Below are 57,671 nucleotides of genomic sequence, written 5' to 3'. Positions count from 1 at the left end.
TTCATGAGAATCTCCGATAATTACAGAACCGTCTGGTGCCTGTTTAAACAAAATATGTACTCCCCATTTTTTCTGAAGCGAATTTGGGTCTTCTTTTGATTTAATTCCTGAAAAGGAAGCACACTCTGTAAATGCTTCATAACGACGTATCGACCATCCTGTTAGAATATTTCCTGGTAATTGATATCCCGATTGAGATTTAGTTTGAAGCATTTGTAATTTTGTTACCTCGAGGTCGCTTTCATTAAAAAGCTTTGGGTATAAGTTTTTAAACTCGTTCCCATTACAGATGATCACTTTTTCTGCTTCAAAAACTTCTTCTGAAGAAGAGGTAATTTTTACTGTTGTATTTGCTTCTTCACAAGAGATCACATTTTGATTAGTAAAATAAGCTAAATCCATATGTTTTATCATAAAATCTTGTAATCGATGAATCATCTCTCTGGACTCTACTGTAACTTCCTCTGGAAAGAATAATCCTGCTTCTATATAATCCGATCGTAATCCCGGATATTTTTTTATACACGCTTCCTTTGTTAATAATACCGAAGCATATTGGTTGTTCTTGTTAATTTGATGAAGCTCTTCGATAAGCTGCACTTCTTCTTGATTTGAAGCTAGATATACAGATCCATTTTCTCTAAGGGTAATATCAAATTGTTGCTGAATCTCTTTGTAGATTTTTAAACTTTCTCTACCATAGGTTTGCCATTTGGTATTCATCCCAGATGGAACTACTTGTCCAAAATTTTGAGTTGTAGCTCCTTGTGGTCTTTTATTTTTTTCTAGTAAAGCTACTTGTAATCCATTTTGTAATGCATGATATGCATGAAACGTACCTAGCACTCCACCTCCTACAACAATGAGGTCATATTTTTTCATAATGTAATTCTGTTTGTATCGTTTTTAATTGCGTTTGATATGATTTTTTGAAGTACAACAAAGATCCCAGTATAATGCATATCCCAAGCAGAGTGATCCCGTATGCACCATATACAAAAAAATCTAGCCAGGTTAAATTCGCTTGTCCAAAATTTTTATAAAGTAAAGCCGTTATGCTTCCTAAATATCCAAAAGAATCTGCTATATAGATTAAGAATCCAGCATTGCCATTTATTTTGAAGGTTGCTATAAATCGATCAAAAAACAAACAATTAAAAGGAACGTAGCAGATGTAAAGTCCAAAACCACAAATCACCATCCAGATAAAAGGGTTTAATATTTCTAACTGAAATAGAAGTGTAGAAATCCCAATACACAGGATACCTGTTAAAATCAAAAGATGGTAGATATATAATGCTTTTGCGTTATTTTTGATATAGAATGTGCTTCCCAAAATCAGTAGTACGACTACCGCAATGATGATTTCTGAAGTAGTATACACCGATATATCTCCCCGATAACCAATACTATCCCAAAGTTCGCGGGCGAAATTATCTCTAAAATCCCTGAATGCAGTTAAGATTGTATAAAACACTACAATTCCTATAATTGGTACAAGAAAGGAGTGAAGCAGTTTTTTTCTATCTATTGAAGACATTGGCCTGCGAGCAGAACGCATTAGCTTATCTTCTTCGGTTGCTTCAGGTAACTTTTCTAACAACCATGCAAAAAATACTAACGGGATTATAAATAATGCCCCTGTAGTTGCCGGCATCCAAAACTGAGATATCCCCCAGGTATTCATAAGATATAAACCAACAGATTTTACAATTCCGCTGGATACAATAAAACTTGAGCATAGTGCTACCCCAAGTATTTCTGTAAATTTTCGCCCCTCTAAATATGAAAAGACGATACCCCAAATCATTCCTAATGGTAATCCATTAAAAAACAAAGCAATTGCATTAAATGGTTGCGGAAGTACGGCAAAAAACAGTAATGCCAATTCTGCTAATAAAATCAACCCTATCAAATAATGTATTCGTTTCCCTGATTTTAATTCAGATATTACTTTAATCCCCAAAAATTTAGACAAAGTATACCCTAATATCTGAGCTATGATCAATATGATTTTGTAATCTATATTGAAAACAGAAAAGCCCTCAAAAGTTGCAACACTAAACGGTTTTCTAAATGCATACATACAGAAATACGCTCCAAAAGAGGCAATACAAGCATGTAAGATAAATTTTAGGTTAGATAATTTAGATTTTTCCAAATTTTTACAATTAGTAAATATTAAAGCTCAAAATTGAACAATATTTTACTATTTGTAAAATCATGAAGTTTAAGAAATATTTACCATAATTTTGATTAATTGTAAAATTCAGATTAAAAATATTTCCAAAGTAAAGATCATTAATAACAAATTCTTAATCTTGAAAAGAGATTAAAATCATTCTAAACGAACCACTACACAATACAAAAATCTATTTTCCCTCATTTCACAAGTAACATATATCACTGATAATCAACGAATAAAAAATACAATTAAAGTATTTTTTAAAAACTAATTGATAGGTAGTATGGTTAGAATTGAGTATTTTTAATACCACTAACTAATAACCTATTTAATAAACCAGAAGGATACTCTATTGTATTACCTACACAGATTATAATAGTATAAACCAAGGCGGCCTATTTACCTTTATACTACAATTTATTTTCACAAATAACAATACCTATAACAAATTGATTATTAATTAGTTTTATCTAAAAAATAAAGATCATTATTATGAACAAATGAAAGTCTTGCTAAAGTTTTGAGACCAAATACAATATTTATTCTAATCGAGATCAAAATAAATTCTACTTAAACTAATAAAAAAATAGATGAAACAACCAATCTTAATAGCACAACTTAGTAATTTAGAGAATAAAGAACCTGCGCATGCCTTGGTAAATGGATTAGATTTGGTCATTGTAAAATATGACGATGAAATTTCTGTATTATATGGAAGATGTTTACATAGAGGAGCACTTATGGCAGATGGTCATATCGATGGGCATAACCTCATTTGTGGGGTACACGGTTGGGATTATCGTTATGACACTGGTGTTTCTGAGTATAACAATAATGAAGTCTTACATAAATTTAGCACAAAAATTGAAGGAGATAACGTATATGTAGATGAAATTGAGATCAACTCTTATATCGCAGATCACCCACAACCATTTAACCGTGAAGAATATCTTGGTGCCTATGCAGATACTCATCCCGAAGAAACCGAACCCTATACAGGTTATATCAAAGAATTGGCCAAAAACGGTTTAAAAAACCTGGGGCATCATGGATTTTCTGCATCTATGGGAGTAGATCGAAATACGTTACCAAAATGGAATGATATCCAATTTTTACCGGCTCAGCTAGCCAAAAGACCTCTACTGGACCACGAAGAAGTAGTCACCAAAGTAATTATCGGCCCCAATGCCAACAAACCCTTATCTATTGATATCCCTTTGTTTGTAAGTGATATGAGTTTTGGAGCACTTTCAAGAGAGGCAAAAATAGCATTATCACGTGGGGCAGAAATGGCAGGAACTGGTATTTGCTCGGGAGAAGGTGGAATGTTACCGCAGGAACAAGAAAGTAACACCAAATATTTTTATGAATTAGCTTCTGCACAATTTGGATTCTCTTGGGATAAACTAGATAAAGTACAGGCCTTTCATTTTAAAGGAGGCCAAGGTGCAAAAACAGGAACCGGAGGGCATCTTCCTGGGGATAAAGTTAGTAAAGAGATTGCAGAAGTTCGAGGGTTACAAGAAGGACAAACTGCAATTTCACCAGCTACTTTTCCAGATTTTCATGGTGTACAAGATTTCAAAAATTTTGCAGATCAGGTACGTGAACGAACGGGGGGGATCCCAATTGGTTTTAAGATTGCAGCCAGTCATATCGAAAAAGATATTCAGTTTGCACTAGATGTAGGCGTAGATTATATAATTCTAGATGGGCGTGGCGGAGGAACAGGTTCTGCTCCTACTATTTTGCGTGATAATATTAATGTACCAACCATACCTGCACTTGCAAGAGCACGAAAATACCTGGACAAAGTGGGCGCAAATGGTGTAACCCTGATCATTACCGGAGGGCTTCGTATTGCAGAAGATTTTGCAAAAGCAATGATGCTAGGAGCAGATGCTGTTGCTGTATCTAACTCTGCTTTGCAGGCAATTGGGTGCCTGGGAATGCGTGCTTGCGGAAGTAATAATTGCCCGGTAGGGATTGCTACACAAAAAGAATCTTTAAGAAGTAGAATGATTATAGAATCTTCTGCCAAACAACTACATAATTATTTTGATGCCACCAATGGCCTTATAAAGGTCATTGCAAGAGCTTGTGGATATGATGATATTTCAAAATTTAATCATGATGATCTTTCAACTTTTGATCATGATATATACCGATTAACAGGTATTAATTATGCCGGTGTTATGTAGAAATTAGTTTAAAACAATAAAAAGAAATTTATCTAATAAAGACGAACTAATAAACCAACAAAATATGACTACTCAAATGCATTTAGCAGCGCAATACCTGGCAGCTGCAGGAATTAGCTTTCTAGAAAAAAAAGGTGATGATAGCCATACTAATCTGGGGTTTTCTATAGAGAAAGGAACTTTATACACCAGACCTTTTAATTCATCCGGAGACTTGCTTTCTCTTAATTACCATCTCTTCGCATTAGAGTGGACCAGTCATAATACAATAAAAACATTGCAATTAAATGGTACCTCGCATGCAGAAGTATTGCAATGGATAAAACGTATGGTAAAAGATAGTAATCTCAATGCACCTTATACCTATACTCTACATTACGAATTACCCTATACAATAACAGATAGTTATATCTATACATCGAAAGATACAAACAGATTATCACAATTGATAGCATATAGAAAATTATCTAAGTTGGCTATTCAAGAATTTTTACAAAACCATCAATTAAGTTCTGAAATTAGAATATGGCCTCACCATTTTGATACAGGTGCTTTTGCCTCATTAGAGGACGAATCTGGGCTCGCCATAGGTCTGGGACTTGCTATTCCTGATACGATGTGTAATGATTATTATTTCTACATCAGTGGATATCAAGGCCATGATGGTCTAAATACTTCTGATTTTAAGCTATTAACAACAGGGAAATGGTATAATGAAGGATTTAAAGGTGCAGTTTTACCCATTTCAGGAGTAGATAAAGCTACAGTTATTGCCTTTTTTGAAGAAGCATTTGCGGCATATAAAAATTAAACACTATGGAACATTGGTATATCCCGGCTACTATAATACCAGGTATTGGGCTTTTGATACTATCTACTTCTAATCTATTAGTTAATCTTAGTACCGAGATTAAAACCTTAATTGTAGAAGTAACGATCAAAGAAGCCCTCATTACACGTAAACTTAAACAGCTTAAATTATTAAACAGTGCTATGGTTTTCTTGTATGTCGCAGTGGCCAGTTTTGTTATTTCTGCATTAGTTTCTGGGATATATAGAAGTGTAGAAACCCGTTTTGACTCTGCCATATACATTACTATAGCAGGCATTATCAGTGCTTTGTTAGGTCTGATTGCACTAATCGTATATTCATTTAGAGCAGTAAAAATTAGGCAAGACCAATTTAATAACAAATGTTAATGCAAAAAAATAATCGATCATGGCTTCAAAAATATATTAATATAAAACCCTAGAAAACATGTTACAATCTTTCAGCATCATTTTTGCTATAGCCGCTTTCTTCAACTTTGTGAATTATAAGTGGCTTAAACTACCTACTACAATTGGTTTGATGCTGATGAGTTTGGCTACGATTCTAATCATAACCATTAGCAAAAGTATTATCCCAGAGTTCTATCAGTTTTTTTGTGATATTGTTACTAATTCTGATTTCAGATCTTTACTACTGGATGGAATTTTAAGCTTTCTTCTTTTTGCAGGGGCATTACATGTAAACATTGACGAATTAGCAAAAGAAAAATGGCCCATCCTTTTATTTGCAACACTTGGCGTATTAATTTCTACTGGTATTGTGGGTGGATTAACCTTTATAGCCGCACAACTAATGGGTCTTAAACTTCCTTTTCTACATGCTTTACTATTTGGTGCATTGATTTCTCCAACAGATCCAATTGCAGTAATGGCGATTCTTAAAAAAGCTAATATTGCTAAAAGTCTGGGTATCAAAATTGAAGGAGAATCTCTTTTTAATGATGGTATTGGAGTAGTTGTTTTCTCAGCAATATTGATTCTAGAAGGGATGGGAGAACATCCTATAGAAGGTTCTATAACCTCTGAAATAGGTAAACTCTTTCTTGAAGAAGCTATTGGTGGAATAATGTATGGAGGAGTACTTGGGTATATTGGATATCAATCTATCAAATCTGTAAAAGACAATCCTCAATTGGCAGTAATGATTAGCCTGGCAATTGTAATGGGTGGTTACGCATTTGCATCCCTTATTCATGTCTCGGGCCCATTAGCTATGGTAGTTGCAGGAATGATGATCGGTAACAAACTAAATATTGCTACAAACAAAGGAGCGACCAGAAAAATGCTCAATGATATTTGGGAAGTACTTGATGATGTTTTTAATGGTATTTTATTTGTACTTATCGGATTAGCTATTCATTTATTAAAATTTGACCTGAGTCATCTTATTCTAGGAAGTATAGCAATCTTGATTGTATTAATTTCGCGATTCATTTCTGTATTTATTCCCTACTCTTTACTCAAACATTCAGAAAATAGCCCTATAAAAACGGTAACTATATTAACCTGGGGAGGCTTAAGAGGAGGGATTTCTATTGCTCTGGCATTAAGTTTGGCAGATAACCCTTCTTCAGAAATAATTCTATATATAACATATGTGGTTGTATTATTTTCTATAATCATCCAGGGATTAAGTATAGGGAAGTTAGTTAGACGATTATACCGCTAAGTTATGTTTGGGAAAACATGAAAAGTGTATACACTATGAAATTAACCAGAATTATATTACATTAGTTATACCGATCAATTTTTCCATATCTTTAATAATCATTGCATTCTCTTTGATTTCAATTACTCCTTCTTCTTTAAAATCATGCAAAACTCTAACCAAAGATTCTATAGATGTTCCTACTATATTGCTATGATCTTTTCTCGATAATTTAATTCAGTTATTCATAGTTGTATCATCATTAAAGAATTCTTTTAATTTTATAAGTCGATAATGCTGTTTTTTCATTCTCACAAGACGTTAATCCATAGATTAAAACCAAAGTAAATAAATACTTAAAAAGATTTGATTTCATAATAAGTTGAGTTTATAATTTTATGTGTTCAAAAGTATAAGCTTGCTAGTATTTTATGTGCTATATCCATCAATCAGGAATATGATATTTATCAATTAATTTATTGACTAATGAGTGGTTTAAACCAGAATAAATCGATATTTTTAAAGTATTAACCATCACACAAAACTCATGACACAATCTTCTGATTTACGCCATAGATTAATTACTATTTTAAAGCTCTCTACTTTTCTTATTTTTTTAGGTAGAGCCTACCAACACCTTGTGTGGGATGCTCCTTATCGAACCTTTTTATGGGATGAAAGTATTTTAAAAGGTAGCGTTGAAACTATTTTCAGTATCACCTGGAACGATTATGTAACTAGCCTATCTGCTGCTAATTCTATTTCTTTTTCTATAAAAGTAATTGGTATCTTTTATCTCATTTGTGCTATCATTACTTTAATGATAAAACCAAGTATGAAAAAAACAGGTAAATTCTTTCTACTTGGTGGAAGTATAGGCCTTTTTATTTTAGCACTTTTGTATTGTAAAGAAAAGTTTTTACATGTAGGACAATTTTTTGAATACACAATTCAATTTATGACTCCGGTACTTCTTTATATGGTATTATTTACTTCTATCGAATTTAAAAAGGTACGCTTAATTGCCCTAATTGCTATTGCTCTTACATTTAGTTGTCATGGCTTATATGCTATTGGATATTATCCCAGACCTGGCAGTTTTATCGACATGACACTTAATACTTTACCAATTAGTGAACCCAGTGCACATGCTATGCTAAAAATTGCAGGTATCCTTGATTTTGTAGTTGCCATTGCTATTTTTATTCCCAGAATATCGTATGCTGCCTTAGTATATGCTTTTGTATGGGGAGGGTTAACTGCTATAGCCCGACTGGTTGGTCATTTTCACATTGCTTTCTTATGGAACTCATTTAGTCAATGGACCTGGGAAATGTTGATTAGGTTACCTCATGGTTTAATCCCTTTGTTTGTGATGATTGCAGATCGTCCTAATTTACGTTATTTAAAGAAATTTTCTTTTAGAAAAACCCCTCAGACTGCATAATTCATTTCATCATTATACTTCATAAAAAAACTGCCTGAACGTATGTTCAGGCAGTTTACTACTAGTAAGAAAGATATTTTATCTTTTAATAAACTTCTTACTTTCCTCTCCTTTTCTTGTTTTAATAACAATGAAATATACTCCAGCATTTAATTTATCAATAGCATAGGTTGTTGTTTCTGATGTAAAGTACACTTTATCAACCACTCTTCCGAACATATCTCTGATAATAGCTTCAGACCTGTTGGCCTTAGCATAATTAGGATATTTGATGTGTAATACACCAGATTCTATCGGATTTGGATGAATTTCCAGTTTTTTCTCTACAAAACTGTTTTCATCTGCTAATGAAATGTCATTTCTTTGAGCCACAGCCGCGATAGTATGTGGATTGTCAATAGTCACAAGACTACCTCCTGCAGGGTTCCAAACATCGATATTGGTAGGTAAAACAAATAAATTGTTATCACTTAACTGCCCTACACTACTCGCATTATCTACTTTAATAGTTCTAAGTTCTATCTTGTTTTTATCTATCCATAACCACTTAAACTGGTTAAAAGACCCTGCTGCTCTTGTCCAGTTTTTGGTATCTGAAGCATTACGTAAGGGAGCTCCCCAACATCCTTCACCAACATAGATCGCTCTCTTTGGATCGGTATCCACCCTTACAAATCCTTCATCACTTCCAGAACCTGTAGAAGGTTTGATTGGCCAGGTGCGTTTCACCACATGAGAATCACTCTCCATGACCAATTGTACGGCATGGGTATAAAAAGGTTTAGACCATGCTTCATACTGATCATTCTGTTCTGATTTACCAGGTTCATGAGGTCTGGTTGCTCTATGGTATTGAGCTACAGCCCAGGTATGATTGGCAGAATTAGATGCTAAATCATTAGCCAACCAGGTTCCCTGTGTACCTGCTGGTGTTACTTCTGTATTTAAGGTATACGTTCTTATCAAATTGCCTCCAAAACTCAATGCATAATATTCTCCTCCTGCAGCAGTAGGGATATCAAAAAGATCTCTAATATCATTAGAACTTTCATGATTACCTCGTGCCGCTACAACCGGAATAATTCTTCCATCAGAACCAATAGTTAATTGCCAGTCATCAAACCAGTTTTGCCATTGAGAACTAGACGATGAACTTGTCATATCTCCTCCAAATAGCACAGCGTGCGGTCTGATCTTGGCAACAAGTCTATTAGCATTTTGTCGTGGAGTACGATTGTTTCGGGAGTCTCCTCCGGCAATAATTGATAATCGAGTATTAGGATCACTAGGCGCAGTTTTAAACCAAAATCTTTTAGAAACTCCTTCACTATCCTTGATCACAAAATAATAAGCAGTATCTGCCTGAAGCCCCGTTAATCTTGCATAATTATTATTCATTCCTTTACTAGAAACTGTTCTATCTACAGTTTTACTAAATGGATATGACGCAGCATTACTTCCAAAATCTGTAGTACCATAATGCACAACTGGATTCGTTCCTCGCACCTGATTCCAACCTATAACCATAGTCGTAGATGTATTATCTCTCCAGGTTAATCGATACTTTTCTGTTGAAGTACTAATTACTGGTGTTTCGATAAAAGTTGCCGTTACAGTTTTGTCTGCGTTCATTGTGACCGATGTCGGGTTGGTATTGCCTGATACATCACCTGACCATCCACTAAAATCCCATCCCGATGCAGCAGTAGCTGTAACAGTAACCGAGGTTCCTGTGTTGTAGGTTCCCGCACCACTTACGGTTCCTTGTCCTGTCGTATTTGTAGTTAAGGTATATTGAACAACATTTGTTGTGGTAACATTAGCTGCCGTACTATTGCCAGATACATTACCTGCAGCATCTTTGGCTCGTACCGTAAAACTATAAGTAGTGTTCGCTATAAGACCATTAACACTATAAGTAGTACTAGTTGAAGAACCAATACTTGCTCCATCCTGATATACATCATACCCAGTAACTCCTGTATTATCTGTAGAAGCATCCCAACTAAGATCTACCGATGTATTTGCAATATTAGAGGCTGTTAAATTTGCTGGCACTGTTGGTGCTTGTGTATCAGGAACAATAGATATGATCTTCACATTATCTATTGCTATATCACTACTCCATCCCGATCCTGTAGTTGCTTTAAATTGTAACTTGATTACAGATCCAGAATATGTGGCAAGAGATACAGTAGCTTGGTTCCAAGCATCTCCCTGACTACCATTCTTCGACCATATCGAAGTATACGTAACTCCATCATCGGTACTTGCCAAAACTTCCATATTGCCCATAGCAGTTCCCTGCATATGATATCCAAATTCTAATGATCCATTAGGAACTCCTGTCAGGTCTATACATGGACTGTTTAGTAAAGCTACTTTATTAGGGCTACCTGCAGGAGTAACATTAGTTGAAGCTTCGGTATACAGATAAAATGAACCGTCTTGACCGCTTGCAGGACCTGTACCATTAGATGGGGTTCCTCCTGAGTCTCGAGTCCAATCGATATCATCACCTGTGGCATTGGTCCAAACTCCTAAATCAGATTCGAAACTCTCGCCGTATGGAAAACTGTTAATCCCAGCACAGGCCGGAGTAGCTGTGGTAGTAACATTAGCAACATTACTACTACCTGATACATTACCTGCTGCATCTTTAGCCTTTACCGTAAAACTATACGCTGTTGAAGCCGTAAGACCCGTAACATTAAAACTAGTAGTTGTAGATGTTCCGATACTATTACCTCCCTGAAAAATCTCATATTCGGTAACTCCTATATTATCTGTAGAAGCAGTCCAGGATAAGTCAACTGTTGTAGCTCCAATAGTAGAAGCTGCTAAATTTGCAGGAGCACTTGGAGCCTGCGTATCAGGTGTTGTAGAAATAATTTTTATATTATCGATCGCTATATCACTACTCCATCCCGATCCTGTAGTTGCCTTAAATTGTAACTTGATTATAGATCCAGAATATGTGCCAAGAGATACAGTAGCTTGGTTCCAAACATCTCCCTGGCTACCATTCCTCGACCATATCGAAGTGTACGTAACTCCATCATCGGTACTTGCCAGAACTTCCATATTACCCATAGCAGTTCCCTGCATATGATATCCAAACTCCAATGAAGTATTTGTAACTCCTGTCAGATCTATACATGGACTGTTTAGTATAGCTACTTTATTGGGGCTACCTGCAGGAGTAACATTGGTTGAAGCTTCAGTATACAGGTAGAATGAACCATCTTGACCACTCGCAGGACCTGTACCATTAGATGGGGTTCCTCCTGAGTCTCGAGTCCAATCGATATCATCACCTGTGGCATTGGTCCAAACTCCTAAATCAGATTCGAAACTCTCGCCATATGGAAAACTGTTAATCCCAGCACAGGCCGGAGTAGCTGTAGTAGTAACATTAGCAACATTACTACTACCTGATACATTACCCGCTGCATCTTTAGCTTTTATGGTGAAACTATACGTTGTTGAAGCCGTAAGGCCTGTAACATTAAAACTAGTAGTTGTTGATGTTCCGATACTATTACCTCCCTGAAAAATCTCATATTCGGTAACTCCTATATTATCTGTAGAAGCGGTCCAGGATAAATCAACTGTTGTAGCTCCAATAGTAGAAGCTGTTAAATTTGCCGGAGCACTTGGAGCCTGCGTATCTGGTGTTGTAGAAATAATCTTCACATTATCGATCGCTATATCACTACTCCATCCTGATCCTGTAGTTGCCTTAAATTGTAACTTGATTACAGATCCAGAATATGTGGCAAGAGATACAGTAGCTTGGTTCCAAACATCTCCCTGGCTACCATTCCTCGACCATATCGAAGTGTACGTAACTCCATCATCGGTACTTGCCAGAACTTCCATATTACCCATAGCAGTTCCCTGCATATGATATCCAAATTCTAATGATCCATTAGGAACTCCTGTCAGATCTATACATGGACTGTTTAGTATAGCTACTTTATTGGGGCTACCTGCAGGAGTAACATTGGTTGAAGCTTCAGTATACAGATAGAATGAACCGTCTTGACCGCTTGCAGGACCTGTACCATTAGATGGAGTTCCTCCTGAGTCTCGCGTCCAATCGATATCATCACCTGTGGCATTGGTCCAAACTCCTAAATCAGATTCGAAACTCTCGCCGTATGGAAAACTGTTAATCCCAGCACAAGCCGGAGTAGCTGTAGTAGTAACATTAGCAACATTACTACTGCCTGATACATTACCCGCTGCATCTTTAGCTTTTACCGTAAAACTATACGTTGTTGAAGCCGTAAGACCCGTAACATTAAAACTAGTAGTTGTAGATGTTCCTATACTATTACCTCCCTGAAAAATCTCATATTCGGTAACTCCTATATTATCTGTAGAAGCAGTCCAGGATAAGTCAACTGTTGTAGCTCCAATAGTAGAAGCTGCTAAATTTGCAGGAGCACTTGGAGCCTGCGTATCTGCGCTTACCACAACTCCGTTAACAATCAATGAAAAATCCTGAGAGCCATTAGTTAGAGTTCCTTTGTGAGTAACTGTAACTGTATAGGTACCAGCTGCTAAAACAGCATCTATCTTTTCGACATTATCTCTAAAATTATCACCTTTTTGAGCAGGATCGGTATAGTTATTAAAACTTCCGTTAGGTACCATTACCCAGGGAGAATAGGTAGCATTATTACCAGTCACACGAACATCTAGGTCATTTACCAATACAGGTGTATTCCCAGAACCTATTGCTCCTGCAGGATCATTCCATACGATAGTCAAGGCTAACGGGGTTGATCCATTAGAAATAATAGTTCTGGTATATGTACTTCCGTTATTTAAGGTTAACTCATCCATAATAGATGTGTTACCATTATTAGTGATTACCTGGGCGGCTCTTTCTGCATTTACCAGTCCCCATCCACTTGCAAAATCAGGACCATCATTGGCCCCCATTTCATCTGCAGTATCAATAATCAATCCTTTAGCTGTAGCAGCCCTCATATACACTCCGTTAATATTTTTATAGTGCTCTTGTAGCAAAGCAATAGTGCCTGCTGTGGCTGGAGTAGACATCGAAGTACCACTCTTAGTACCGTAATCTGTATCATTGGCACTATCAGAAGAATATACCGTAGTACCATTATTAGTAATATCTGGTTTAATTCTCCAATCATCAGAAGGGCCGTAAGAACTAGATGAAGACATACTTACCGAAGAAGGCCCGGTATAGTTTAGTACATCATTACAGTTTCCGACAACCAGTAAATTCTTTGCAAGCTGGTTTGTTTTTACTACTCCATAAGTATTTCCACTATTTCCTGCAGATTTACAATGCAGGTAAAATGGAGCATTATGAGTAACTTCATCCATATCGCGGGCTGTAGCATCATAAACACCTGCCGAGCCACTTGGGGTATTAGAGTTATTAGCCAAAATTCCTCCGGCAGCAGCAAATGAAGCCGCTTCTGTTACCATTCCAGATGCTGTGTAATTTTTTATAGTTGCTCCAGAAGCCATTCCTCTGGCTGCCGGATCGGTACCGCTGGCAATTAATGTGCCTCCTGTATGTGTTCCATGACTGGTAACTGACCCACCATCACCTCCATTAGAGGCTCTGCCTCCAAATTCCTGATGAGTCGGTCTGGCATAACCACTTTCCCAGACACCTATTTCGATGCCGGCACCAGTAAGATTGAGTCCAGATGAACCTCCTGTCCAAATTTTATTTGTACGTCCCGAAGCAGCTGCATCAACATTATCATCATATGCATAAATGGCTTCGCCTTTTTCATTAAAAGAATAAAAAACTCCTAATCGACCATCTGCGGTAGTCTTAGTAAGAGGAACTTTTTGATTTGCAATTTTGGCCCTATTGGCATTATTTACATTATTAGACCTGTCAACAATCCTTTGTAAGGCTTGTAAGTTGGTCTGCTTTTTAATATTCTCTCGGTCATTCTGATTTTGTGCGTTAACGAATATCGAAAACAACAAAAAAGGAATAAGGAGGAATATGCTCTTCCTTGATTTCATGAGTTGATTTTTAATTAAGATTGTGTGTTTAGAAAAATTAGTTTAAGATTTTTATCAGAAAAATCTTTTATGTCCAAAAAAGACATTGGGGTCGGGGAATCATAATTTTCGTTTTGTTACTTCTGGTTTTTCGAGTATTCATAAGTTTTAATTTGGTTACTAATTAAAATGGTTGTGTCTATTTATTATGACGTATTAATCATAATCACCCCCTAGTTCATTATTTTTTTATTTGAATAAAGTTTTTATCATTATATAGATTATAAACCAATACCATAGACTACATCTATCCCGATGGTAGTTGATCATTTTTCTTAAACTGAATTCATTTTTTATAAAGCTGTAGTGCGGTTTTTCCTTTTTCTAACATTTAGGAATATAAATTTGTAATGAATGATCGTATATGAAGGCTGAAGATGAAGGTATTTTACTGGTTCTCATGAGCTTGTGTAGATTTGTGGTTAATAATGATTCAAAAGTACTTTCTTATCATCATTCAAATTCTCGAATTAATCAACCCAAATCCTGATATTTATCAACTATTTTTTTGATATATATCAGTTTGATGACTTCATTAAAGATGATCTTTTTTAATTTCCTTTTAGAGAACTTAAAAAGGTAATATATTTCACAAAACTTTAGTATTTAGGGGCTTGAACAAGAACAACGCTCATCAATTTATTGTTTATATTTACTTTTCAAAATAATTCAACATTCTCAATCAATGAATTCACACATCATTTTAAGGGTTACTTCCCTATTTTTATTTTTATGTACGCTCACTACATTTTCTCAAAATGCTAAAAAAGAAAAAGATTCGATCAAAAAAGCAACTAAGGAGCTTCCTTTAGAACCTGAACGTACAATATCTTTTACAACTGATCAGGGAACCTGGATTTCGCTAGATGTAAGTCCGGATGGAAAAACTATTGTTTTTGATCTTATGGGAGATATCTATTCCATTCCAATTAGTGGTGGTAAGGCAACTCAAATTACTAGTGGTATGGCATATGATGTACATCCCCGATATAGCCCTGATGGTAAATCTCTGGTTTTTATCTCGGATAAAAGTGGTTCTGATAATATCTGGACTCTGGATCTTGCTACCAAAGAAGATCAACAGATTACCAAAGAAGAAAAGCACAATTTCTTTTCTGCGGAATGGACTACCGATGGCGAATATATTGTAGGAGGTAAAGGACGTAGAAATATTAAACTACATATTTATCATAAAGAAGGTGGCTCTGGGGGTCAATTGTTTGATAAACCTAAAGATATTAAAGCTATTGATCCTGCTTTTAGTGCAGATGGTAAATTGTTGTACTTCTCTCAGCGTAAAGGTTCATGGAACTACAATGCACAATTACCACAATATCAAATAGGGACTTATGACATGGAAGATGGTGATATGGCAGTAATAACTTCTCGATATGGTTCTGCTTTTACTCCTACTTTATCTAATGATGGCAATTGGTTAGTGTATGGTACTCGTTTTGAAGAAGAAACCGGGCTTGTATTGCGAAACTTAAAAACAGGAAAAGAACGATGGTTAGCATACCCGGTTCAACGAGATGAGCAAGAATCGATTGCTCCTCTGGGAGTACTTCCGGCAATGTCGTTTACTCCTGATAATAAGAACCTGATTGTTTCGTATGGCGGAAAAATATATGCTGTTTCCGTAGAAAACAACACTGCCAAAGAAATTCCTTTTCAAGTTGATGTAAGACTTGATTTAGGGCCAAAACTAGCTTTCAAATACCCTATAAAAGATACAGAAAATGTATTGGCAACTCAGATTCGTGACGCCAAGCCCTCACCAGATGGTTCGAAACTGGCATTTACTGCATTGAATCGATTATATGTAATGAGTTTACCTAATGGTACTCCCAGGCGTTTAACTACAAATAATTTTATAGAAGCGCAACCTACCTGGTCTCCCGATGGAAAACATATTGTATTCACTACCTGGAAACAAGGAGGCGGTCATTTATTTAAAGTAAGTCATGATGGTCGTTCTGCACCTGTACAATTAACCAAACAACCAGGTATTTATACAAAACCTTCCTGGTCTTATTCTTCAAATAGAATTGCATTTCATCGAGGAGTAGCTCAAACGTATGATGATGCAATTAATCCATTTTCAAATAGAGCACAAGAAGATTTAGTATGGATAAATGCTAATGGAGGTGCTATCAATATGATAGATAAAACAAAAGGAAGGCAAAATCCTCATTTTACCAAAATAGATAATCGTATTTATCTAAGTAGCAATGAAAAAGGGCTAATTTCTATTCGTTGGGATGGATCTGATGAAAAAGAGCATCTAAAATTAACCGGAATCACTACTTATGGTTCTCAAGATATTTTTGGTAAAGATCATCATGAAAGTAACCATAATAGTTTTATTTCTAATGCACTACCATCTGCAGAAGAAGGGTGGCGTGATAAAAGTAAAGCTTCTAAACCATCAGAAATACAAATCTCTCCTGATGGAAAAACTGCACTCGCTTTAATTAATAATGATATTTATACGGTAATTATTCCTCGATATGGTAAAACACCTTCGGTTTCTGTCGCTAAAGTTAGCGGAGCTGCATTTCCTGCTATGAAATTAACCATTATGGGAGGCGAGTTTCCTACCTGGTCTTCGAATAGCAAAAAAGTACATTGGTCCTTAGGTGCAAGTCATTTTAGGTATGATCTGGAAGCAGGGAAAAAGTTTACTGATAGCTTAACTGCTGCCAAGAAAAAAGAAGAAGAACTTAAAGAAACAGAGAGAAAATCTGATACTACAAAAACAGACAAGAAAGAAAATGAAGAAAAAAAGAAAGATCTAAAATTTGAAGCTGAGGAATTTAAAATTAAAGTAAATTATAAAAAGGATATTCCTAAAGGCACTTTATTATTACAAGGAGGTCATATTGTTACTATGAAAGGATATGATGTTATCAAAAAAGGAGATATTCTTATAGAGAACAATAGGATTAAAGCTATTGGTATTTCGGGAAGCTTAACAATTCCTACAGGTACCCAAATCATTGATGTTTCTGGAAAAACATTAGTTCCTGGATTCGTTGATACCCATGCTCATATGTGGCCTAATTGGGGCATACATAAAAACCAGGTATGGATGTATTCTGCGAATCTGGCCTATGGTGTTACCACTACCAGGGATCCGCAAACCGCTACAACAGATGTGCTTACTTATAGTGATATGGTAGAATCTGGTATGATCCATGGCCCACGTGTATATAGTACTGGTCCGGGAGTTGGGTTTTGGAAATATCAAGTCGAAAGCCTGGATCATGCCAAAGATATACTAAAACAGTATAGTGAATATTATAATACCAAGAGTATCAAAATGTATTTGGTGGGTAATCGTAAACACCGACAATGGATTATGATGGCAGCAAAAGAATTAAAACTAATGCCAACTACAGAGGGAGGATTAGATTTTAAACTAAATATGACCCAGCTCCTAGACGGTTATCCCGGTCATGAACACTCCTTACCTATTTACCCTATCTATAAAGATGTTGTAAAAACCGTAGCAGATTCTAAAATGGCAGTAACACCTACTCTATTAGTATCCTATGGTGGCCCCTGGGCAGAAAATTATTATTACTCACGTGAGAATGTTTGGAGTGATCAAAAAATACAATATTTCACACCTTATGAAGAATTAGCACAAAAATCAAGAAGAAGACCAGGCTGGTTTATGGAAGAAGAACATGTATTTAAAAAACACGCAGCATTTATGAAAGACTTGGTAGAAGCAGGTGGTTTGGCAGGAATAGGAAGTCATGGACAATTACAAGGTCTCGGGTTTCATTGGGAATTATGGTCTGTGGGTAGTGGCGGAATGAAAAATCATGATGCGCTTAGAGTTGCTACGACACTTGGTGCTGAAGCATTGGGATTAGATAATGACTTGGGAAGTATTGAGGCCGGAAAACTAGCCGATATTTTAATTTTATCAAAAAACCCATTAGAAAATATCAGAAACACAAATACACTAACTCATGTTATTAAAAATGGAAGAGTGTATAATGCAAATACATTGGATGAAGTGTGGCCAAAAAAACAAAAAGCAGAAACTTTTTATTGGCAAACCAAAAAACCTAATAGATTACCCGGAATTAAGAAATAGGTATGTGAAAATAGAGTTAATTTCTATAAATATTTGGAAAACAATAAAGAAACTATTAATATTTGCATAACAAAATGAGAAATAATAGACTACATATTAATCCTAAAACATTGTATAAACAATGTGGGTCTCGTAGGATACATACATTATCCTTACAATATAGGATGCTATATAGCTATTTTTGATTTTTTTTGAAATGATTTAAAACAAAAACTAAATATAACTCAGGCGTCCAAGAAATTGGACGCTTTTTTTATTCATCTTTTTGATATAAAACAAGCACAAAAATCTAGTCGAAATAATCCTATTAAAGAATAGAACCTTATATAGTAGCAACACATTTTACTCTGATAAATTAAATAATTCGAATAAACTCAGTAAAAAAATTAGACAGATGTATAGAAACTAATTAGCACATAAAAAATATCATTTGGAAAGTAAGCAACAGGGAGACAGACAATTGCAAGAATATCCAAAATCTGTTGAAAAACGGACAGGAATTCTCATGCCTAAAAACAAACATAACAACCTGATTACCAATAAAATAAATTAAAAAAACATTTGGTTTTTAAAAAAATGTTTTGATCTTTGCATCGAAACAATTATCAATCCAAATTAGTATTGATAGCATATATTTAACTAAAAAATTAGAAATGACACCAAGTAATTCACAACATATACTAACCCGTTTTTTTAGTAAACAATCAAGGTATTGTTCTGGAGTGAACATAAAAGGTGTCTATTATATACAAAAGAGAATTATAAGAGTATAACTTATAAACAGATAAGATATAAAAAAGACGCCCTAATAAGGCGTCTTTTTTTGTTGATAAGGTTCATTGACATATTGAAAAAACTAATGTATAAGGTTCTACTACCAGAACCAATATCATATAGTATGTACTGTAGCACAATTGCTAGTACATCCTACTGTCTCTTGGATGTACATCCCGCACTGCGGGATCGGTACTGCTAATTTTCTTGAGTATTACTTTTCTTAATCCCTAAATAAACAGCAATACCTCCTGTAAAAAACATTAATAAGCTATACACTGCAGGAGCAACTGCAAACGAAGTATTTTCAAGCAAGACAACAGCAATAGTTATTGCTAAAGTTCCATTTTGGATTCCTGACTCTATTGCGATTGATATCGCTCTTTTATCTTTAATACTAAATAATTTAGCAGAATAATACCCCACAATCATTGTAATAACATTTAAACATAAGGCAACCATTCCTGCTTGTCGAAAATACGACACAATATTATCTTTTTCTTTAATTGTGATACCTGCAATTACAAGTATAAGTACAATTCCAGAAGCTCGTCGAACGGGTTTAGCCATTTTTAAAGCAAATCGTTCATTATATTTTCTGATTAACATACCTATACCTACAGGAATAATAGTAATTACCAATATCTGAACAATAGTTGTTACTACATCTAATTTAATCATTTGCCCCTCTTCCAAAAAATGAAGAAGTGCAAAATTTATAATAAAAGGTATAGTTAGAATAGTAATAAAGCTACTTAATGCAGTAAGAGTAACAGATAATGCTATATCTCCTTTTGCCAAATGAGATATCAAATTAGATGTTGGCCCGCCCGGGCACGCAGTTAAAATCATAATTCCGATTGCGATCTCGGGTTGAATAGGAAATAAAGATGCTAATGCAAATCCTAATACTGGTAAAATTAGTATTTGATTGGTCAATCCTAACAGTATTGCTTTAGGATATATAAATATTCTTCTAAAATCATCAACAACCAGCGATAATCCCATTCCTAACATTATAATAATAAGAGATAAAGCTAAAATAATTGTCGATATACTATCCATCTTTTATAGTTGTAATTGGAATAAGCAATATAGAAATTTTTGAAGGATATTCTGGTAAAACATCATAAGGAATACGGTATTCCTCAATCATCTAATTACCATCAATTTACAGCTCACCCATACCATAATTAACATATAACATAAAAAAACAAAAACTGATAAGATAGCCTTATCAGCTCTATTAATCTTTAAAAACAACAATCATGAGAAATGATGAATCACAATGGTTTTTATGTAAAACCACAGCAACAGAAAAGTTCATTGTACAACCAGGAACTATGAGTATTACTCTTCGTCTCAAATCAACTAATACGAGTAATCTCGATAGATATTGTTACGACATGAGCTATACAATAAAAGAACGAATAGAGAATTACTCAAATTCTTTTAAAAAAATCAACTCACCTGTATATGCATCATTACCAGGCACATAAATAACAGTTTAAAATTTAATAATATGAAAACACAACTTACCAATAATAAAGAAAGAAAAATATCAACAATACTAGCAAAATGGCTATCTAATTACATCACAGCGATGAGTAAAGCATTATACCCTCCAGAAGTAAAAGGAGTAGAAAGTAAAAATGACAGACATCGCATTTTTGATAAATGATGTAGTAGTGCCCTGTTACAACATATAAGAAGTAACGGGGCTTTATTTATATAATTAAGTGAGGCTCCATTTCATGAAAAATATAGATAAATAGCAATCACTGTTATACAAATACATTCACAATAATTACGTATAAATACCTATACAATTTACTTCAAAAATTCTCTACCTTTAAACTACACAAAATAAACCAACTTTACTACTGCTATGGATATTAACCAAACACTATCCAGTCTTATTAAAAATGATAAAATCTGGGTTATCATCATCTCTTTGATTATTATCATTCTGGGATTCAGCAATATACTAGTAGCTCCAGCTATTGATTTTTTATCTAATATTAATGCAGATATGATGTTGGGTCTTGGCGTTGCCATGGAATTAAAAAGTATTACTGCAGGTATTGACAATTCGGGCATTCTCTTAGTTGGAGGGCTGGCAACAGAACTTTCTGATATTTTTACACGGGCCATCAATTATTTAACCTTTGCCAATATTGTAATCGCAGTTCAAACTATTTTGGTGAATATGGGTAAATCATTACTTTTTAAAGTACTTCCTTTGATTTTTCTTATAGGCATATTCTTCGAAAAATATAAAAAAACAGCTTTAAAACTACTTATGATAGCATTGCTCATTAACCCAGGGCTTTCTTTATATGTTAATGGAATACACTATGTATCTAACACTATGGAATTAAGTCTTGGTTCTTCGTTACACGAGCATCTTTCATCTATTAAAAATAAATATGATGCAAAGAAAAAGCATATTAAATCAAAACAAGAAGCTCGAAAAAACAGGCAATTAGAGAAAGCTAAAGAAAAAGGTCATAAAGGTATAGGCATTTTTAAAAAAGTTGAAGATGCAGTTGTTGATAAAGTCGAAGATGTTAGCGTTGATGCAGAAGAAGGATTTTCTGAAGCTTTTGAAATTTTAAAAGAAGGTAAAAAAGAATTGATGAAACTTATCATAAACATGATTAGTAACCTCATTGTTCTTTTCCTTATTCTGCCACTATTATATTTTTATCTCATGAGTTTCTTACTTAAGAAGTTTTTTCATTTTTCTGGATTAAGTAAAATTGAAGAAGCTCAGGAGGAAAATTTAAAAAAACTTGGCAAAGATCTAACTCATGATCCACACTAACCTAAAATTTAAACAATTAAATACTCTTAAGACGTAACCAATAGAATTCATGAAAAAAATTACCATTCAACTTTTTACACTATCGTTAGTATTATTTTCTTGTGCAACAGATAAAAACAATTTGTGTACTTCAGAAAATCAAAGACTCGAAACAGATCCTTCTATTTTAGGAATGGATGTTTCTCATTTCCAAGGAGATATCAAATGGAATGATATTAAGAAAGACGGTGTTAATTTTGTGTACATCAAAGCATCAGAAGGTGATGATTTTAAAGATCCTATGTTTAAAACAAACAGAGCAGCTGCAAAAAGTAAATGCATCTATCGAGGTGCTTATCATTTTTATCAAACCGGTTATGATCCTACAAAGCAAGCTCAAAATTTTATAGCCGCAGTAGATACATTAGAGCCAGGAGATTTACCTCCTGTTTTAGATCTCGAAGAATTAGGGATTCAAGCTCCAGTAACCAAAAAAGAATACCAAAAAAATACCTTACTCTGGTTACAAACAGTAGAAAAAGAATGGGGAGTAACCCCAATTATCTATTCTAATTTTTATTTTGGTGTTAAATACCTTGATCATCCCGATTTTGCAAAATATAAATTGTGGATTGCTGCGTATACCAAAGAAGATCCGAAAGTTCCTAACACCTGGAAAAGTGAAGGCTGGACTATCTGGCAACGTACAGACCTTAAAAACTTAAAAGGAATCAAGGGAGATGTTGATTATGATCTATTTCATGGCAATGCTGAAGCCTTCAGAAAACTATTGAAAAAATAGCTCTCTGTATACCCAATTATAATTCGTGATTAGACAAAACTGCTTATATACCCGATCATCTTTTGAATATTAGTGTAAAGGAGATACAACATTCTAGTATCATCCTAAAATAAATTATATTTACCTTTCAAAACACACAAAACACTATCTAAAATTAATATCATGAAAAAACTATTGCTGTTATTTACAGTATTACTGATTTCTACAACGAATATATTAAGTCAAACAGACACTACAGTTGATCTTAAAAAGTTAGATGAATATTATGCTAAAATGGCAAAAGACTGGGATATCCCAAGTGTTTCTATTGGAATTGTTAAAGATGGAAAACTGGTTTTCAGTGGTAGTTACGGGGTAAAAGAAAAAGGAAAAAATGAAAAACCTGATGAGAATACGCTGTATGCTATTGCATCTAATTCTAAAGCATTTACAGCTACTATTATCGGGATGCTGGTACAGGAAGGAAAGCTAAACTGGGATGATAAAGTAAAGAAGCATCTACCATATTTTGCGCTCTACGATCCATGGGTAAGCAATGAAGTTACCATAAGAGATATATTAAGTCATCGTGTAGGGCTTGGCACATTTAGTGGTGATGTGATCTGGTATAAAGCAAACCTAACATCAGAAGAAATAATAAAAAGAATTAAATACCTTCCTAAAACACATGATTTTAGAGCTGGATTTGGATACTCTAATGTGATGTACATTACTGCAGGAGAAATTATAAAAAAAGTAACCGGAAAAAGTTGGGGAGAAAATGTACAAGAACGAATTCTAGATCCTCTGGGAATGGATAGAACCATAACATCATATAAAAAGCTCGATACAAAAAAGAATTATGCCACCCCGCATGGTCGTGAAAATGATAAAAACATCCCTATCGACTGGGTAGATTGGGAAGAAATAGGAGCTATGGGCGGGCTTATTTCTAGTGTTAAAGATGTTTCTAAATGGATGATCTTTAATCTAAACCACGGTCGTATCGATAAAGATACCTTACTTACCAAAAACACCAGAAATATAATCTGGACACCTCATAACAATTATAGAGTAGATCACACTTCAAAAAATGATTTCAATAAGCATTTTAGTAGCTATGGATTAGGATGGGGGTTAAGTGATTATCAAGGAAGGCTTAGTGCTGCTCATACAGGAGGGTTTGATGGGATGATTACAGCAGTTACTTTAATTCCTGATGAAAATCTAGGGGTTGTAGTACTTACTAATGGTATGAAAAGCCCGATTAGAGCCGCAACTTACCACGCTTTAGATCAATTTCTAGGTACAGCATCTATCGATTGGTCTGCCAAACTATTGAAAAAGGCAAATACTAATGGTAAAAAAGACACTCGAATCTCTACAAGAAAAGAAAAAAGAGAGTTAAATACCAAACCTTCTGTTGCACCAACTAAAATAGTAGGAGATTATAGGTCTGATATCTACGGAAAAATTAAAATCTCGTTAGAAAAAGACCAGTTACGTATGAAATTTGAACATACTCCAGATTTATCTGCTACGCTGCGGCACTGGCATCATGACGTTTGGGAAATTGTTTGGGATAAGAAACATGCCTGGTTTAGTTTTGGAACCGTAAAATTCAATACTGATAATAACTTAAATGTTAAAAGTATGGATTTTGATGTTCCTAATGATGACATCTTCTTTGAAGAACTAAAACCATATAGAATATCTGAATAACAACCTATATTCAAAAAAAGAATCTGATTTTCGATATGAGAACGTAAAGTGGTGATTTCTATAGTGAAATCACCGCTTTATTTGTCATAAAATTCAATTTCTTAACATAATCATATTACATCGTATTAAACAAAAACCACTTATTATCAATACCTTACACTTTCATTTTTAGTTTAAATAAATATAAACTCTTAAAACCTTTAAAAATGAAAAATATCATAAACGTAAATGGAGTAAAAAAACTGAATAAAGCGGTTCAAAAATCTATTAATGGATCAAAAAGTCGTATATCGGATTGTTATCAGAAAGGAGAGTTATGTTGCCGAATAAGTCTTAATATTTGTGGCATTGGAGAATGCAATGGCAGATTCTGTATGTGGGGATAAAAAATATACCCTGGTAATTTACATCTAAATTACCAGGGTATATTTTTTATTATCAAATCGTTTAATACTTTAACAATTCATCTATTTTCTCTTTTACCTTTTCGGTAGAAGGAATCATAGTTTGTTCTAAAGTGCTGTTCAAAGGAATAGCTGGCATATTCTCTGATCCAATAGTCATCACAGGAGCATCCAGAGATCTAAAGCATTCTTCCTGGATTTTACCCGATAATGCTCTTGCAAAAGAATTATTAGTAGGTTCTTCGGTAACTACAAGACATTTTTTGGTTTTCTTTACCGATTCCATAATGGTTTCTTCATCCAGAGGATACAATGTACGTAAATCGATAACCTCGACTACATCTTTCATACCTTTTGTAGCATTAAGCGCCCAATGTACTCCCATACCGTAGGTTACGATCGTCATGGTTTCCTTTTCATCCTGCGGCCAGATACGTTGTACAACATTAGCTTTACCGAAAGGTAATATATAATCCTCTGATGGTTCTATAGTTCTGGCAGCATCGGTTCCTTTTACTTTTGACCAATACAGTCCTTTGTGCTCTAAAATAACTACAGGATTTGGATCATGATATGCGGCTTTCATCAATCCTTTAAGATCAGCTCCAGTACTTGGGTATGCAATCTTGATTCCACGAATATTAGTTACTACAGATTCAACAGAAGAGGAGTGATAAGGCCCTCCACTACCATAAGCTCCAATCGGAACTCGCAGAATCATCGATACCGGCCATTTTCCATTAGATAAATAACATGACCTGCTCACTTCTGTAAATAGTTGATTTAGTCCTGGCCAGATATAATCGGCAAACTGTACTTCTACAATAGGCTTTAAACCAACGGCAGACATCCCCACAGTAGAACCAACAATAAAAGCTTCCTGGATAGGCGTATTAAACACACGCTCGTCTCCAAATTTTTGTGCTAATGTAGCTGCTTCTCTAAAAACTCCTCCTAGTCTTCCCCCAACATCTTGTCCATATAACAAACATTCTTTATGCTCCTTCATTAATTCTTCTACAGCAAACAAAGCACAATCTACCATCACAACTTCTTCTTTATCAGCAGGGGATCGTTCTCCTTTCTCTTCTGTAATTGGTGTAGGGGCAAAATCATGAGTAAATAAGTCTTCTGGTTTTGGATCTTCGGCTTTCATAGCTTCATCCAAATCTTTGGCCACTACTGCTCTTGCTTTTGCTTCTATAGCCAGCACTTCATCTTTGGTAAAACCAGATGAAAGTAATTGGTTTCTCAATACCGGATATGGATCACGAGAACGAGCTTCTTCAAGATCATCTCGATACCATTCCATTCGCACTCCCGAAGTATGATGATTTAGCAAAGGTACTTTGGCATGCACCAGGATCGGTCTTCTTTCTTCTCTAATGGTTTTGATTACTTCTTGTATTGCCAGGTAACTTTCGGTAAAATTAGCTCCATCGATAGAAATCGCTTCTAATCCATTAAATCCTGCTGCATATTCAAAAGCATTTTGCGCACGGGTTTCCTCCTCATTTGCAGAAATATCCCAACCATTATCCTGTACCAGATACAAAATCGGTAATTGCTTTAAGGCAGCCATCTGAAAAGCTTCTGCAATCTCTCCCTCGGTTACCGAAGCATCTCCAAGAGAACACACTACCAGAGGTTTATCTTTTAATGATTTGTCATCTAAACCCACCAATTCTTTGTATTGCATCCCTAATGCTACTCCCGTAGAAGGTATGGCCTGCATTCCTGTTGCTGATGATTGGTGCGGGATTTTTGGTTTATCCTCATCACGCAAACTGGGGTGTGAGTAATAGGTTCTACCTCCCGAAAAAGGATCTTCTTTTTTAGCCAGTAATTGCAACATTAAATCATAAGGGCGCATTCCTATCCCCAATAACATCGAATCATCTCTATAATACGGAAACGCATAATCCTGAGGTAATAGCTGCATAGCTGTAGCTATTTGGATTGCTTCATGCCCCCTTGAGGTTGCGTGCACATATTTAGATACTGTTTTGAAGTTTTCTTCGTACAACTCTGTCATCGACTTAGCCGTACAGAGTGTCATGAATGCTTTTTCTAATACTTCTTTTGCTATGGTCTTTTCAGCTAACATTTTAAATCAATTTTTGATCTACGACTTACGATTTTTGATTTCACTTGTTATCGATATTTTTTAACTATTGTAAAACACTGAAACAACTAAAATTCTTCCTTAAATAACATTCTAATTATCTTATCCTTCGTAAATCCAAATTTGTAATTCGTAAATTCTAATTATTTCACTTTCTCTTTAATAGACACAGGTGTAATCCAACCATGTTTATCTTCTCTTTTCTGAGCTTTGATCTCATCCAAAGTATTTTTCATATCCTGGCTTACAGGGTTTGTATCGGGTAATGTGATTAATTCTTCATTATATCCGATAGCTTCTATCATGGCAATAGCAACTGCTGTTCCGGTTCCAAAAGCCTCTTCTAATTTTCCTTCTTTCGAGAACTCAATAACCTCATCAATTGTAATTGGGCGCTCTACTACTTCAAAACCTTTATCTTTTAGTAAAGTGATTACACTATCACGAGTAATTCCTTTTAGAATTGACCCATTGGTACTCGGAGTGATAAACTTACCATCTACCTTAAAAAAGATATTCATAGTTCCTACTTCCTGAATGTACTTATGCTCATTAGCATCTAACCACAATACCTGGTCATAACCTTTGGCTTTAGCTTTTTCTGTAGGCAGGATCGCAGCAGCATAATTACCTGCTGCTTTTGCTTCACCTGTTCCTCCGTCTGCAGCTCTTATATATTTGGTTTCAGCATACAATCTTATTTTTTTGGTAAAGAATGGTCCGGCAGGAGAACAGATCACAATAAACTTATAACTTGTTGCTGCACGCATCCCAATAAAAGGTTCATCTGCATACATAAATGGGCGCAAATACAATGCACTTCCTTCTTGCGGTGGTATCCAACCATATTCTACACCTACAATCTGCTTTACTGCCTCTACAAAAAGCTCTTCGGGTACAGAAGGCATCCCCATTCTGGCAGCACTATGATTAAATCGTTTTGCATTTTCTTCTGGTCTAAACAACAGTGGAGTATTATCTTTTCCTACTGTAGCTTTCATTCCTTCAAAAATTGCCTGTCCATAATGCAAAGCCATTGCTGCAGGATGCGTCGGTATGAATTCTAATGGTTCGATACGTGGATTTTGCCACGCTCCATCTTCATAATCGCAGATAAACATATGATCGGTAAAGGCTTTACCCAAAGGAATATTGTCAAAATCAATATCCTTTAATTTTGAATCCGATGTTGTTGTAATTTTGATTTGCTGCTCCATTAGTATTTGTTTTGGGCACATCCCCGAATCGTACCTCTCGGGGTCGGGCTATTCGCGCTACATGGTAGCCTGCTTCTATCCCTTGTGCATGTATTGATTATTATATTTCTCTATTTATATCAAAAGCTTCCAGTTCATCACCTACTTTACGTAAAAATGATCCTCCTAAAAACCCATCTACTACTCTATGATCAAAAGACAATGATAAATACATCATACTTCTAATTGCAATTTCGTCTCCATTTTCTGTAGTAATTACCTCTGGTCTTTTTTTAATAATCCCTAAAGCCAGAATTGCAACTTCGGGTTGATTAATGATTGGTGTTCCCATCAAACTCCCAAAGGTTCCTACATTAGAAATGGTAAAAGTACTTCCTTGTATTTCATCTGGTTTTAAAGCATTACTCCTTGCACTATTCGCCAAATGATTTACACGTTTAGCCAATCCAAGTAGGTTTTTTTCATCTGCATTTTTAACCACCGGAACGATTAAATTACCATTAGGCAGTGCAGTTGCCATACCGACATTAATATCGTTATGTACCACAATCTTCTTGTCATCTACAGAAACATTAATCATTGGATATTCCTGAATTGCCTTAGCAACCGCTTCTACAAAAATTGGAGTGAATGTTAATTTTTCTCCATGTTTTTCCTGAAACTTCACCTTTACTTCATTTCTCCAATTCACAATATTGGTTACATCAACTTCGATATAACTGGTCACATGAGGCGAAGTATGTTTAGAATACACCATATGATCTGCTATCATTTTGCGCATACGGTCCATTTCTACAATGCGGTCTTTACCTTCTACAAACGAGATCGGAGGTGCATTATAAGTTGATTTTGGCGTTGATGGTTGCGGCCTGCTAGGTAGTGGATATTTTCTGTTTTTTAGGTATTGCATTACATCACTTTTGCGTATACGACCATCTATTCCTGTACCCGTAATACTCTGCAGTTCTTCTATAGTAATATTTTCTTTTTGAGCTATGCTAATGATCAAAGGAGATAAAAAGCCATCATTTTCACCTAGATTTAGGTTTTTAAAATCAGAACTACTTGTTGTCCTTGATTCTGTATGAGCAGATGGTTCTGGTTTTTTTTGTGATCTTTCAGCAGTAGTTTCTGTCGCTTCTGATTTTTGATGCGATGTCGCAGATACCGCATCGGCATTGATAACAGCAATTACCTGCCCTATCTCTACTACTTCATTAGGCTGATACCGTATTTCTGTTATCACTCCATTACAAGGAGAAGGCACTTCAGAATCTACTTTATCTGTAGCTATTTCTAAAATTGTTTCATCCTCTTCTACCGTATCACCTACATTCTTTAACCAGTTAAGAATGGTAGCCTCTGATATACTTTCACCCATTTTGGGCATTTTTAATTCTACTGTCGACATTTCGGTTAACAAATGTTTGTTAGTTTATTTATATTAATTTTATTCGCTTATGTTACATTTCGGCAACACCTCGACAAGCTTAGTGTGACAACTCAATGCGACATTCGTAATGATCTATTTTCGCTTAAACTCCTCAAGCGTTTTATAAAATGCTTCCTGCCTTCCTCTATCCTCCGGAACCTCTCTTAGAGGTTCTACTTCTTTTAGTGACTCATAACAATCTGCTGGTAATTGTTGATATAACTGCGTGCCCTTTGTTTTCCAGGCTATCATTTCATCGCTTACTTCTTTAATTACCTTTGCCGGATTACCAACAATCAAACTTCGTTTTGGAAAAACCGTATTTGCTTTCACAAAAGACATTGCTCCTACTATACATTCATCCCCGATCTCTGCATCATCCATAATCACAGTATTCATCCCAATTAAGCAATTACGTCCCAAATTTGCTCCATGAATTACCGCTCCGTGCCCTACATGCGCACTTTCTTTGAGTACAATAGATTTACCAGGGAACATATGTACCGTACAATTTTCTTGCACATTAACTCCATCTTCAAGGATAATCTCACCCCAATCCCCACGTATCGCTGCTCCTGGCCCGATATAGCAGTTTTTACCAATGATCACATTACCGGTCACTGCCGCCAATGGATGTACAAAACTACTTTCGTGTACTACGGGTATATATCCTTTAAAACTGTAAATCATTAATCTATTTAAATTCTTATTTTCTTAGACCTCACAGGTTTTTAAAACCTGTGAGGTCTATAAATTTTGATTACACTTTGGCAAGCTCAGTGCAGTAATTACTATTTTATTTAAATCTTTTCAAGGTTTCTTTTGTAAAATCACTAAGTACCAATCTTCCGCTAATTACGGCTCTATCTGCCAAAAGCGTATCCCAATCTTCTGTTCCTTTCCAAAATGCTTGTTTCATATCCTTCATTGCCTCTGGATTGTATGTACATAAATGTTCTGCAAAAGCTTTTACTTCGGCATCTAATGTTTCTATATCTTCAAAAACCTTGGTAAATAACCCTTTATCTTTAGCCCACTCTGCATCATAAAACGAATTGGCATCAATTGCGATCTGTGTCATTGCAGACAAACCTATTTTACGCTCTACTGCAGGTCCTACTACAAATGGTCCTATACCTACATTAAGTTCGCTTAATTTTATGGATGCATATTTTGTTGCCATACAATAATCGGTTGCAGAAGCTAATCCAACTCCTCCTCCAACAGTTTTTCCTTGTACTCGCCCAATAATAAATTTGGGGCATTTACGCATCGCATTGATTACATTGGCAAAACCAGAGAAAAATACTTTCCCGGTTTCGGCATCATTAATATTAATCAACTCTTTAAAACTGGCTCCGGCACAAAACGTTCTGTCTTTTCCACTTTTTAATACAATGACCTTGATATCATCATTAGTACCCGCATCAGTAATGGTTTGAGCAAGCTTAGTCAAAATATCTCCTGGTAAGGAGTTATGCGCAGGATGAAAAAATTCAATAATTCCTACCTGATTTTCTATGTTTATGTTTACGTATGGTTGTGTCAAAATAAATATCAAATTTTAAATGTAAAATCTAAAAGTTTAAAGTAGATAGCATTGCTTTAAAACTTTATCATTTACTATTTTACATTGTTCGGTTTTTATATTATATTTTTTTCTTCTAAAACCTCACAGGTTTTCAAAACCTGTGAGACTTATATGTTATTTTCTAAACTACTTAGCCTAAAAGATCAAATTGATCAAAATGATGATTTAAATGTTTTCTTTCTAACAGATACCATTCATATTTGTTCAATTCTCCGAAAACAATATTTTTTAATAGTGCATCTGGATTTTCCTTAAAATATGCTTTATATGCTTCTCTAGCTTCGTTCAGTTTTATTACAGCCGTTTCTAGATCAGGATGTTTTAAATCTTCTAACTCTCCTTTTTTAAGCAATGGAAAGTTTGTATTTTTAGGAAAAGGTTCATAATTATATAAGCTATTATGTACTTTATCTAAAATCTTTTCTGGTGTTGCAATTTCGAAATCCTGAATTTCTCCTGAAGCAATTCTATAGGTATACTCCAGATGTTCTATCATATGCTGTGGAGTCATCATTCCCCATTTTGGTTTGGCATCTGCAGATAGTTTAGATAAGCATTCCTGAATTTTTGCTTCAGTCATTTCTACAAGAGAGGTTTGCTTTTTCTGTACCATTGTTAAAATAGTGGCAATAGCTACCAACTCATCTTCGGTATCAAATACTTCTACAAACCATTTTACAATACCACTAGGATGTTCTGCACTTGCAACATCGCGATCTACTTTTTCTTTACAGGTTAGTCTAACATATACTGTATCATTATGATAGATTGGTCTTAAGAATCTACATTCTTCTAATCCATAATTAGCTGCTACCGGGCCTTTATTTGGATATACAAATAATCCCGCTGCAGCTGCCAGGATAAAATACCCATGTGCTGTTCGTTTTTCAAAAATACTCCCATCTAAAGATGTGATATCGGTATGCGCGTAGAAATGATCCCAGGTAAGATTTGCAAAACCAATGATATCGGTATCGGTTACAGTACGTTTATGAGTTTTTAGTGACATTCCCGGTTCAATATCCTCCCAATGATATGAGAACGGGTGATTTTCTGATTCTTTATATGCAGAATTTGCCTGATAAATACCGGTTACTTCTGTAAGTGTGGTCGGTGTTCCCTGTATTGCGCAACGTTGCATAAAGTGCTTAATTCCTCGCATTCCTCCCATTTCTTCACCACCACCAGCACGTCCGGGACCTCCATGCGTAAGCAATGGCAATGGAGAACCATGACCGGTACTTTGTTTCGCATTTTCTCGATTGCCGACTAAAATACGTCCGTGATGAGAAGCTGCACCTACGATATAATCTTTCGCAATTTTATCGTCATATGTAAATATAGAGGACACTAATGATCCTTTACCCATCTGGGATAAGGTAATAGCATCTTCCAGCGTATCATAAGGCATAATAGTAGCTACTGGTCCAAATGCTTCAATGGTATGCGCATTTGTATTTTTGAATGGATTATCTTCTCGCATCAAAATCGGGCTTACGAATGCTCCTTTTTGAGCATCAGCTCCAACAGTTTCAAGTTTATCTAAATCACCATATACGATCTGAGCAGTTTTAGCTATTTCGGAGATATTATTCTTAAAACTTTCTACTTGCTGCTTACTGGCTAGAGCTCCCATTCGAACTTCTTTCAATCTTGGATCTCCTACAGTAACTTTATCCAACTGTTGTCCTAATGCGATTTGTACATCTTCAACCAATTCTGAAGGCACAATAATTCTACGAATTGCAGTACATTTTTGGCCACATTTCACAGTCATTTCTTTTCGAACTTCTTTGACAAATAAGTCAAATTCTGGTGTCCCTGGCACAGCATCTTTTCCTAGTATAGAAGCATTTAATGAATCTGCTTCCATAGTAAAGGGTACAGATTCTTCTATAAGTCTTGGATGTGCTTTAAGGATCCTTCCTGTCCGCGCAGAACCTGTAAAAGTTACGACATCCTGAGATTGTACAGTATCCAGAATCGTTTTGGTCATCCCGCTAAGTAACTGTAATGCGCCTTCGGGGAGTATTCCCGAATCTATAATTACTCGTACTACTGCTTCTGTTAGGTATGCGGTTTGTGGTGCAGGTAAAACCACTGCTGGTACTCCTGCCATCCAGTTAACAGCACATTTTTCAAGCATTCCCCAAATAGGGAAATTAAAAGCGTTGATATGTACTGCAACCCCTCTTTTGGGTACTAAAATATGATGCGCCATAAACCGTCCTCCTTTAGACAAGTCTATAGGGTCTCCTTCTACATGATAAGGCTGATTAGGAAATAGTTTTCGCAAAGAAGCATTGGCAAAAAGATTACCAAAACCTCCTTCAATATCGATCCAGCTATCTACTCGGGTTGCTCCTGTACGATAACTTAGTTCATAAAACTCTTCTTTGCGTTTGGTAAGATATAATGCCAATTTTTTAAGCATATTACCACGTTGCTGAAAAGTCATTTTCCGAAGGATTTCTCCTCCTTTTGCTCTACCGTATTGTAACACTTCGGGAATATCTAACCCTTCGGTTGTAGATGTCCCAATAACTTCACCTGTAATAGCATCGTGCATTACGATTCCATCTCCAGAACCTGAAGTCCATTTTCCGTTTATGTAGCTTTCTAGTTTTTTCATAGATCAGACATTTGTATTTTCGATTACACAAGCGTATCCTTGCCCTACTCCCACACACATTGTGATTAGCGCATATCGTTTATTTTGTTGTTGTAATTCTAAAGCGGCAGAATACGCAATCCTGGTACCTGTTACTCCTAATGGATGCCCAATCGCAATAGATCCGCCGTTAGGATTTATTCTTGGGTCATCATCTTCTAATCCCCATTCTCGTATACACGCTAACGCTTGTGAGGCAAAGGCTTCATTAAGTTCTATGACATCAATATCATCCATCGTAATCCCTGCTTTTTCCAAAGCTTTATTAGATGCCTGAACAGGTCCGATACCCATAATCCTAGGTTCTACTCCTACTACTGCAGAGCTTACTATTCTAGCTAGTGGTTTTAAGTTGTATTTTTTAACTGCATCTTCTGATGCAACAATTGTAGCCGCTGCTCCATCATTTAATCCCGAAGAGTTTCCTGCTGTTACGCTACCTTCTTTTTTGAAAGCTGGACGCAATTTTGCCAATACCTCTTTGGTAGTAGTTGGTTTTACAAATTCATCATCAGAAAACAGGATGGGATCTTTTTTACGCTGTGGGATTTCGACTGTAGTAATTTCTTTAGCCAATCTCCCCGATTTCTGAGCATTGGTTGCTTTCATCTGGCTCCAATACGCAAATGCATCCTGATCTTCTCTGGATATATTATATTTCTCGACTAGGTTCTCTGCTGTATTTCCCATACCATCTGTACCGTATAGGTCATGCATTTTTTGATTTACAAATCGCCATCCAAAACTAGAATCATACATTTTGGAGTCATTACCAAAGGCAGATGATGGTTTTGCAATCACATATGGGCCACGTGTCATATTTTCTACTCCACCCGAAATAAATAGATCACCGTCTCCCGCTTTGATTGCTCTATTGGCATGAATTATTGCAGATAACCCCGAGCTGCATAAACGATTTACCGTTTCTCCGGGAACAGTAAAAGGTAGTCCTGCTAATAATGCAGCCATTCTGGCTACATTACGATTATCTTCACCAGCCTGATTAGCACACCCCATAATAACATCATCATAAGCATCTTTTGGAATACTTGGATTATTTGCCACTAGTTTTTCTATTACCAAAGCGCCTAAATCATCAGTTCTTACTGCTGATAATGTTCCTTTATAACTTCCTATTGGAGTACGAACTCCGTCTATTATATATGCTTCTTTCAAAAGTTTAAATTTTAAATGTTAAATCATAAATTCTAAAGTGTAATCTCATATATCTGAACCACTTTTATATTTATCATTTTACGGTTTTCTATTTATTCTTCCCAGTCTTTACTGGTTCTATATACTACTCCTTTAAACAGTGCTACTATATCATCACCTCTTTTAACTTCTACAATATTGAAGCCTACTTTGGTTTTGGTAATATCAACTGTAGCTTCTGCTGTTAAATAATCCCCTTCTTCTAATGCCTCGATATGATTTATCGAAGTTTCTATAGATACAGCATATTTGCCATGGGTATTTGCAGAAAAACCAAAAGCTGTATCCGCTAAGCTATAGGATATTCCTCCGTGGGCTTTACTCATGCTATTGAGCATTTCTTTCCTAATCGTCATCCCTACCTTACATCTTCCTTTTTCGACTTCGATAATTTCGACACCCAACCATTGGCTAAAAGCGTCTTGAGACAACATCTTATGAGGAATTCTTTCTGATTTTATCATACCGGTAGATTAATTATCTGCAACTAATTTTTTGCTAAAAAAAGTTCTATTCTCTTTTGCCATTCTTCTTAGTATCGGACTACATCTATATCGATCTTCATGATATTCATTATAGAGATTATCTAGCATAGTAACACACCAGTCAATTCCCTTTTCATCTGCCCAGGCTAATAATCCTTTTGGATAATTTACACCCTTAGTCATTGCATTATCAATATCTTCTGCCGAAGCTATATTCCAGAACAATGCATCTGCCGCTTCATTAATTAACATTACCAATACTCTATTAAAAATATACGCTGCTAATACTTTATCTTCTTTGGGCGTATCTTTTACTGCAGTATCACTATAATCATAATATCCTTTCCCTGATTTTCTTCCTAAATATCCCGCTTCAGACAATCTTTTTTGTGTAAAAGAGGGTTTGTATCGAGGATCATAGTAAAATGCTTTAAACACAGTTTCTGTAACCGTATAATTGATATCGTTTCCTATAAAATCCATTAATTCAAAAGGCCCCATTCTAAATCCTCCTAAAGTTTTTAAACTCCAATCTATAGTCGCAATATCAGCCAGGCCTTCTTCATAAATACGTAAAGATTCTCCATAAAATGGTCGTGCTACACGATTTACAATAAAACCAGGAGTATCTTTTGCTAAGGCTACTACTTTTTTCCAACCATTAATAATCTCTACCACCTTATCAGTAACCTGAGTTGAAGTTTGTACTGCAGGAATTACCTCGACTAATTTCATTAACGGAGCAGGGTTAAAAAAATGAATTCCTATACATCGCTCTGGTTTTTGTAATGAAGATGCTATAGATGCTATAGATAAAGAGGAGGTATTAGATGCTATAATTGTATCTTCTGCAACATATGTTTCTAGTTCAGAAAATACTTTCTTTTTAATATCAAGATCTTCTATAATAGCTTCGATAGTGAGGTTTGCATCTTTAAGGTCTTTTAAAGAATCTACATAAGAAATATTACCTTGAATACGCATTTTCTCAGTTTGATCAATTCTTCCTTTTTCAATCAAACGGGAAAGAATTTTTTCTAAAGCTTGTTTACTTCTATCTAGTGCTTCTTGCTTTGTATCAAATACTTTTACTTTACAACCAGAAGTAGCTGCTACCTGTGCAATACCACTTCCCATTGTTCCTGATCCTATTACTCCAACAATCATAATTAATTTCGAATATCGAATGGTAAATATCGAATACTGAACTATTTATTTTCAGTAAGTCCTATTAGCATTCATTACTTATTTTTATTTTGCGATGTTCGAATACTAGATACGAAAATCGCTATGAGTTCATTATTTTCTTTTATAATTAATTCTAACTTATCAATATTTATAACTTGATTCGTTCCTTTTTTGAATTTTCAAATTCACAAGTGATTCTTTTATTCGTTATTGGATATTTCTATTTATTTACCTTTAAATATGGGTTTTCTTTTTTCAATAAATGCATTTACACCTTCTGCATAATCCTCGCTTTCTGCAGATTCTATCTGTAGGTCTGATTCTATTGCTAATTGCTCATCGAGTGTATTTACTAATGACTGATTCAATAATCTTTTAGTCAATCCTAAAGCTTTGGTTGGCATTTGAGCTAATTTTGAAACTAGCTTCGTCACTTCTACTCCAAAGGTTTCTGTCTCAAACACTTTATATATCATCCCTAATTGCTCTGCTTCTTTTGCACTTACTTTATCACCTAACATCATTAAAGCAGAAGCTTTTTGAAAACCAATTAATCTGGGCAGAAAAAAGGTCCCTGCACTATCAGGAACCAGTCCTATCTTGCTAAACGCCTGGATAAAGCTTGCCCCCTCCGAAGCTACAACAATATCACACGCCAAAGCGATATTAGCTCCTGCTCCGGCAGCAACTCCATTTACTGCTGCCACAATAGGTTTTTCGATAGTTCTAATACGGCTGATTATTGGATTATAATGTTCTTCTAATATTTTTCTGAAACCAGGGTTCAATTCGGGAGAAGTTACTTCTTTAAGGTCCTGTCCTGCACAAAATGCTTTCCCGTTTCCGATAAGCATAATGGTTCTTACTTCATCATTAGTATTACACTCGTCTAATGTTTTTTGTAATAACAAGGCCATTTCTCTATTGAAACTATTAAAAGTATCTGGGCGGTTTAACGTTATTCTCGCTACTCCATTTTCAATGTGCAATTCGATTGAAGGCATATTTAATTCTCTATTTTGAATTGTGGGTTATAAATTATTCCGATAATATTATTCCATGGGCATTTAACTGTAGCTACTACGATTTCTCCTCCTACATTTGTTGGTTTTTCGTGTTCGGTAGCTCCTAAATCGAGTAACCTTTGGTATGTTGCATCTATCTTTTCTACACCCCAGTACGAAAGTACGTTATCCGATTTTGTTTCTGAAGAGGCTTCTTCTGGAAGTAATCCGAGTTCGTATCCTCCTATATTGAATCCTATATAAAAAGGTTCGTCGAAATAGGGTTTGGTATTAAATGCATCTGAATACCATTTTTTGGCTTTATCCAGATCACTAACTTTGTATATTATTGTTCTTAATCCGAGCATCATTATTTGAGACATTTGAAATAATCAAAAGGTTCTAAACAATCATTACATTGAAACAGTGCTTTACATGCTGTAGAACCAAACTGGCTTATCATTTTTGTGTTTGTCGAGCCACATTGGGTACATTTTACTATTTTTTTACCCCCAAGTAATGCTTCTTTATCAGCTTTCTCATTTAAAGGGGCAGCAATCCCGTATTTTTCTAGTGCTTCTCTACCTTTTGGTGTAATCCAGTCGGTGGTCCAAGCTGGCGATAAAACCAAAGAAACTTTGGCTTCTATACTTTCTTTTGCAAAAGCATTAATAATATCATCTCCAATTACATCCATTGCAGGACAACCACTATATGTGGGAGTTATTGTAATCTGAGCAATTGTTTCTATCATTTGAGCAGAGCGAACTACTCCCATATCCATAATAGACAATACCGGAATTTCGGGGTCATGGACTTTTTCCAAAATTGGAATCAGTTTCGGATCAATATGTTGCTCAAGTTCTATTGTCATAATAAATTATGGAATATCGAATTTAGAATATCCAAGGTTGAAGTTTTATTTCTCTTCATCATTCAATATTAAATGTTCGGTATTCTGTATTACTTTACCATTTCATATTAGGATAAGTACGTTGCATATATTGCAAATCTGAAAGCAAGTATCCCATGTGCTCACTATGAATACCTTGTTTACCACCTTTCTGAAACCATTTTGTTTCTGGTATGGTGATCGTAGCCTCTTCAAATACTTCTCTAATCCTTTGGTCGTATTTTTCTCGTAAAGCAGCAGTATTAACTCCAACTCCATTTTCTACAGCCATCTTATCATCATCTGTCATATGAAATAGTTCATCTGTATACTTCCACAGATCATCAACTGCTTCCTGAACTTTTTGATGACTTTCTTCTGTACCATCTCCTAATCTTTTCATCCAGTCTGACGAAAATCTTTGATGATAGCTTACTTCTTTAATTCCTTTCTTTGCAATTGCTGCTACTGTTTCATCATTACTATTTTGCAATTCTTCTAACAATAGTAAGTGAAAAGCGTCATAAAAAAACTGTCTTGTAATCACATATCCAAAGTGTCTGTTTGGTTGTTCGACAAGAAGCACATTTTTGTACTGTCTTTCTATTCTCAAAAAAGCAATATCATCTTCAGTTTTCCCATCTCCAGAAAGCTGAGCCACGTATTGATAATAACTTCGCGTCTGACCTAATAGATCCAATGCCATATTAGTCATTGCGATATCTGTTTCCAGGTTTGGTCCATGGCCACATAATTCTGATAATCGCTGACCAAGGATCAAAGCATTATCTGCTATACCGTAGATATATTGTATTTTATTTTCGTTTTTCATAATACTGCCCGTAATGATGGGTATCTTATTTAAATAACTTTAATTTCAAAATAGTACGTTTTCCGTATTCACGGGAATTGTAATTTTCACCATTGTAAAAATCACATATGCTTTACTTCATCAGGTAGTGTATAAAATGTAGGGTGTCTATACACCTTATCCTGAGCGGGTTCAAATAATTCTCCGTTGTTTTCGGGATTTGATGCTGTGATATGTTTAGACTCTACTACCCATATACTTACTCCTTCATTTCTTCGTGTATATACATCTCTGGCATTTTCTAAAGCCATTTCTGCATCGGCTGCATGAATACTACCAAAATGACGATGTTCTAAACCATTTTTACTTCTTACAAACACTTCCCAAAGTGGCCAGTTATTTTTCATCTGTTCTTTTTTTATTGTTTTTTAATTGTCAGATGGAATTCACCATTTAATATCTCGTTTGGTATCAACTTTAATTGTTATGGCTCATTTCATAATCATGAATTTTAAATTCTGAATTCAGAATTATTATATTGCTTTTTTAAGCTTTTTATCTTCTTGCTTTTTGGCATATGCCATCGCTGCATCTCTTACCCATTCTCCTTTTTCCCAGGCATTAACTCTAGCTGTCATACGCTCTTTGTTACAAGGGCCATGACCTTTTACTACTTGCCAGAATTCGTCCCAATCTATTTTACCAAAATCGTATCCCTTTTTTTCTTCATTCCATTTTAAGTCTGGGTCAGGAATAGTAAGTCCGATTAATTCTGCTTGCGGAACTGTTTGATCAATAAACTGCTGGCGTAATTCATCATTAGTTTTTCTTTTTAACTTCCACTTCATTGATTGAGCTGTATGTACAGATTCTGCATCTGTAGGTCCAAACATCATCAACGATGGCCACCACCATCTATTTAATGCATCTTGCGCCATTTCTTTTTGCTCTGGGCTACCATTTGCCAACGTAATCATTATTTCATATCCTTGACGCTGATGAAAGCTCTCTTCTTTACATACTCTAATCATCGCTCTTGCATAGGGTCCATAAGAAGTACTACATAGTGGCACTTGATTAATAATTGCAGCACCATCTACCAGCCAGCCAATTGCTCCCATATCTGCCCAGGTAACTGTTGGATAATTAAATATACTTGAATATTTTGCTTTACCGGTATGCAATTGTTCATATAGTTCTTCTCTAGAAATCCCTAAGGTCTCACATGCACTATATAAGTACAATCCATGTCCTGCCTCGTCCTGAACTTTTGCTAATAAAGCTACTTTACGTCTTAGAGAGGGTGCACGGGTAATCCAGTTTCCTTCTGGCAGCATTCCAACAATTTCGGAATGTGCGTGCTGAGAAATTTGCCGAATATGAGTTTTTCGGTATTTTTCTGGCATCCAATCTTTAGGTTCGATCTTTTCATCTCTGGCAATTCTCTGCTCAAAGATTTCTTCTAGACTTAGGCTATGCTCAGTCCCATGGTTTTTTATTTCTTTTTCGCTCATAATCCTAGAGTTTTATACATCAAAATCAACTACTACTTTTTCTGTAGTAGGAACAGCCTGGCAAGACAAGACAAGGCCTTTTGCCACCTCATCTTCTTCTAATGCGTAGTTTATCTTCATCTCTACTGCTCCTTCAACAACTTTACATTTACAAGTACTGCACACTCCACCTTTACAGGCAAAAGGTAGATCTGCGCCAGAAGCCAACGCTCCATCTAATATATTATCATGATCATCATCCATGGCAAAGTGAAATTCTTTTCCGCCATCTATAATGGTAACCTCAGTTCCATCAAATTTATGCTCAACTACTTCTGCTGCTTTTTTCTTATCTTCTTCAGAAACACCAGAAAAGAAAAGTTCATAATGAATTTTATCTTTTGATAGTCCTGCATTTACCAATCCATCCCTAATCAAAAAGATCATTTCTTCGGGGCCACAGACAAAGCATTCATCTACACTGGATACATCAATTATTTTATCAGTAAGTTCTTGTATCTTTTCTTCTGTAAATCTTCCATTAAGCAATGGTATATCCCGATGTTCTTTTGTTAAAAAGTAAAATATCTCTACTCTTCCAAAATACTTATTTCTAAGCGCTTCTATCTCTTCTTTAAAGATAATGGATTTCGCATTCCGATTCAAGTAAAAGAGCTTGAAAGTGCTTCCTGGCTCAGACGCAAGATGAGTTTTTAGTATAGATAATATGGGTGTAATACCGCTACCTGCAGCAAAAACAATATAATTTTTGGCTTTTGAAGGAGCTACTTCAACAAAAAAGTTTCCCATAGGAGGCATTACTTCCAGAACATCTCCTTCTTTAAGCACATCATTTGCAAAGTTAGAGAACAATCCCTGATCAATTCGTTTAACTGCCACCTGCCATTTATTTTCAACAGGACTTGAACACAAAGAATATGAGCGTCTTACTTCTTCATCATTAATAGATGCTTTTAGAGTAAGATGCTGGCCTTGCTTAAACAAAAATGTACTTCTAAGCTCTTCTGGTATATCAAAAGTAATAGAGGTACAATCCTTAGTTTCTTTAGTTAATTCAGAAACGCGAATAGAATAAAAATCAGTCATATCTTAATTTAACTATATAGTTATAGCTAAACAAAACTAACAATTGTTAGTTTGATACACAAATAATTATCTGTTAATTTTATGCCTTCCCAAAAATACAGGTCATGCTACCCCTTTTAGCAATACTGATATCATATCTCGTTTTAAGATATCAGAATCAATCTCTTTTTGTTCGGGGTACCATAAATACAATGTTCTTAAAGTAGAGAGTGTAGAAAACACCATAATTTCTACATTATAGGGTTTAATTTCTCCTTTCTCTAATCCTTTCTTTACTATATCTCTAAAGTTATCTTCATATTCCTGGCGCATTTTCTCAAAATATTGCAAATTATCCTCTTCAAGATGCATCCAATCATTATTAAGCGAAGCCAGACCATCTGCATTTCGCAACGTCACATCTATATGTAGATCAATAATGTTTTCCAGTTTTTGGATCGTATTTTCATCAGAATTCACAATTTTATTCATCCCAACTGTAAATTCTTCTGCAAGCCCAATTATGATAGTAGATAATATTTCTTGTTTTGACTGAATATGATTATACAAGCTTGCCGCTTTAATCCCCATAGCTTTTGCCAAATCTCTCATAGTTACTGCACTATATCCTTTTTCTTTAAAAAGAATAGCTGCTGCATTTATAATTTCTTGTTTTCTGCTTTCGGGTCTCATTTGTTTCGGTTTATCATTTTTATTGGTCAGATAAAATTCACATAGTAATCATTTTTCAACAGGTTCAATTAATAAAGTGAAGCCAGTATTAAAAACCATAACTATACTCATTTCATGGTAGGTATTTTGTTTTCCACTCAAAAATAAATTTTAATCTCATATAACCCATATTTTTGCGATCAAAAACAATGATTATGATGATTTTATGTTATAAATAATACTATATTAACCATAAAAGAATCTAGACTTATGAAATCTTTACTAATCATTTTGTTTTTTGTGGCATTTTCAAATACAAATAGTTGCACAAACAAAAATAATACAGCAGTCAAAAGTCAGGAAAACGAAAATCAGGTTACTAAAAAAACAACTTTTTCTGTTATTCGGCTTAACGGGAAAGATGTTTCTAAGAGAAATCTACATATCACTTTTGATGAGAAACAAAGTTCTGCTTATGGTCACTCTGGCTGCAATACGTTTTCGTCTAAGTATACTGAGGAAGGCAAAACTATTTCTTTTAGCTTCCCTATTGCAACAAAAATGTATTGCGAAAAAAATGCAGCAATAGAAAAAGAGTTTTTTAAAACCCTTATTGAAGTAAAAACCAGAGTTCAGAAAGAAGATACTCTAATTTTAAAAGATGGTAATAAAAAAGAGTTATTCTTTGGGGTAAGATCCAAAGAATAACTCTTTATGTTTTGTTATTCTATATCTAGAATTGCTTACTTACAATTACTTTTTTAGTAAAAGAAGTGCCATCGGATGTGTTTTTAACATAAATAAAATACATCCCTGTTGATTTATCTGACATATCAATTTGTCCTTTTTCATCAGACAATTTCCCAGAACCTACAACCATTCCTGAAATATTATAAAGATAATATTCTAATTTACCCTCTACTGTATTAGTGATATTAATAATTGCTTCTGACGCATTAAAAGAGACTGCTAGCACTTTTTCTTCTTCAGGCTCTGGATCAATTGGCGGTGGTGGCGGTGGCGGTGGCGGGGTTCCTCCGCTTTCTTGAGAAAGCATATTTAATGTTTCTCTTCCTGTATTATCAGGATCTAACCAATTAGAGAGTCTGTTAGAATCTGAGTTACCAAAACTCCATGAAATATTAAACCTACCATAAAAATCTGAAAGACCATTATCATTTGTTCCCGAACAGGCTGCTCCTCCTCCTGCAAGTTGTCCTACTATTCTACCATTTGGATCAAAAAGAGCAGAACCAGAAGATCCACCTTCTGTAACTCCAAGATCCCAATCTGTTACCTGCCAGGAATCAACAGGAGCGGTTAAACCTCCAATATTAGTTTTTATTTGTGTTAGTGCTGTATTTTCTCTACAAACTTTCATTATATCTCCGCTAGGATGATGAATCCCTATCGCAAAATTTGCTGCTATATCTCTTCGATCCCAACCGGCCCATTCTAATTCCCAGGATTCATCCAAACCTCCATCTAAATTCAATAGCTTGAAATCAGATTCTGCGTTCGCAGCTAATCTAGTAGCTCCACTGGTTGTTTGGTTTACTGCTGCATCTGTACTACCTGTAGTTGTCGCACAAGAAGGATTAGGACTAATCCAATTAAAACGAAATGCCCAAGTAGATTCACTGCCAGCATTACAATGATTAGCTGTCAAGAAATATGGTGCTTTATCATTTTTTGTATTATTAATCAATGTCCCTGTACAAACAAAACCTTGCATAATTACAAAGGCAACAGCATGCTTTAATCTATCTTTTAATTCATCAAAATCTTCTCCCACAGGGCAATCGACATCTTGATTACAATCTCCTGATTCATTTATTTTTTGCTGAATTTGCGTATTTGTAATCGAGCGATATCCATGAATTACTTTAGCAATGTTTAATTTACCTTTACCAGCAACAGAAGCAGGTTCAAAATATTCTATCCAGACATTATCTCCTTCTACCATCCAGGTACCTAACATTTGATCTGGCCTGTTAAAGATATTTGTATATGCACCTAAAAGATCAGATCTATTATTATTATACAGATATACGGTAGCTCCTCTAGGTATTTTATAGGTATCAAAAATGAAATTTAATGTCTTGGCACCTTTTGATATAATATTAATACGCCATATTCTATCTCCATTGGGTAATTCGTCCCATACTCCCGAATTTTCAAGACCCAAGTCCACTTTAAGTTCATAACCAAATCTCCAAGGTCTTGATTTATCTGAATCATTCTTGACATCTTCCGCTTTGATTTTAGCCAAATCAAAACTTTTCATAAGCATCGGAACTATGCTTTTTTTGTTTTGCATACTCCAACTTGTAGGTCTTCCTTCATTAGAAATTTGGGCATTAACTCCTAACGTACCTAATAATAATCCTAATACTATCAGCTTAATTCTCACAACCATTTATTTTTTTAATTGATAAAACAAATTTAACTATTTAAGAATACTTCAATATCAAAATAAAACTATTAATTTTCCAATTAAATTGTCTTGATCAAAAATTAATTTCTATTTATGTCTCTAAATATTGCATCCAATCCCCTAATCGACAGGCTTCCCGCACATTTGAAACAATTCATAAAACCCCAAAATTATGAAGAGTATACGCCGATAAATCAAGCCGTTTGGAGGTATGTTATGCGTAAAAATACTACTTCCCTTAGCAAAGTTGCTCATAATTCTTACCTAAATGGCCTTAAAAAGACAGGAATTTCGATCGACAAGATACCGAGTATGTATGGAATGAATCGAATTTTAAAAGAAATTGGTTGGGCAGCTGTAGCTGTCGATGGATTTATCCCTCCTAATGCATTTATGGAATTTCAGGCCTATAATATTCTTGTTATTGCATCAGACATCAGACAATTAGAAAATATTGAATACACCCCTGCTCCCGATATAATTCATGAAGCAGCAGGGCATGCTCCTATCATTGCTAATCCTGATTATGCAGAATATCTACGACGTTTTGGAAAAATTGGTTGCAAAGCAATCTCTTCTAAAAAAGATTATGATATGTATGAAGCTGTGCGTACACTATCTATTCTAAAAGAGGCGTATGGTACAAATCCAAAAGAGATAGAAGAAGCAGAAAGAAAAATAGAAGAGTTACAAAATCAGAAAGAGAACCCTTCGGAAATGGCTTTGATACGTAATTTACATTGGTGGACGGTTGAATATGGTCTAATTGGTACAGTAGATGAGCCTAGAATCTATGGTGCAGGATTGCTCTCCTCGATTGGAGAAAGCGAATGGTGTATGACTAATAATGTAAAGAAACTACCCTACTCTCCTGATGCTGCTTTTCAGGATTTTGACATCACCAAACCACAACCTCAACTCTTTGTAACACCAGATTTTGCTTATTTATGTCAGGTATTAGAAGAATTTGCAGATACTATGGCTTTAAGAAAAGGTGGGCACAGAGGACTTGCAAAATTAATCGAATCAGAGAATTTAGGCACTATAGAGCTAAGTACTGGTCTACAAATCTCGGGAGTATTTACCCGAATGATAAAAAACGAGGATAACGAAGTTATTTATTTTGAAACTAGCGGCCCAACAGCACTTTCTTTTAGAGAAAAAGAACTTATTGGTCATGGCATAGAAGCTCACCCAAATGGACTTAGATCTCCTCTTGGTAAATTAAAAGGTATCAATCTTGCTATAGAAAACATGTCTCCAAGAGATTTGAAGGCTTATAATTTTTATGATGGAGAGTATATAGAATTCGAATTCGAAAGTGGAATTACTATTGCCGGAACCAATATTACAGGGATAAGAAACATTAAAGGTGAATTGATTTTAATTCAGTTTAGCGAGTGTACTATTAAATATAAAGACGAATATCTTTTTAAACCAGAATGGGGTACTTTTGATTTGGCCGTCGGAAAAGAAATCGTTTCAGCTTTCTCTGGTCCTGCAGATGATAACTCATTTGATTTAGTAACTCATAACCCTTCTTCGGTTACTGCACAAAGAATATATTCTGAAAAAGAAAAAGATCTACATTCTTTATACTCATCTGTTAAAAATATTAGGGAAGGAAAAAATGCTACGTTTTCACTGGAGGCCGTATTCGAAATTTTGGAGAAAGACCATCCTAACGATTGGTTACTTCCATTAGAGATTTATGAATTGGTTTATGATAGAGATTCAATATTTGCTTCGCAAGTGTTAGAACATCTTAAAAACATACAATCCAAAAGACCTAATATTAAACATCTGATTAGTAGCGGTATTGACACTGTGGTCAATTCAGAATTTACGGTATAGAATACTTATTTCTCTTTTAAATTATTTCTTCAAAAGTCATGGCTTCTAGAATTTTTAGTTTGCTACTATATAGGTGTGTGTTTTTCTAAAATTCTTAAATAAAAAAACACAAACAATACTAAAACCCTAATTACCAAATACTTACATTCGAAACATGATTTTATATGCATGCATAATAAATATATAAAAAGCAAAAAAACACTTGCCAATATTTATGGTCTAACCACATTTTTTTTGAGTATTTAATACCTTATAAATCAAGTCAATAAGATATCATTTTTCTAATTTTAAAAAGACAAAACTAACTTAATAAGTATATTAAAATTATGAAAAAATCATTTTTACTTTTAAACGTAGTTCTCGTTTCCTTGTTATTTTTTAATTGCGAAACAGAAGAAGTAGTCGTTAACGAAACTAATGTCGTTCAAAATAAGAATAGAATAGACAAAAAGAAAATCGCATTTGACCTAATTGATTTACTGGCTAACACAGAGTTTAGTACTAATATTGTAGAGTCATTAGCCAAAGATCGAACGCCAGGGATCAAGTTATCTAAAATATTAAAAGAAAACGCCGCTTTATTATCAGATCAGGAATCCTATCAATCCTTAAAAAAGGTAGTAGACAAAGCAGACAACCAGCTTAAATCCAACGAAATACCTGATAACATAGAAATACCAGAATTATGGTTACAAAAACCTAATAATAAATCGGTAAACTACGCTGATCTGTTAATATCATTTGCTCCCGAAGGTGATGAAAAATCATGGACAAAAATTGAAGCGTATACACTCGATGGAGAAGTTGTTTTTCTAGACGTTAAAGATATACCCAATGTACCTGTACTTGTTATAGAAACCAAAGGTTATGAAACCTTAAAAGCAGAAGTAGATTATATGAATACCCAGTTACAAACTGCTGGATTACAAAATAATCGTTTTAAATCTGCTAAAATGGACTTAAGCCCTACTTCAAAAGCCAATTCGGGACTTGAAACTACCAAATTAGATAAAATACGATTACAAAACGATGAGGAACCCTGGATTAGTGGTGCTGCAGAAGTTTATGCTATTACTTCTGGAATAAAAAACACCAGTAATGAAGCTGAAGTAAAAATCATACCTATGTATTACCTGGATTATGAAGGCACTACATACTATCCTAACCAAATTATGCTTTTCTGGGACGATTATAAATACCAGGCGGCAAACATCCAATTATTCGAAAAAGACGACAACTACAATTTTAAGCAATTAGTTACCATAATTGTTGATGGTATTTTTCAAATTGTTGGTACAGTTTCTGGACAACCATGGGTAAATGTGCTTGGGCAGGTAGCAGGAGCTATCTTACAGGCAATGCCTGATGAATGGTACACTAATAACGATGATTATGTAGATTCTTTGTACACCATTCAAAAAAACAAAACTTATACTAATCATGTAGGTGCTCGAGGTAATGCAACCGTTACTTTATCCCCTCTGTTTATTCCTAATAATTAAACGACACGCTATAAAAGTAAAAGAGGTGGCTGTATTTACTACAGTCACCTCTTTTTATTTTAATCATAGGACTCATACATAATTATTCTCCCCAAATCATATGAGGGTATTCTTTATAGAGTTGATATTTTTTTGATTCTAGCTTCTGTAAAAATAACACATGTTGCTCACTTTTTGGGTTAAACGGTCTATGCATCATTCCTTTTTTGATTTCTTCAACTCTATGCATAGTCTGGCCAGTTTTTTCAGAAATCCAAACTTCAGAAAAACGTTCCCAAATATAATCTATCGCCAACGCATTAGGGTGGATCATATCTACATTATAAAACCGATAATCTCTAAGTTCGTCCATCATGATTTCATAAGAAGGAAAATAACTTAGATTTTTACTATTACTAATAGTTTGATGTAGTGATGTGATTAAATGAGACTTACTTCTGTTGTTTTCTACAAACCCATCTTTACTATGTCGTACAGGAGAAACGGTAAATACAATTTCTACTGAAGGGTTAATACCTCTAATTAGATGTATACAATTCTGAAGGCATTGATTGATCTCATCTACAGATAATAATTCTTTTTCAAACTCTCTTTGCGGAATTTTATGACAATTCGCCACCACCATATCCAGAGATTTTAATCGATATACCCAAGCAGTTCCTAAAGTGATAAAAATATGTGTCGCAGAGTTAATATTCTTTCTTGTAGTCGTTAATGCAGTATTTAAATTAGATAATACTACATTTTGATCAGCATTACTTAAAGAGGAGTGTGCATCAAAACAATGCCATTGTTCATTGATATAAAACAAATCGGTATCGGTATATTGTTCTCCCTGAGTAGCCATCCACAAAAATGTTTCTATTGCTTTAGGGTGAAATAATATCCCGAATGGATTAATCTTATTCCTGAACTTAAAGTATTCGAATTTCTCTCCTATGTTTTCTGCAAAACATGAACCTAACAGTAAAAGTTCTGAATTATAATCAACTTTTGGTTCTTGAGACTGTAGCGTTATTTTGGTTTGTAGGTTCATAAGTCTCTTTACTCTAACCTCTTCCTTTATGTAGAAGAGGGAGTGTTTTATAGTTTAAGATTATTTCAAATATTGTTTTGCATTCTCTAATGCTTCTTCTATACCAGCGGGATTCTTTCCTCCGGCTGTAGCAAAAAATGGTTGTCCACCGCCACCACCTTGGATATACTTACCAAGTTCGCGAACCATCTGCCCGGCATTTAACTGTTTCTCTTCTACCAGGTTTTTAGAAATATAGCACGATAATAAAGCCTTCCCTTTCTGATCTGATCCGAATAGCATTACAACATTTTCAAGCTCACCTCCTAATTCGAATGACAAGTCTTTAATTCCGGCTGCATCTAAGTCTACTTTTTTGGCCAGGAATTTAACCCCATTTACATCTTCAAATTCTGATTTAAGATCTCCTTTCAGGTTTTTCGCCTTATCCTTAAGAAGAGCTTCTATCTGTTTTTTCAGGCTCGAATTTTCTTCTTGTAGTGATATAATAGTTTTTAAAGGGTCCTTTGTTTTAAGCACTGCTTTTACTTCTCCATACGCTTCAGATTGAGTTGTAAAAAATTCTTTTGCTGCATCCCCGGTAATTGCTTCAATCCTTCGAATTCCTGCTGCAATTGCACTTTCTGATACAATTTTAAAGTGCCATATGCTACTGGTATTTTTTACATGAGTACCACCACAAAGCTCCATAGATTCACCAAATCGTATTGATCTTACCGTATCTCCGTATTTTTCTCCAAACAGTGCTATTGCTCCTTCTGCTATTGCCTGATCATAAGAAATATTACGTTGTTCCTCCAGCGGAAGCTGCTCCCGGATTCTGGCATTTACAAAATGCTCAACTTCTTTCAATTCTTCGGTAGTCATTTTAGCAAAATGAGAGAAATCAAAACGTAAATTACCACTATGAACCATCGATCCTTTTTGTTCTACATGTGTCCCCAAAATGGTACGCAATGCCTGATGCATCAAATGTGTTGCCGTATGATTAGAAGCAGATCTAGAACGCTGTTTTTCATCTACCACAGCAGTCAAAGTCTCGTCTATATGCTTAGGTAAATTTTTGGTAAAATGAATAATCAAGTTATTTTCTTTCTTGGTATCTATAATATATACCACATCACCATTAGGCACCTCTAGGTATCCTTTGTCTCCAACCTGTCCTCCTCCTTCGGGATAAAAGGGTGTCTTATCAAATACTAACTGATACAGTTCTCCATCTTTCTTACTATTTACTTTACGATAACGGGTTACTTTTACATTTGTTTTAAGATGATCATACCCAATAAAATTTTCTGTTGTAGTATCATCTAGTAATATTTTCCAATCTCCGGCAGTTACTTGTGATGCTGCTCTTGATCTATCTTTTTGTTTCTGGAGTTCTACTTCAAAAGCTTTTTCATCTAATTCATACCCCTGCTCACTTAAAATTAAAGCTGTTAAATCAATCGGAAAACCAAAAGTATCATACAACTCAAAAGCCTTCTCTCCAGAGATTATATTTCCTTTGGTATTTTTGATCACATTTTCCAGCAATACTAATCCCTGATCTAATGTTCTTAAAAAAGATTGTTCTTCTTCTTTAATTACATTAGTGATTAAATTTTTCTGAGCTTTCAATTCAGGGAAAGCTTTACTCATTTGTTTGCTAAGTGTTTCTACCAGCTTATATATAAAAGGCTCTTTGGTATCCAGAAAAGTAAATCCATATCGAATAGCTCTACGTAAAATTCTTCGGATCACATATCCTGCTCCTGTATTACTAGGTAGTTGACCATCTGCAATAGAGAATGAGACAGCTCTTACATGATCGGCAATAACTCGAATTGCAACACTTACTTTTCCATCATCATTGGTTGGTAAACTATTTTTATCGTATGTAGAATTGGTAATCGTTTCAATTTCTCTAATTAAAGGCGTAAAAACATCGGTATCATAATTTGATTTCACTCCTTGTAACACCATACATAAACGTTCGAAACCCATTCCTGTATCTACATGCTGCGCAGGTAACTTCTCTAATGATCCGTCTGCTTTTCTATTATACTGCATAAAAACCAGGTTCCAGATCTCTACTACTTGCGGATGATCCATATTTACCAGGTCTCGGCCAGGAATTTTAGCTTTTTCTTCATCAGAACGAATATCTACATGAATTTCGGAACAAGGACCACAAGGCCCCTGATCTCCCATTTCCCAGAAATTATCTTTTTTATTTCCCATGATGATACGATCTTCAGGAACAATTGCTGTCCAAAGATCATAAGCTTCCTGATCCATACCCAGGTCTTCATCTTTTGCGCCTTCAAAAACAGAAACATAAAGCATGTCTTTATCTATACCATATACTTCTGTTAATAATTCCCAGGCCCATTGGATTGCTTCTTTTTTAAAGTAATCTCCAAAACTCCAATTCCCAAGCATTTCAAACATCGTATGGTGATAGGTATCCATACCCACTTCTTCCAGGTCATTATGCTTACCACTTACACGTAAACATTTTTGGGTATCTGTTATTCGATTACTTTTTGGAATACCATTACCTAAAAAGAATTCTTTAAACTGGTTCATCCCGGCATTAGTAAACATTAAAGTAGGATCGTCCTTAATTACCATTGGCGCAGAAGGCACGATGCTATGTTTTTTGGATTTAAAAAACTCTAAAAATTGATTTCGTATTTCTTGGGATTTCATGAATTCTATGTATTACTATTTTTTCGAAATAAAACACTTAACACAATCGCGATCATTATTTTGCGTTGTTTAAAAAAAAAGATTCTAAATCGATATTTGTCAGTTTTTTCTGGACTTTGCAACAATTTGTTATATTTGTTGCGATGTCTTGGTTTTTTATAAACCACATATTGGTTGATATCCTGCAAAAATAGCATATTTTAGATTATGTCAAAGGTTAAATATTACTATGATAGTGAGACGCTTTCTTATCGCAGAATTGAGCAAAAGAAAGGTCGTAAATTTGGTATAGCTGCATTAGGAGTGATTAGCTCTTTTTTAGCTGGTTTTATCCTTCTTCTTATCTATCTTAACATCCCACAATTAGAGACTCCTAAAGAAAAAGCATATAAAAGAGAACTAGAGAATATGCAGCTTCAATATGATTTAATGAATCAAAGATTGAAGCGAGATGAAGATATTCTAAAAGAAATCGCAGAACGTGACGATAATATTTATCGTCTTTATTTTGGAGCCAATCCTATTCCTGAAGAATTACGTAATGCTGGGTTTGGAGGTGTAAACAGGTATAAAAATCTGGAAGGATTTGATAATTCTGATATTATTATTGAAAGTAGTGAACGTATTGATAAATTGACGAAACAGATTGTGGTTCAATCAAAATCTCTTGATGAAATTGCATCGTTGGCAGAGAAAAAAGAAGAATTACTAGCTACAATTCCTGCTATACAACCTATACAAAACTCGGATTTAAAACGTATGGCTTCTGGTTACGGATGGAGAAGTGATCCTTTTACCAAAGCGCGAAAGTTTCACTACGGAATGGATTTTTCGGCTAATACAGGAACGCCGGTATATGCTTCTGGTAATGGTGTAGTAACCCGGGCAGATGCTAATTCTTCTGGTTATGGAAAGCATATTCGTATTGATCACGGTTTTAATTATGTGAGTTTATATGCCCACTTAAGTAAATATAATGTAGAGAAAGGTCAGAAAGTAAATCGTGGAGATGTTATTGGGTATGTAGGAAGTACAGGAAGATCGGTAGCACCTCACCTACATTATGAAATTTTTAAAGACGGTGAACGCATCAATCCTCGTAATTTTTACTACGGAAGTTTAACTTCTGAAGAATTTAGTGAAATGCTGAAAGCCTCTAATTTAATTAATGAAACTCTAGATTAAACATCAATGCGCAAACTTCTTTTTATTGTCTTCGTTTTTGGTTTCTGTTCTTCAATACAAGCTCAAAAATATTCAAAAGAAGTATTGGACTCGATGTACGTCATCGTCCAAAACACCCAACAAAAATTAGCAAAGCCAAAACATATCAAAATTATGGCCGTTGGTGATATCATGATGGGAACCGATTTCCCAAATGATAGTTATTTACCTCCCAAAGGTAAAGGTCCTTTTGATGATGTTAATGCTGTACTTAAACAGGCAGACATACTTTTTGGCAATTTAGAAGGTACGCTTACTGATGAGGGAGAGAATGCTAAACGTTGTTCTGATCCGTCAAAATGTTACTCCTTTAGATCACCAGAATATTTTGGAAAATACCTTGAAGAAACCGGGTTTGATGTAATGAGTATTGCTAATAATCACATTGGTGATTTTGGTGAAATCGGAATTAAGAACACTTCTAAAACTCTCGAAAAGCACAACATTGCTTATGCAGGAGTATTTGCTCAACCATCTACAATTTTTGAAAAAGATGGTATCACGTATGGATTTTGTGCTTTTGCCCCTAACAAGGATTGCATAAAAATTCATAACTTAACCAATGCTAAAAAAATCGTAACCGAACTTAAACAAAAGGTAGATATCGTGATTGTTTCTTTTCATGGAGGGGCAGAAGGCCTAAAATACACTCATGTTCCCAGAAAAACAGAACGTTTTTATGGCGAAGATCGTGGTGATGTTTATCGTTTTGCACATACTATGATTGATGCTGGTGCAGATATCATTATAGGGCATGGCCCACATGTATCAAGAGCTTTTGAAGTATATAAAAACAAATTTATAGCATATAGTTTAGGCAACTTTTGCACCTACTCCCGATTTAATTTAAGAGGGATTAAAGGATATGCTCCTATTGCAGAAATCGATATTGATACCGATGGTAATTTTATTAAAGGAAAACTTCATTCTGCCAAACAAATAGATGAAGTATATCCATTTATGGATGAGAAAAAAGGAGCGTTACAGGAAATCAAATCACTAACAGAAGAGGATTTTCCCGAAAGTAAGCTCATTTTTGAAGATGACGGAAGTTTTACACAACAAAAAGAATAAGTATGTATGTAGACTTACCAAAAAAAATGTATTATAGTATCGGCGAGGTGGCTGATGCTTTTGATGTAAATACCTCATTAATTCGCTTTTGGGAAAAAGAGTTTGATATTATAAAGCCTAAAAAGAATGCTAAAGGCAATCGAAAATTTACCCCAGAAGACATTAAAAATCTCGAATTAATTTATCACCTGGTAAAAGAACGTGGATTTACTCTCGAAGGTGCCAAAATTCACCTTAAAGAGCAAAAACAAGAAGCCTTAGACAGTTTTGATATCATAAGAAAACTAGAAGCTATCAAAGGGCAATTGCTTAAGATTAAAGAACAATTGTAAAAAATCATCTTATTATAATTTGAGTTATGAAAAAACTTTTAATACCAGCACTAGTAATTGTAGGAATTATTGTAGTTCTGTATTTCTTTTTCGGAAGTCGTTATAACACTGCCGTTACACTGCAAGAAGATGCAAAGACAGCTTGGTCTAACGTAGAAAGTGCTTATCAAAGACGTAGCGACCTTATCGGTAACTTAGTTAAAACTGTTCAGGGAGCTGCAGATTTTGAACGTAATACTCTAAAAGAAGTAATCGAAGCCAGAGCCAAAGCAACTGCCGTAAATATTGATCCCAGTAATATTACTCCAGATCAAATAGCACAGTTTCAACAGGCACAAGGTGGTTTAACCTCTGCCTTATCAAAATTATTAGTGACCGTAGAGCGTTACCCTGATCTAAAAGCAAATCAAAATTTTCTTAACCTGCAAACTCAACTAGAAGGAACAGAAAATAGGATTAATGTAGAGCGTAACAGATACAACGAAGCTGTAGGTAGCTATACAAAATTCATGAGAAAATTCCCTAACAACATCGTTTTAAGCATTTTTGGAAGCCTAGAAGAAATGGCACGATTTGAAGCGGATAGAGGAGCAGAAAAAGCACCAGATGTTGATTTTAATTTTAAATAATGTCTAAAGTAGAAGATTTTCTTACTCATGACCAGGAGCAACAAGTTGTTGCAGCAATTAGAAGTGCCGAAAAAACAACGTCGGGAGAGATTCGTGTGCATCTTGAAAAACATAGTAGAATAGAAATTTTAGAAAGAGCTGCCGAGGTGTTTCATTGGTTAAAAATGGATAATACGATTCAACGTAACGGAGTATTGATCTATGTTGCTGTAGAAGACCATAGTTTTGCTATTTTTGGAGATAAAGGCATTAATGATGTCGTAGAAGATGATTTTTGGGAAAGCACAAAAGACACTATACTAGAGCAGTTTAAAAAAGGGGATTTTACTCAAGGGTTAATTGACGGAGTTCTTCTTGCCGGAGAGCAATTGCAGAAATACTTCCCCTGGGATCATACCGATATTAATGAACTCTCTGACGAAATCTCTAAAGGATAAATGAACACTATCAAACCATTCATACTACTCTTATTCTTTTTAGGAATACCTCTTCTTTCTTTTAATACAACATCAGCGCAAAGAGAAATTCCGCCAAAACCTAAATCACAAACGGCTGTTTATGATGCAGCTGATATGCTTACAGCTTCTGAGTCAAAACACCTTCAAGAAAAATTAATTCGTTATTCTGACACTACCTCAACACAGATCGTAGTAGCTACTATTAATTCTCTGAAAGGTGAAAATATTGGTTTATATGCGGCAGAATGGGCTCACAAATGGGGAATTGGACAACGTAAAGAAGATAATGGCGTTTTTATTCTGGTAGCCAAAAATGACAGGAAAATATGGATCGCCACAGGGTATGGTGTAGAAGAAAAACTCACAGATTTTACCTCAAAAACTATTATTGATCAGATCATAACTCCAGAATTTAAAAGAGGTAACTTTTATACAGGTTTAGACAAAGGTACTACTGCAATTTTTCAAGTACTTGATGGTACTTTTAAAGGTTCGAGAAAAAACAAAAAAGAACTTCCTATAACAGAATTAATCATTTTGGGTATAGCTTTTATCATCATTATTAGCGCTTTTTCTAAAAGCAATCATAGAAATGGTGGGAAAGGAAATCGGGGAAATCGATCAGGAAGCAGTCTTTTGGATGCAATCATCCTAAGCAACATGGGACGTGGAAGTTATGGTGGAGGGAGTTTTGGTGGAGGATCTAGTGGTGGATTTGGCGGAGGTTTTGGTGGCGGCGGATTCGGTGGAGGTGGTGCCGGAGGAAGTTGGTAACCACCCGTCTATTCTTATGTTATTTACACTAACAATCTCAACAAACAATCCTCTATACAAAATCAATTTTTAATGAAAGAAATGCAATGAAAATGTTAATTTATTGTCATTATGTCAATAAACCATATTACTTAATTGTCATTTTGACATTATTAACCATACTATTGATAATCAGATATCTAAACTATTTTTTGGCAAGTTTGTCATATCATCTTTTGTTTTTGGAACAAAACTTGATCTATTAACGATGATATGAATTTTTAAAATAAGATGAATATGTCGGTAAGTTTTAAATTAGTAGCCAGAAAGAATACGGGGAATGCTTTGGTGACAAATAAGGATATAAGAGTGATTACTACCTTAAAAGAGGTAACTCTGGCATTTATTAAACAAATTAAAATTCATGATCGTTCGAATATCACATTAAACCCTATGTTTCAATTCAGAAAAAAAGAACATGTAAACACCTAGTGTATAGCTATAATTTATAAAGATACTCCCTGGCACCAAAAAGTGCCAGAGAGTATTTTTTTGCCCAAAAAACGCCAAAACTCACCTAAGAAGCGATTTTTTTTGACCTTAGATGCCGTTTTTTTTCATCTAAGAAGCCGATTTTTTTGCTCTAGACGACCAAAAATAGTGCTCAAAAACACTAAAAAAAGCACATTTTCACATCAAAAATATTAAAAAAATGGAGCAAAAAAACACCCTTTTTTCTAGCCAAATTTTAACCCAAAAAATTATGATTTCGGTAAATTTTTGGCCTAAAATTCCCTGAAAAACATCTAGTGCA

48 protein-coding genes (1 of these 48 running past the window's edge) are annotated in these 57,671 nt (G+C 35.0%); 23 read left to right on the top strand and 25 right to left on the bottom strand.

The genetic code is table 11. The annotated features are described in order from the left end of the window. Together ATO12_RS12995 and ATO12_RS12990 are read right to left on the bottom strand one after the other, a co-directional pair. Window positions 1-885, bottom strand: partial view of a TIGR03364 family FAD-dependent oxidoreductase gene (locus ATO12_RS12995; protein ID WP_117590045.1) — the 5' portion only. 273 nt of this gene lie to the left of the window's left edge; only the first 885 of its 1,158 coding nucleotides appear in the window; its start codon is at window positions 883-885; its stop codon lies beyond the left edge, outside the window. Beyond that, the gene (locus ATO12_RS12990; protein WP_034242496.1) at window positions 869-2,161 is read right to left on the bottom strand and encodes a DUF5690 family protein; all 1,293 of its coding nucleotides are present in this window, start codon (window positions 2,159-2,161) and stop codon (window positions 869-871) included. The genes ATO12_RS12995 and ATO12_RS12990 overlap by 17 nt, the downstream gene beginning before the upstream one ends. 614 nt (window positions 2,162-2,775) lie before the next feature. Here ATO12_RS12990 and ATO12_RS12985 point away from each other — a divergent pair. The 4 genes from ATO12_RS12985 (at window position 2,776) to ATO12_RS12970 (ending at window position 6,886) form a co-directional block, all read left to right on the top strand. Further along, window positions 2,776-4,386 (top strand): glutamate synthase-related protein, encoded by a 1,611-nt coding sequence (locus tag ATO12_RS12985; RefSeq protein WP_034242495.1) that lies wholly within the window; start codon window positions 2,776-2,778, stop codon window positions 4,384-4,386. A gap of 64 nt (window positions 4,387-4,450) precedes the next feature. Beyond that, window positions 4,451-5,197 carry a hypothetical protein gene (locus ATO12_RS12980; protein WP_034242494.1) on the top strand — a complete coding sequence of 249 codons (747 nt, stop codon included), beginning with the start codon at window positions 4,451-4,453 and terminating at the stop codon, window positions 5,195-5,197. A 5-nt stretch (window positions 5,198-5,202) separates the two neighbouring features. After that, window positions 5,203-5,586: a DUF2721 domain-containing protein gene (locus ATO12_RS12975; protein WP_034242493.1), complete on the top strand. Its 384-nt coding sequence runs from the start codon at window positions 5,203-5,205 to the stop codon at window positions 5,584-5,586. A 58-nt stretch (window positions 5,587-5,644) separates the two neighbouring features. Next, complete coding sequence (locus ATO12_RS12970; protein WP_034242492.1) at window positions 5,645-6,886, top strand: cation:proton antiporter; 1,242 nt, start codon at window positions 5,645-5,647, stop codon at window positions 6,884-6,886. A 51-nt stretch (window positions 6,887-6,937) separates the two neighbouring features. Here the strand turns inward: ATO12_RS12970 and ATO12_RS26670 are convergent, their stop codons facing one another. After that, window positions 6,938-7,102 (bottom strand): helix-turn-helix domain-containing protein, encoded by a 165-nt coding sequence (locus ATO12_RS26670; RefSeq protein WP_081802061.1) that lies wholly within the window; start codon window positions 7,100-7,102, stop codon window positions 6,938-6,940. Between the two features lie 310 nt (window positions 7,103-7,412). Between ATO12_RS26670 and ATO12_RS12965 the strand changes: the two genes are divergently transcribed. Next, window positions 7,413-8,312: a hypothetical protein gene (locus tag ATO12_RS12965; protein WP_034242491.1), complete on the top strand. Its 900-nt coding sequence runs from the start codon at window positions 7,413-7,415 to the stop codon at window positions 8,310-8,312. A 78-nt stretch (window positions 8,313-8,390) separates the two neighbouring features. Here ATO12_RS12965 and ATO12_RS24935 read toward each other — a convergent pair whose 3' ends face one another. Further along, window positions 8,391-14,345, bottom strand: coding sequence for a fibronectin type III domain-containing protein (locus ATO12_RS24935; RefSeq protein ID WP_081802060.1), 5,955 nt, complete (start codon window positions 14,343-14,345; stop codon window positions 8,391-8,393). A 724-nt stretch (window positions 14,346-15,069) separates the two neighbouring features. Between ATO12_RS24935 and ATO12_RS12950 the strand changes: the two genes are divergently transcribed. Next, window positions 15,070-18,495, top strand: a complete 3,426-nt coding sequence (locus ATO12_RS12950; protein ID WP_034242490.1) for an amidohydrolase family protein — start codon at window positions 15,070-15,072, stop codon at window positions 18,493-18,495. Window positions 18,496-18,925: 430 nt separating this feature from the next. Beyond that, window positions 18,926-19,048 carry a hypothetical protein gene (locus tag ATO12_RS26590; protein WP_262482586.1) on the top strand — a complete coding sequence of 41 codons (123 nt, stop codon included), beginning with the start codon at window positions 18,926-18,928 and terminating at the stop codon, window positions 19,046-19,048. Between the two features lie 419 nt (window positions 19,049-19,467). Here ATO12_RS26590 and ATO12_RS12945 read toward each other — a convergent pair whose 3' ends face one another. Next, window positions 19,468-20,334 carry a bile acid:sodium symporter family protein gene (locus ATO12_RS12945; RefSeq protein WP_034242489.1) on the bottom strand — a complete coding sequence of 289 codons (867 nt, stop codon included), beginning with the start codon at window positions 20,332-20,334 and terminating at the stop codon, window positions 19,468-19,470. A 203-nt stretch (window positions 20,335-20,537) separates the two neighbouring features. Here ATO12_RS12945 and ATO12_RS25810 point away from each other — a divergent pair, with 203 nt between their 5' ends. The 6 genes from ATO12_RS25810 to ATO12_RS25805 all read left to right on the top strand — a co-directional run bounded on the left by ATO12_RS25810 (window position 20,538) and on the right by ATO12_RS25805 (window position 24,964). Beyond that, window positions 20,538-20,768 carry a hypothetical protein gene (locus ATO12_RS25810; protein ID WP_131248831.1) on the top strand — a complete coding sequence of 77 codons (231 nt, stop codon included), beginning with the start codon at window positions 20,538-20,540 and terminating at the stop codon, window positions 20,766-20,768. A gap of 23 nt (window positions 20,769-20,791) precedes the next feature. Beyond that, the gene (locus tag ATO12_RS26095) at window positions 20,792-20,950 is read left to right on the top strand and encodes a hypothetical protein (protein WP_165583376.1); all 159 of its coding nucleotides are present in this window, start codon (window positions 20,792-20,794) and stop codon (window positions 20,948-20,950) included. A gap of 207 nt (window positions 20,951-21,157) precedes the next feature. Continuing rightward, window positions 21,158-22,096, top strand: coding sequence for an ATP synthase subunit B family protein (locus tag ATO12_RS12940; RefSeq protein ID WP_034242488.1), 939 nt, complete (start codon window positions 21,158-21,160; stop codon window positions 22,094-22,096). 49 nt (window positions 22,097-22,145) lie between these two features. Beyond that, window positions 22,146-22,877 (top strand): glycoside hydrolase family 25 protein, encoded by a 732-nt coding sequence (locus ATO12_RS12935; RefSeq protein WP_051575809.1) that lies wholly within the window; start codon window positions 22,146-22,148, stop codon window positions 22,875-22,877. A 162-nt stretch (window positions 22,878-23,039) separates the two neighbouring features. Then, window positions 23,040-24,578 carry a serine hydrolase gene (locus tag ATO12_RS12930; RefSeq protein WP_034242487.1) on the top strand — a complete coding sequence of 513 codons (1,539 nt, stop codon included), beginning with the start codon at window positions 23,040-23,042 and terminating at the stop codon, window positions 24,576-24,578. Window positions 24,579-24,784: 206 nt separating this feature from the next. Beyond that, window positions 24,785-24,964: a hypothetical protein gene (locus ATO12_RS25805; RefSeq protein WP_131248830.1), complete on the top strand. Its 180-nt coding sequence runs from the start codon at window positions 24,785-24,787 to the stop codon at window positions 24,962-24,964. Between the two features lie 61 nt (window positions 24,965-25,025). On the opposite strand, the gene ATO12_RS12925 is transcribed toward ATO12_RS25805, so the two are convergent. The 17 genes from ATO12_RS12925 to ATO12_RS12845 all read right to left on the bottom strand — a co-directional run bounded on the left by ATO12_RS12925 (window position 25,026) and on the right by ATO12_RS12845 (window position 42,885). Then, on the bottom strand, window positions 25,026-27,089 hold the full coding sequence (locus ATO12_RS12925) for an alpha-ketoacid dehydrogenase subunit alpha/beta (protein ID WP_034242486.1): 2,064 nt from the start codon (window positions 27,087-27,089) through the stop codon (window positions 25,026-25,028). 161 nt (window positions 27,090-27,250) lie between these two features. Further along, on the bottom strand, window positions 27,251-28,324 hold the full coding sequence (locus tag ATO12_RS12920; protein WP_034242485.1) for a branched-chain amino acid aminotransferase: 1,074 nt from the start codon (window positions 28,322-28,324) through the stop codon (window positions 27,251-27,253). 100 nt (window positions 28,325-28,424) lie between these two features. Then, window positions 28,425-29,705, bottom strand: a complete 1,281-nt coding sequence (locus ATO12_RS12915; protein ID WP_240486132.1) for a dihydrolipoamide acetyltransferase family protein — start codon at window positions 29,703-29,705, stop codon at window positions 28,425-28,427. A 144-nt stretch (window positions 29,706-29,849) separates the two neighbouring features. Continuing rightward, entirely contained in the window at window positions 29,850-30,446 is a 597-nt protein-coding gene (locus ATO12_RS12910) for an acyltransferase (RefSeq protein ID WP_034242483.1), read from the bottom strand. A gap of 106 nt (window positions 30,447-30,552) precedes the next feature. Continuing rightward, on the bottom strand, window positions 30,553-31,305 hold the full coding sequence (locus tag ATO12_RS12905) for an enoyl-CoA hydratase/isomerase family protein (RefSeq protein WP_034242482.1): 753 nt from the start codon (window positions 31,303-31,305) through the stop codon (window positions 30,553-30,555). A gap of 172 nt (window positions 31,306-31,477) precedes the next feature. Further along, window positions 31,478-33,979, bottom strand: coding sequence for a phenylacetic acid degradation bifunctional protein PaaZ (gene paaZ / locus ATO12_RS12900; RefSeq protein ID WP_034242481.1), 2,502 nt, complete (start codon window positions 33,977-33,979; stop codon window positions 31,478-31,480). 3 nt (window positions 33,980-33,982) lie between these two features. Then, entirely contained in the window at window positions 33,983-35,194 is a 1,212-nt protein-coding gene (pcaF, locus tag ATO12_RS12895) for a 3-oxoadipyl-CoA thiolase (protein ID WP_034242480.1), read from the bottom strand. 92 nt (window positions 35,195-35,286) lie between these two features. Then, window positions 35,287-35,697, bottom strand: a complete 411-nt coding sequence (locus tag ATO12_RS12890; RefSeq protein WP_205625239.1) for a PaaI family thioesterase — start codon at window positions 35,695-35,697, stop codon at window positions 35,287-35,289. 9 nt (window positions 35,698-35,706) lie between these two features. Continuing rightward, window positions 35,707-36,885: a 3-hydroxyacyl-CoA dehydrogenase NAD-binding domain-containing protein gene (locus ATO12_RS12885; protein ID WP_034242479.1), complete on the bottom strand. Its 1,179-nt coding sequence runs from the start codon at window positions 36,883-36,885 to the stop codon at window positions 35,707-35,709. Between the two features lie 245 nt (window positions 36,886-37,130). Then, a complete protein-coding gene (locus tag ATO12_RS12880; protein ID WP_034242477.1) occupies window positions 37,131-37,910 on the bottom strand; it encodes an enoyl-CoA hydratase-related protein in 780 nt (259 codons plus the stop codon). A gap of 2 nt (window positions 37,911-37,912) precedes the next feature. Next, entirely contained in the window at window positions 37,913-38,281 is a 369-nt protein-coding gene (locus tag ATO12_RS12875; protein ID WP_240486131.1) for a VOC family protein, read from the bottom strand. Continuing rightward, window positions 38,281-38,784, bottom strand: coding sequence for a 1,2-phenylacetyl-CoA epoxidase subunit PaaD (gene paaD, locus ATO12_RS12870; RefSeq protein ID WP_034242473.1), 504 nt, complete (start codon window positions 38,782-38,784; stop codon window positions 38,281-38,283). Before paaD ends, ATO12_RS12875 begins: the two co-directional genes overlap by 1 nt. 94 nt (window positions 38,785-38,878) lie before the next feature. Beyond that, complete coding sequence (gene paaC, locus ATO12_RS12865; RefSeq protein ID WP_034242471.1) at window positions 38,879-39,634, bottom strand: 1,2-phenylacetyl-CoA epoxidase subunit PaaC; 756 nt, start codon at window positions 39,632-39,634, stop codon at window positions 38,879-38,881. Window positions 39,635-39,735: 101 nt separating this feature from the next. Beyond that, window positions 39,736-40,020, bottom strand: a complete 285-nt coding sequence (paaB, locus tag ATO12_RS12860; RefSeq protein ID WP_025667674.1) for a 1,2-phenylacetyl-CoA epoxidase subunit PaaB — start codon at window positions 40,018-40,020, stop codon at window positions 39,736-39,738. Between the two features lie 126 nt (window positions 40,021-40,146). Then, window positions 40,147-41,127, bottom strand: a complete 981-nt coding sequence (gene paaA, locus ATO12_RS12855) for a 1,2-phenylacetyl-CoA epoxidase subunit PaaA (protein ID WP_034242469.1) — start codon at window positions 41,125-41,127, stop codon at window positions 40,147-40,149. 12 nt (window positions 41,128-41,139) lie between these two features. After that, window positions 41,140-42,213: a 2Fe-2S iron-sulfur cluster-binding protein gene (locus ATO12_RS12850; RefSeq protein ID WP_034242467.1), complete on the bottom strand. Its 1,074-nt coding sequence runs from the start codon at window positions 42,211-42,213 to the stop codon at window positions 41,140-41,142. A 102-nt stretch (window positions 42,214-42,315) separates the two neighbouring features. Continuing rightward, a complete protein-coding gene (locus ATO12_RS12845; protein WP_034242466.1) occupies window positions 42,316-42,885 on the bottom strand; it encodes a TetR/AcrR family transcriptional regulator in 570 nt (189 codons plus the stop codon). 249 nt (window positions 42,886-43,134) lie between these two features. On the opposite strand from ATO12_RS12845, the gene ATO12_RS12840 reads away from it, so the two are divergent. After that, a complete protein-coding gene (locus tag ATO12_RS12840; RefSeq protein ID WP_034242464.1) occupies window positions 43,135-43,572 on the top strand; it encodes an META domain-containing protein in 438 nt (145 codons plus the stop codon). Between the two features lie 25 nt (window positions 43,573-43,597). On the opposite strand, the gene ATO12_RS12835 is transcribed toward ATO12_RS12840, so the two are convergent. Next, a complete protein-coding gene (locus tag ATO12_RS12835) occupies window positions 43,598-45,277 on the bottom strand; it encodes a T9SS type A sorting domain-containing protein (protein WP_165583375.1) in 1,680 nt (559 codons plus the stop codon). A gap of 117 nt (window positions 45,278-45,394) precedes the next feature. On the opposite strand from ATO12_RS12835, the gene ATO12_RS12830 reads away from it, so the two are divergent. Together ATO12_RS12830 and ATO12_RS12825 are read left to right on the top strand one after the other, a co-directional pair. Next, complete coding sequence (locus ATO12_RS12830) at window positions 45,395-47,155, top strand: aromatic amino acid hydroxylase (RefSeq protein WP_034242462.1); 1,761 nt, start codon at window positions 45,395-45,397, stop codon at window positions 47,153-47,155. A 326-nt stretch (window positions 47,156-47,481) separates the two neighbouring features. After that, window positions 47,482-48,657, top strand: a complete 1,176-nt coding sequence (locus ATO12_RS12825) for a DUF3103 family protein (RefSeq protein WP_117590043.1) — start codon at window positions 47,482-47,484, stop codon at window positions 48,655-48,657. A gap of 82 nt (window positions 48,658-48,739) precedes the next feature. On the opposite strand, the gene ATO12_RS12820 is transcribed toward ATO12_RS12825, so the two are convergent. Next, window positions 48,740-49,693 (bottom strand): GSCFA domain-containing protein, encoded by a 954-nt coding sequence (locus ATO12_RS12820; RefSeq protein WP_034242458.1) that lies wholly within the window; start codon window positions 49,691-49,693, stop codon window positions 48,740-48,742. A gap of 60 nt (window positions 49,694-49,753) precedes the next feature. Then, window positions 49,754-52,387, bottom strand: coding sequence for an alanine--tRNA ligase (alaS, locus tag ATO12_RS12815; RefSeq protein WP_034242456.1), 2,634 nt, complete (start codon window positions 52,385-52,387; stop codon window positions 49,754-49,756). A 207-nt stretch (window positions 52,388-52,594) separates the two neighbouring features. Here alaS and ATO12_RS12810 point away from each other — a divergent pair, with 207 nt between their 5' ends. The 7 genes from ATO12_RS12810 to ATO12_RS12780 all read left to right on the top strand — a co-directional run bounded on the left by ATO12_RS12810 (window position 52,595) and on the right by ATO12_RS12780 (window position 57,349). Next, window positions 52,595-53,572 carry a M23 family metallopeptidase gene (locus ATO12_RS12810; RefSeq protein WP_034242454.1) on the top strand — a complete coding sequence of 326 codons (978 nt, stop codon included), beginning with the start codon at window positions 52,595-52,597 and terminating at the stop codon, window positions 53,570-53,572. 6 nt (window positions 53,573-53,578) lie between these two features. Next, window positions 53,579-54,685, top strand: coding sequence for a CapA family protein (locus tag ATO12_RS12805; RefSeq protein WP_034242452.1), 1,107 nt, complete (start codon window positions 53,579-53,581; stop codon window positions 54,683-54,685). Window positions 54,686-54,687: 2 nt separating this feature from the next. Further along, the gene (locus ATO12_RS12800) at window positions 54,688-55,017 is read left to right on the top strand and encodes a MerR family transcriptional regulator (protein WP_034242450.1); all 330 of its coding nucleotides are present in this window, start codon (window positions 54,688-54,690) and stop codon (window positions 55,015-55,017) included. Window positions 55,018-55,043: 26 nt separating this feature from the next. Beyond that, complete coding sequence (locus tag ATO12_RS12795; RefSeq protein WP_034242448.1) at window positions 55,044-55,646, top strand: LemA family protein; 603 nt, start codon at window positions 55,044-55,046, stop codon at window positions 55,644-55,646. Then, window positions 55,646-56,083, top strand: coding sequence for a TPM domain-containing protein (locus tag ATO12_RS12790; RefSeq protein ID WP_034242446.1), 438 nt, complete (start codon window positions 55,646-55,648; stop codon window positions 56,081-56,083). The genes ATO12_RS12795 and ATO12_RS12790 overlap by 1 nt, the downstream gene beginning before the upstream one ends. Continuing rightward, window positions 56,084-56,878 (top strand): TPM domain-containing protein, encoded by a 795-nt coding sequence (locus ATO12_RS12785; protein WP_034242444.1) that lies wholly within the window; start codon window positions 56,084-56,086, stop codon window positions 56,876-56,878. A gap of 276 nt (window positions 56,879-57,154) precedes the next feature. Beyond that, entirely contained in the window at window positions 57,155-57,349 is a 195-nt protein-coding gene (locus ATO12_RS12780) for a hypothetical protein (RefSeq protein ID WP_034242443.1), read from the top strand. The last annotated feature ends 322 nt before the right edge of the window (window positions 57,350-57,671 follow it).

The organism is Aquimarina atlantica, from assembly GCF_000626715.1.
GTDB lineage: Bacteria > Bacteroidota > Bacteroidia > Flavobacteriales > Flavobacteriaceae > Aquimarina > Aquimarina atlantica.
The sequence above is the reverse complement of the archived record's forward strand: the minus strand, read 5'-3'. Positions and strand labels throughout refer to the sequence as shown.

Excerpts from the sequence above, each read along its gene's own strand:
- ATO12_RS12985 (WP_034242495.1), top strand. The coding sequence starts at position 2,776 with ATGAAACAACCAATCTTAATAGCACAACTTAGTAATTTAGAGAATAAA.
- ATO12_RS12980 (WP_034242494.1), top strand. The coding sequence starts at position 4,451 with ATGACTACTCAAATGCATTTAGCAGCGCAATACCTGGCAGCTGCAGGA.
- ATO12_RS12975 (WP_034242493.1), top strand. The coding sequence starts at position 5,203 with ATGGAACATTGGTATATCCCGGCTACTATAATACCAGGTATTGGGCTT.
- ATO12_RS12970 (WP_034242492.1), top strand. The coding sequence starts at position 5,645 with ATGTTACAATCTTTCAGCATCATTTTTGCTATAGCCGCTTTCTTCAAC.
- ATO12_RS12965 (WP_034242491.1), top strand. The coding sequence starts at position 7,413 with ATGACACAATCTTCTGATTTACGCCATAGATTAATTACTATTTTAAAG.
- ATO12_RS24935 (WP_081802060.1), bottom strand. The coding sequence starts at position 14,345 with ATGAAATCAAGGAAGAGCATATTCCTCCTTATTCCTTTTTTGTTGTTT.
- ATO12_RS12950 (WP_034242490.1), top strand. The coding sequence starts at position 15,070 with ATGAATTCACACATCATTTTAAGGGTTACTTCCCTATTTTTATTTTTA.
- ATO12_RS12945 (WP_034242489.1), bottom strand. The coding sequence starts at position 20,334 with ATGGATAGTATATCGACAATTATTTTAGCTTTATCTCTTATTATTATA.
- ATO12_RS25810 (WP_131248831.1), top strand. The coding sequence starts at position 20,538 with ATGAGAAATGATGAATCACAATGGTTTTTATGTAAAACCACAGCAACA.
- ATO12_RS26095 (WP_165583376.1), top strand. The coding sequence starts at position 20,792 with ATGAAAACACAACTTACCAATAATAAAGAAAGAAAAATATCAACAATA.
- ATO12_RS12940 (WP_034242488.1), top strand. The coding sequence starts at position 21,158 with ATGGATATTAACCAAACACTATCCAGTCTTATTAAAAATGATAAAATC.
- ATO12_RS12935 (WP_051575809.1), top strand. The coding sequence starts at position 22,146 with ATGAAAAAAATTACCATTCAACTTTTTACACTATCGTTAGTATTATTT.
- ATO12_RS12930 (WP_034242487.1), top strand. The coding sequence starts at position 23,040 with ATGAAAAAACTATTGCTGTTATTTACAGTATTACTGATTTCTACAACG.
- ATO12_RS25805 (WP_131248830.1), top strand. The coding sequence starts at position 24,785 with ATGAAAAATATCATAAACGTAAATGGAGTAAAAAAACTGAATAAAGCG.
- ATO12_RS12925 (WP_034242486.1), bottom strand. The coding sequence starts at position 27,089 with ATGTTAGCTGAAAAGACCATAGCAAAAGAAGTATTAGAAAAAGCATTC.
- ATO12_RS12920 (WP_034242485.1), bottom strand. The coding sequence starts at position 28,324 with ATGGAGCAGCAAATCAAAATTACAACAACATCGGATTCAAAATTAAAG.
- ATO12_RS12915 (WP_240486132.1), bottom strand. The coding sequence starts at position 29,705 with ATGGGTGAAAGTATATCAGAGGCTACCATTCTTAACTGGTTAAAGAAT.
- ATO12_RS12910 (WP_034242483.1), bottom strand. The coding sequence starts at position 30,446 with ATGATTTACAGTTTTAAAGGATATATACCCGTAGTACACGAAAGTAGT.
- paaZ (WP_034242481.1), bottom strand. The coding sequence starts at position 33,979 with ATGAAAAAACTAGAAAGCTACATAAACGGAAAATGGACTTCAGGTTCT.
- ATO12_RS12890 (WP_205625239.1), bottom strand. The coding sequence starts at position 35,697 with ATGATAAAATCAGAAAGAATTCCTCATAAGATGTTGTCTCAAGACGCT.
- ATO12_RS12885 (WP_034242479.1), bottom strand. The coding sequence starts at position 36,885 with ATGATTGTTGGAGTAATAGGATCAGGAACAATGGGAAGTGGTATTGCA.
- ATO12_RS12880 (WP_034242477.1), bottom strand. The coding sequence starts at position 37,910 with ATGCCTTCAATCGAATTGCACATTGAAAATGGAGTAGCGAGAATAACG.
- ATO12_RS12875 (WP_240486131.1), bottom strand. The coding sequence starts at position 38,281 with ATGATGCTCGGATTAAGAACAATAATATACAAAGTTAGTGATCTGGAT.
- paaD (WP_034242473.1), bottom strand. The coding sequence starts at position 38,784 with ATGACAATAGAACTTGAGCAACATATTGATCCGAAACTGATTCCAATT.
- paaC (WP_034242471.1), bottom strand. The coding sequence starts at position 39,634 with ATGAAAAACGAAAATAAAATACAATATATCTACGGTATAGCAGATAAT.
- paaB (WP_025667674.1), bottom strand. The coding sequence starts at position 40,020 with ATGAAAAATAACTGGCCACTTTGGGAAGTGTTTGTAAGAAGTAAAAAT.
- paaA (WP_034242469.1), bottom strand. The coding sequence starts at position 41,127 with ATGAGCGAAAAAGAAATAAAAAACCATGGGACTGAGCATAGCCTAAGT.
- ATO12_RS12850 (WP_034242467.1), bottom strand. The coding sequence starts at position 42,213 with ATGACTGATTTTTATTCTATTCGCGTTTCTGAATTAACTAAAGAAACT.
- ATO12_RS12845 (WP_034242466.1), bottom strand. The coding sequence starts at position 42,885 with ATGAGACCCGAAAGCAGAAAACAAGAAATTATAAATGCAGCAGCTATT.
- ATO12_RS12840 (WP_034242464.1), top strand. The coding sequence starts at position 43,135 with ATGAAATCTTTACTAATCATTTTGTTTTTTGTGGCATTTTCAAATACA.
- ATO12_RS12830 (WP_034242462.1), top strand. The coding sequence starts at position 45,395 with ATGTCTCTAAATATTGCATCCAATCCCCTAATCGACAGGCTTCCCGCA.
- ATO12_RS12825 (WP_117590043.1), top strand. The coding sequence starts at position 47,482 with ATGAAAAAATCATTTTTACTTTTAAACGTAGTTCTCGTTTCCTTGTTA.
- ATO12_RS12820 (WP_034242458.1), bottom strand. The coding sequence starts at position 49,693 with ATGAACCTACAAACCAAAATAACGCTACAGTCTCAAGAACCAAAAGTT.
- alaS (WP_034242456.1), bottom strand. The coding sequence starts at position 52,387 with ATGAAATCCCAAGAAATACGAAATCAATTTTTAGAGTTTTTTAAATCC.
- ATO12_RS12810 (WP_034242454.1), top strand. The coding sequence starts at position 52,595 with ATGTCAAAGGTTAAATATTACTATGATAGTGAGACGCTTTCTTATCGC.
- ATO12_RS12805 (WP_034242452.1), top strand. The coding sequence starts at position 53,579 with ATGCGCAAACTTCTTTTTATTGTCTTCGTTTTTGGTTTCTGTTCTTCA.
- ATO12_RS12800 (WP_034242450.1), top strand. The coding sequence starts at position 54,688 with ATGTATGTAGACTTACCAAAAAAAATGTATTATAGTATCGGCGAGGTG.
- ATO12_RS12795 (WP_034242448.1), top strand. The coding sequence starts at position 55,044 with ATGAAAAAACTTTTAATACCAGCACTAGTAATTGTAGGAATTATTGTA.
- ATO12_RS12790 (WP_034242446.1), top strand. The coding sequence starts at position 55,646 with ATGTCTAAAGTAGAAGATTTTCTTACTCATGACCAGGAGCAACAAGTT.
- ATO12_RS12785 (WP_034242444.1), top strand. The coding sequence starts at position 56,084 with ATGAACACTATCAAACCATTCATACTACTCTTATTCTTTTTAGGAATA.
- ATO12_RS12780 (WP_034242443.1), top strand. The coding sequence starts at position 57,155 with ATGTCGGTAAGTTTTAAATTAGTAGCCAGAAAGAATACGGGGAATGCT.